This is a genomic window from Ensifer sp. EB106-05-01-XG146, from assembly GCF_058791875.1.
In genome coordinates, this window is the sequence record NZ_JBYTDX010000001.1 from 1,064,565 (window position 1) to 1,120,177 (window position 55,613).

Consider the following 55,613-nt stretch of genomic DNA (forward strand, 5'->3'; position numbering starts at 1 on the left):
CCACGATCTTTCCGGCCTGGCGCGCCTCGCGCCTCGATCCGGTGCAGGCCCTGCGTTACGAATGACAAGGACATCACCTCAATGAATGCGCGCGTGGCACTGCAGCTTTCCGGCGTCGAACGACACTATGGGGAAGGCGAGACGTTCCTTTCCATCCTCAAGGGTGCGGACTTCACGCTGAGAAGCGGCGAGACTGTGGCGCTGGTCGCGCCGTCAGGGACCGGAAAATCGACGCTGCTGCATGTGGCGGGTCTGCTGGAACGCCCCGATAGCGGCGAGGTGCTGGTCAACGGGGTGTCCTGCGGCGGGCTCAATGACGATCGGCGCACGGCGATCCGTCGCAACGAGATCGGATTCGTCTACCAGTTCCACCACCTGTTGCCTGAGTTCTCGGCGCTCGAAAACATCATGATGCCGCAGTTGATCGCCGGTCTGCCCAAGGCGGAAGCCGCGGAGCGGGCTGGGGCGTTGCTCGACTATATGCGCATCGGCCACCGCGCCGATCACCGCCCGGCGGAACTTTCCGGCGGCGAGCAGCAGCGCGTTGCGATTGCGCGCGCCGTTGCCAACGCGCCGCTCGTTCTCCTTGCCGACGAACCGACAGGCAATCTCGATCCGGAGACCGCCGGTTATGTCTTCGAGGCGCTGGAAGCGCTGGCACGGCAGTCGGGCCTCGCGGCATTGATCGCGACGCACAATCACGAGCTCGCCGGACTGATGGATCGGCGGGTGACGATCGAAGACGGCAAGGTCGTCGAGATGAAGTGAGTGTGCCGGAGGGCGGACGCGACGACCACTCGGACGCCGCCACGTCAGCCTGCCTTTCGCTGGCGCACGTACAAGTTTCTCGACGTGAATCTAGACTGCCCTCGATGATCGTCGAAGCGGTGATCGACAAGCTGGTCGCAACGAAGTGATGAGGCGAGGGAAGGCAGGATGACCGCCGTGACCGAAGATCGGGTGCAGGCCGCAGAGCGGCCTGAAAAGTCCTCCAGCCGACCCTTTTCCGCCTTCGAGCGTATGGTGGCGTGGCGCTACCTTCGCTCCAGACGCAAGGAAGCCTTCATCTCTGTCATCGCCGGCTTCTCCTTCATCGGCATCATGCTCGGCGTGGCGACGCTGATCATCGTCATGGCGGTGATGAACGGCTTTCGCACCGAGCTCATCTCCCGCATTCTCGGCATCAACGGCCACATGATCGTCCAGCCGATCGACGGTCCGCTCAACAACTATCCGGAACTGGCGACTAAATTCTCGGGCGTCAAAGGCGTCACCATGGCGATCCCGATGGTCGAAGGCCAGGTTCTGGCGCAAGGGGTCGGTGACAGTTCGACCGGCGCGCTGGTGCGCGGCATCCGCGCCGACGACTTGAGCAAGATGAAGTCGGTTTCCGGCCACATCCAGTCCGGTGATCTCGTCGGCTTTGCCTCCGGCTCTGGCGTGGCGATCGGCTCGCGCATGGCCGAACAGCTTGGCATAACGGTCGGCGGTACCATCACGCTGACCTCGCCCAACGGCGACGTGACGCCGCTCGGCATGAACCCGCGTGTGAAAGCCTATACCGTCTCGGCAATCTACGAGATCGGGATGTCGGAGTATGACGCGACGATCATCTTCATGCCGCTTGAAGAGGCGCAGCTGTTCTTTAACGCCGAGGGACTGGTCCAGTCGATCGAGATCTTCGTCGAGCATCCTGATGTCGTTGAGGAGTTGCGCCAGCCGATCGAGGATGCGGCCGGACGGCAAATCTTCATCACCGACTGGCGCGACCGCAACAAGACCTTCTTCTCGACGCTCGAGGTCCAGAGCAACGTGATGTTCATGATCCTGTCGCTAATCGTGCTGGTCGCGGCACTCAACATCATCTCCGGCCTGATCATGTTGGTGAAGGACAAGGGCAGCGACATCGCGATCCTGCGGACCATGGGCGCGACCTCGGGCTCGGTGATGCGCATCTTCTTCATGACGGGGGCTGCAATCGGCGTCGCCGGAACGGTCGCGGGCGTGGCGCTCGGCGTCGTCGTCTGCCTCAACATCGAATCCATCCGGCAGTTCTTTTCCTGGATCTCGGGAACGACGATATTCAGCCCTGAGCTTTATTTCCTCAACCAGCTCCCGGCCGATATGAACGCCGACGAGACCGCACTCGTCGTCGTCATGGCGCTGACCCTTTCCTTCCTCGCCACGATCTTTCCGGCCTGGCGTGCCTCGCGCCTCGATCCGGTGCAAGCCTTGCGTTACGATTGACCCACGCTGTGACTTGCAACGTCGTTTCTTGAATGAATGCGTGCGTCTGGCACAGCGATTACCACCTTCGCCGGCCATCCGCGGCGTTTGGCGTCCAAAGCGCGCCGCGATCCTTTAGATTCGCGAACCGCTGCGCTCTCCTGCGTCACTTGCTGCGGGCCTTGCCCTCAACGCCTGATCAGACCGCCGCGATAGTCGAGCTCGTACGCTTCCTCGCCGTCGACGAAGATGACCTCATGCCCGGAAAAATGTGCGGTGTCGCCGCGGCTGTTGTCGATGTAGTAGCCATGGGCGTGCCGGAACTCCGTGCCGCCGAGGAAATGCCGCTTGTCGCGGTACATCGCCTGAAGCGCCGCCCTGATGACGACGCCTGCCTTTTCACCGTTTATGAGGTCAGGACGGATGATCCGCCCGAAGTAGTTCATCGCCCAGTGCGGCTCGTCATTCTGCCACACGGTCTCCTGGCCTGCGAAATCGGTCCCGCCGAAATAGCTGTCGAGGTAGCTCCAGCTATCCCGCTCGTAGCCGATGTCGTGAGAACCCGGGCGTGACGACGGTCGCTGCCCGCCGCCGCCGACATAGGTTTTTGATTTGGCTTCAACGATGAATTCTCTGAGTGCTTCGAGCGCGGCCATGATTGTTCCTCATACGTTCGCGCCGGAGGATGTCGCGATCCGCTGAAGTTGTAAAGAACAAATAGAGAACAATCGCCCGGTTATTACAGGCCGCACGCCTTCTGCCCGCGATCGTCGCTCCAGTCCTTGAGAAGGATGAGCTCGCCTTTCGCGGTGATTGGCTTGTCGTTCGATTTGCCCTTGCCCGTCAGCACGTTGAGGTCGCATTGCGCGGTGTTGTCCGGATCGAGCGTATCGTAGGACGAGTAGGTGTAGCCCGCCACGACGAAGTCGAAGTTGCGATAGGCGACCGTCAGCTTCTGTTCCCAGCGGTCGCGCCCGATGGCATCGTTCTGACTGGTGATGAGCAACGAGCCGCTCGGCAGCGCCTCGATCGACGGCGCTTGGCCGACGAGTTCGAACTGACCCCAGACCTTGTTCGGAATGGCCGACTTTAATGCCAGCGCGCCGTTGTCGCCGGTGAGGTAGAGATAGATGCCGTTGTCCTCGTCGCTGCCTTCGGCGGGTCGTACGATGAGCGCGAGATCCGGGCTCCCGTCCTTGTTCCAGTCGCCGGTCGCCGCCGAGACGATGCGGGCGGGGTCTATCGTCTCTGCTGCGGAGACGGTCGGAAGCAGGATCAGCAAGGGGAGAATCAGGCGTGCAAGCATGTCGGAGCGCTCCGCGTGGTCGTTCCTCTTGATATGCGGGCGCCGCGCTTTCCTCAAGCGGCTCGTCGTCAGTTAACCTGCATTCGGGCGCGATGTTAACCATCGTGAACAGAATGCCTGTGCACTGCTTGACGCGTGAACAAAAATGGAACAAAGTAAAAACATAACGGAAAAGGAGCCATGTTATGACTGATTTTGTTCGTGACCTCGCCGCCTTCGCGTCGATGAGCCTGTTCATCGCAAGCATCTCTTTCATTGCGCTCGGCCTCTGAAGGCGGGCGTCAACATCTTCTCTCAAGCACCTCCGCAAAGCGTCTCATCCCCGTTGAATAAGGGGGACGACATGTCAGGGGAATCTGGACATGACGGGCGATAAACGGGATATCCTTCCGACTGGACAGGAATCAGGGTGCGACAATGGCAGACGACAGCAAGGCAGCATCGAGTGAGGCGCTCGGCACGGATCCGCAGTTCGTGCATCTGCGCGTCCACTCTGCCTTCTCCTTGCTCGAAGGCGCTCTGCCGCTGAAGAAGGTCATCGGCAAGGCGGTCGCCGATAACCAGCCGGCGATCGGGATCGCCGACACCAACAATCTCTTCGCAGCCCTCGAATTCTCGCAGAAGGCAGCCGGTGACGGGCTGCAGCCGATCACCGGCTGCCAGCTGTCGATCGACATGGAGGACGAGACCGAGGGGGATCGGCGCGGCCATGGGCATCAGCTCGCCAAGCTGCCATCGATCGTGCTCATCGCCGCCACCGATGACGGCTATACGCGCCTCGTCGATCTCGTCAGCCGTGCCTATCTGAGCGGCGAGGGCAGCCAGGCGACGCGCATTACGCGCTCCTGGCTTGCCGAATGCGGCACCGAGGGCTTGATTGCGCTGACCGGCGCGTCCGGTGGCCCGGTGGATATCGCCATGAAGGCGGGCTCCACGGCGCTCGCCGAAGCGCGTCTCGAAGCCTTGCATGATCTCTTTGGCGATCGGCTCTATATCGAGCTGCAGCGCCACGGTGGCCACGACCGGCGGCACGAGAGCCGGATGATCGAGCTTGCCTACAAGTTCGACATTCCGCTTGTCGCCACCAACGAAGCCTTCTTCCCGTCGCCCTCCGACTATGAGGCGCATGACGCCCTGATGGCGGTAGCGCACAACGCCATGGTGTCGGACGACAGCCGGTTCCGCCTGACACCGGACCACTATCTGAAGAGCCGCAAAGAAATGGCGGCGCTGTTTGTCGATCTGCCCGAGGCACTGGAAAACACGCTCGAGATCGCCCGGCGCTGCTCCTTCATGCTGAAGACCCGTGGGCCGATCCTGCCGCGCTTTACCGGCGCGACGGCGGATCCGGAGGAGGCCGAGCGCGCCGAGTCGGACGAACTGCGTCGCCAGGCGGAGGAGGGCCTCGAAGACCGTCTCGCGAGACTCGGTATGGCGCCCGGCTACACCCAAGAGGAATACCGCGAGCGCCTGGCCTTCGAATTGAGCGTCATCGAGCGCATGAAGTTCCCCGGCTACTTCCTGATCGTTGCCGACTTCATCAAATGGGCCAAGCAGCACGACATCCCCGTCGGGCCGGGCCGCGGCTCGGGCGCCGGCTCGCTTGTCGCCTATGCGCTGACGATCACCGACGTCGATCCGATGCGCTTCTCGCTGCTGTTCGAACGCTTCCTCAATCCCGAGCGCGTCTCGATGCCCGACTTCGACATCGACTTCTGCCAGGACCGGCGCGAAGAGGTGATCCGCTACGTGCAGCGCAAGTACGGTCGCGAACAGGTGGCGCAGATCATCACCTTCGGTTCGCTGCAGGCCCGTGCCGCCTTGCGCGACGTCGGTCGCGTGCTCGAAATGCCCTATGGTCAGGTCGACAAGATCTGCAAGCTGGTGCCCAACAACCCCGCCAACCCGACGCCGCTTTCCAAGGCGATCGAGGAGGAGCCGCGCCTGCAGGAAGAGGCCGAGAAGGAGCCGGTGGTCGCCCGCCTTCTCGATATCGCCCAGAAGATCGAAGGCCTTTACCGCCACGCCTCGACCCACGCCGCCGGTATCGTGATCGGCGACCGGCCGTTGTCGCAGCTGGTGCCGATGTATCGCGATCCGCGCTCCGACATGCCGGTCACCCAGTTCAACATGAAGTGGGTCGAGCAGGCCGGTCTCGTCAAGTTCGACTTCCTCGGCCTGAAGACGCTGACGGTGTTGAAGGTCGCGGTCGATTTCGTCAAGCAGCGCGGCATCGAGGTCGATCTCGCGAGCATCCCACTCGATGATCTGAAGACCTACGAGATGCTGTCGCGCGGCGAAACGGTCGGCGTGTTCCAGGTGGAAAGTGCCGGTATGCGCAAGGCGCTGATCGGCATGCGGCCCGACTGCATCGAGGACATCATCGCACTCGTGGCGCTCTATCGCCCAGGCCCGATGGAGAACATCCCGGTCTATAACGCCCGTAAGCATGGCGAGGAAGAGGTCGAGTCGATCCATCCGAAGATCGACCACCTGCTCAAGGAAACGCAGGGCGTTATCGTTTACCAGGAGCAGGTGATGCAGATCGCCCAGGTGCTCTCTGGCTACTCGCTCGGCGAGGCCGATCTTCTGCGCCGCGCCATGGGTAAGAAGATCAAGGAGGAGATGGACAAGCAGCGCGCCCGTTTCGTCGACGGCGCCGTCAAGAACGAGGTGTCGAAGCCGCAGGCCGACCTCATTTTCGACCTGCTCGCCAAGTTCGCCAACTACGGCTTCAACAAGTCGCACGCGGCGGCCTATGCGATCGTGTCCTATCAGACCGCCTACATGAAGGCGCACTATCCGGTGGAGTTCCTGGCGGCGTCGATGACGCTCGACATGTCCAACACCGAAAAGGTCAACGACTTCCGCCAGGATGCCAAGCGTCTGGGCATCGAGGTGATCGCCCCGTCGGTACAGACCTCGTTCCGGCACTTCCAGACGGGCGAAAGCCGCATCTATTACTCGCTTGCAGCGATCAAGGGCGTGGGCGAGTCAGCGGTCGAGCACATCGTCGAGGTTCGAGGCGACAAGGCCTTCGCAAGCCTCGAAGACTTCTGCCTCCGGATCGACCCCAAGCTGCTCAACCGTCGCGTTTTTGAAAGCCTGATTGCCGCCGGCGCCTTCGATTGCTTCGGCTACGACCGGGCGGAGCTGGTCGGCGGGCTCGATCGTATTCTCGGGTTTGCCCAGCGGGCTCAGGAAAACAAGACGAGCGGGCAGAGCGACATGTTCGGCGCAGGGGCGGCCACCGGGCCGGAGCGCATTGCGCTTCCGACCTACACGCCGTGGCTTGCCTCGGAAAAGCTGCACCGCGAGTTCCAGGTTCTGGGCTTCTATCTGTCTGCCCATCCGCTCGACACCTACAATGCGCTGCTCGCCAAGATGCGCGTGCAGACCTTCGGCGATTTCGCCGGCGCTGTGAAGAAGGGGGCGACGGCCGGAAGGCTCGCCGGAACCGTAACCTCGAAGCAGGAGCGCAAGACGCGCACCGGCAACAAGATGGGAATCATCGCCTTCTCGGATTCCTCCGGCCAGTTCGAGGCGGTACTGTTCTCCGAGATGCTGCACCAGTATCGAGACCTGCTAGAGCCCGGCAAGTCGCTGGTCATGACCGTGGCGGCGGAAGAGCGGCCGGAAGGCATCGGCCTGCGCATCCAGACGCTGCGGTCGCTCGAAGAAGAATCGCTGCAACTGCAGAAGGCGCTGCGCGTCTATGTGCGCGATTCCGGGCCGCTGAAGTCGATCGCCTCGCACCTCAACATGAAGGGCGACGGGCTCGTCTCCTTCGTCGTCATTAAGGACAATGGCCAGCGCGAGATCGAGGTTGAACTGAACGAGAAGTTCCGGATTTCGCCGGAGATCGCTGCAGCATTGCGCTCGGCGCCGGGCGTCATCGACGTCGAACTGGTGTAATCCGAGGCGGGGCTCCACTGAATTGCAGTGGAGCGGCGATTGAGCCGGCTTGGAACCTATCGACCCGCGGCGGGACGCTCGCCGGGTGCTTGTCTGCCGGTCTCGCAGATCAGTCGCCGGGACGTGTCCGAGTAATGGTGATGAAGTCGGTGCCCTGACCGGTCTCCAACCCGCTTTCCACATCGGCAATCGAGAGCGATGAGCCCTCGGCGAGCAACGTTTCCACGCGCTTGCGCACATCGTCGGAGATCGTCACGCGCGCCAGCGTGCGCTGGATGCCGTTATAGGCGAAGGGCTCGGCCTCCGTGGAGATGCCGAGCCGCTTCTTCGTCGAGGCGGGCAGGTGATTCTCGAGCGAGACGCCGAACCATTTGCCTTCGGCACCTTCTTCTTCATTGTGCCGGAACTGGAGGAAATGCGTTCCGAGCGCCTCTTCCGGCTTGTCGATCGTAAGCCCGGCTTCAAAGAGCGGCTTGAACCCTTGTCGCACGAGGATCTTGCCGTTTTGCGGCGGCGTACGTCCGGCCTTGCGAAGGAGCCTGTCGGTCAGGTCCGGTGTCAGCTTGCCGTCGCTGTCAATGCCTTCGCTTGCCTGGAAGGCACGCAGGGCCGCAATCGTCGCCGGCCCTGCATGGCCGTCGATCGCGCCCGGCGCGTAGCCGAGGAAATCCAGGGACGTCTGAACCTCGCGCATGGTGTCGCGGGTATCGCTTCGGGTGATCAGGATACGGATCGGCTCCTCGGTGGATCGCGCCGAATTGGCGCCGCCGGGCGGCTCCCGCATCGCCACTTCCACCGGCGCATCGCCGGCCTGGCTGATCGCCGGTCTGAGCGGCACGTCGGAAAGCGGCGGCTGGAGATCGATCGGGGCCGGGCGGAAGAGTAGGGCGCTCTTGACCTCCAAGGGCGTTATCTGCCGGTCGGAGATCAGCACGTGCACGCCGCGCTCGGTCAACTTGTAGAGCGAGGCAGCAAATTCACTCGGCAACCGCACGCAGCCATGGGACGCCGGATAGTCCGGCACATGGTTGGAGCCATGCAGAGCAATGCCCGACCAGGTGAGCCGCTGCATGAACGGCATCGGAGCGTTCGAATAGATGTTCGACTTGTGATGACGCCGCTTTTCCAGGATAGAAAAGATGCCCGATGGCGTCGTGTGGCCCGCCTTGCCGGTCGAGACCGGTGATGTCGCAATGACAGCGTCGCCGTCATAGACGACGAGCGATTGCTGATCTTTCGAGACGATGATCTGCAGCGGCCCGCGACTGCCTGCAAAGCCGGTAGCCGGCGACAAAAGCAGTGCGACGACGCTGGCGGTGAGAGCGAAACGCGATACCATACACTCAACCCAACACGTGACTTGGCGAACAAGCCTAGCCTTCAATCTTTAAGGAATTCATCCTGCTGTGTGGGCTGTCGGTCAAGGTTGCGTGATCGCTTTGCGAAGCGTGCCTGCTCGGGCAAGCACGCTTGCGGTCTCACGGATCGCGTTTTCTGGTGCCGAAAGTGTAGCCGGTTTCGACGCTCGCCTTGCCGAATTTGTCGCGCAGCTTGTTGATCGCGTCCTCGGCCGCAGCGCGCCTGGTGGCCGCGGGATCGACGAGATCGGGCGGATCGGCGAGATCCGGGGCGGAGAGATCGCTGACGCCGATGCCGATCAGCCGATACTTCGTTCCGTCCGCCTCTTTTTCGAGAAGTTGCAGGCCGATGCGGAAAATGCGGTCGGCAAGGCGGGTAGGGCTATCCAGGCGCCGGTTGCGGGTGCGGATCTTGAAGTCGGCGGTTTTGAGCTTGAGAACGACCGTCTGGCCGGCGAGTTCCGACTTTCGCAGCCGGTGGGCCACTTGCTCGCTGAGGCGCCGCAGATGCGTGACCAGGTCGTCATAGCGCGCGATATCGTCGTTGAACGTCGTCTCTGCGGAAACGCTCTTGGCTTCGCCGTCGATTTCGACCGCTCTTTCGTCGAGCCCGCGCGATAGGCGAAAGAGCCGCTGCCCCATGGTGCCATAGCGCCGCATCAGGTCGCCTTCCTCCATGGTCTGCAGTTGCCCGATCGTGCGCACGCCGTCACGCTCCAGCGTGGCGGCAAAGGCCTTGCCGACGCCCCAGATCAGGGTCACCGGCTTCTCGCGCAGGAACTCCAGCGCCTCGGCTTGGCCGATGACGGAAAAGCCGCGCGGTTTTTGCAGGTCGGACGCCACCTTGGCGAGAAACTTGCAGTAGGAGAGGCCGACCGAGACGGTGATGCCGATTTCCTGCTCGATCCGGCGGGCGAGCCGCGCGAGCGTGCGTGCCGGCGGATCGTGATGCAGCCGCTCCGTGCCGCTGAGTTCGAGGAAGGCTTCGTCGATCGACAGCGGCTGCACCAGCGGGGTCAGTTCCTGCATCAGCGTGCGCACCTCGCGGCCGACGCGGGCGTATTTCTCCATATTGGGCTTGATGACGATGGCCTGGGGGCAGGCTTCCAGCGCCTTGAACATCGGCATGGCCGAGCGCACGCCGTGAATGCGGGCGACGTAGCAGGCGGTGGAGACCACGCCGCGCTTGCCGCCGCCGATGATCACCGGCTTGTCCGCAAGCTCCGGGTTGTCGCGCTTCTCGATCGAGGCATAGAAGGCGTCGCAGTCGATGTGCGCCAGCGTCAGGTCATAGAGCTCCGCATGCCGCAGAATGCGCGGGCTGCCGCAGGCGAGGCAGCGCCGCACCGACGCCGCCTGTTCCTTGAGGCAGTCGCGGCAGAAGCCTGGAGAGTGAGCAGCGCTGTCGAGCATATCGGGAACAAATATTGAACATTGCGACCTTAAGCACTACTCTAGCGAGTCTCAAGGAGGCGCGATTGGAAATCACAATGCAATTGTCGCCGTTGAAAAGGATCACCGGGCGCGTCTTGCGCAGCGCCGGCGCGGCTGAATTTGCGCCGACGGGCAGCCGATCCGGGCTAGCCGCGGAAGTGCGCGCGAATGGCTGCGGCTGCCTCCGGCCAGTCTGCGACGGCGCGGATGTCGGCGTCGAGCTTCGGCGCGAGCGCCTTGAACTCCGAGTCGGCCATGAGGTTTATCGGCAGGCAGGTCGGCGCGTGATCCTTCACCGATCGCAGGTTGCGAAGCATGTCGTCGATGAAGACGAGGGGGACGTTACGGCTGCCGTGAAGTTTTTGGACGATCGGCCCCTTCGGCTCTTCGGACGCAAGCAGCGGATAGGGCAGGCCGAGCCGGTCAAGAAGAGCGCGACGAACCGCAGCGTGCTGCGGCGGCATCGCAGTCAGAAAGACGATATCGGCTTCCTCCGACAATGCGGCCAGGGTCTCGACGACCTTGGCGGCGGGCGTTTGCCAACGATCCTGCGAGCCGTAGAAGGTGTCGAGCAGGATCTTGACCTCTGGCTCCGTCACCGGCTGCTCGTCCGCGTGGGTGATGATGTTGCCGGTCAGGCGAAACGATCGGGGCAGGAGGACATGGCCGCAGCTCCCAAGGAACGCTTTGAACGGATTGATGAATTCAAGCACGACATCGTCGATGTCGCTGACGATCAGCGGACGGTTTCCAAGCGTGATGCTGTGAACTGTCGGCGCGTTTGCCACCCTCAATCCTCGAAGCCTGCGTGGCCGGAAAGTACCGTATGGGCGCGCACGACGTCTTCAGGCGCCGTACCGGTCGCGGTGCAGAATGCCATCAGGGTCGGCTCATGGTCCATCAGAAAGGCGACGAGCCCGCCCATGAAGCCGGGTTCGGCAATCGCGTTGCGCAACGCCGTCGGGTCCGTGCCGGTCAGCGCCAGAAAGCGGGACAGAAGCTCAGGCTCGCCGGCAAGCCAGGAGAGAATGTCGATGGCGATTTCGTCGGCGCTCTTCAATGGTTTGTCCCCGTATGGTTTTTACGTGCGGAGTTACCTATTTTTCAACCAAATAGGCCTATCTCTGACGTTGAGGAAATGGGTCGAGTCGTCGGCTCCGCACGTTAATTGTCCTGAGGAGACTTGCAAGGTGACGATGGACAGCAAGGGATCGACATGCCCAAACAGGTGATGATTGTTGAGGACAACGAGCTGAACATGAAGCTCTTCCGCGACCTGATTGAGGCCTCCGGCTATGCGACGATCCAGACTCGCAACGGCATGGAGGCGCTCGAGCTCGCGCGCAAGCATCGGCCCGATCTCATTCTCATGGACATTCAGCTGCCGGAGGTTTCCGGTCTGGAAGTGACGAAGTGGTTGAAGGAAGACGATGAGCTGCACGTCATCCCGGTCATCGCCGTGACCGCCTTTGCGATGAAGGGCGACGAGGAGCGGATCCGCCAAGGCGGGTGCGAAGCCTATGTCTCCAAGCCGATCTCCGTACCGAAGTTCATTGAGACGATCAAAACCTACCTGGGCGATGCCTGAGCGGCGGGAAAATTGATATGACTGCGCGTATTCTTGTTGTCGATGACGTTCCGGCCAATGTGAAGCTGCTCGAAGCCCGGTTGCTTGCCGAGTACTTCGACGTGCTGACGGCCAGTGACGGTTATGCCGCCCTGGCGCTCTGCGAAAAGACGCCCATCGACCTGGTGCTGCTCGATATCATGATGCCCGGTCTCGATGGTTTCGAAGTCTGCGAGCGGCTGAAGGCGAACCCGAAGACGGCACATATCCCGGTTGTCATGGTCACCGCGCTCGACCAGCCTTCGGACCGCGTGCGTGGCCTGAAGGCCGGCGCCGACGATTTCCTGACGAAGCCCGTCAACGATCTGCAGCTGATGTCGCGGGTGAAGAGCTTGGTGCGGCTGAAGAACGTCAGCGATGAGCTGCGCCTGCGGGCCCAGACGGCGCAGACGATCGGGCTTGAAGATGTTGGCCGGGCGGACCGGCCTGACGAGCCCGGCAACGTCCTGCTCGTCGATGGCCGCGGCTCGTCGCAGGAGCGGCTGCCGCGCGCCCTCAAGCCGATTGCCGAGGTCTCGGTCATCTCCGATCCGCAGGCGGCATTGTTCGAGGCGGCGGAGAACAATTTCGACCTCGTCATCGTCAATGCGAATTTCGACGACTACGATCCGTTGCGGCTCTGCTCGCAGTTGCGCTCGCTGGAGCGCACCCGTTTCATCCCTATCCTGCTGATCGCCGAGCAGGGCAGCGACGAGTTGGTCGTCCGCGCGCTCGATCTGGGCGTGACGGACTATCTGATGCGGCCGGTCGATCCCAATGAACTGATTGCCCGGTCGATGACCCAGATCCGGCGCAAGCACTGCAATGACAGGCTGCGGTCGAGCGTGCAGCAAACCATCGAGCTTGCCGTCACCGACGGCCTCACCGGGCTGCATAACCGGCGCTATTTGGACACGCACCTGAAACTGCTGATGGATCGGGCTGCTGCGCGCGGTCGGCCGCTGTCCATCTGCATGACCGATATCGACCGCTTCAAGCAGGTTAACGACACCTACGGCCATGACGTTGGCGACGAAGTCTTGCGGGAATTCGCCAATCGCATCCGCACGACGGTGCGGGGTGCCGACCTTGCCTGCCGGTTCGGCGGTGAAGAGTTCATCGTGGTGATGCCGGATACGTCAGCCGAAATGGCGGCCGGTGTCGCCGAGCGTCTGCGCACGATCATCGAAAGCCTGCCATTTGCGATCCCGCAGGCGGACGGCCCCCTGAAGGTCACCGCGTCCATGGGGATTGCCACGCTCAGGCCCGGCAGCGACACGGCCGAAGCGCTGCTGAAGCGCGCCGATACGGCGCTCTATCAGGCCAAGCACGAAGGCCGAAATCGGGTGGTGGCAGCCGCCGCCTGAGCCGCGCCTCCTGCGTTTCTGGCCTCAAAGCACCCCAGGGAATTTCTTTGCCCGCCTCTTGCGGCCTGCATTCAAAGTTGTATTCTCGCGTCACCTGTTGCTACCGGGGAGTTTGGGTGGCAGCAGAGATCATGCAGTGTGCCTGTCCAGGTCTGATACAGAATTAACCATGCGCCGAGCGGCACCGCTCCGCGCATTAAGAATTCGTTGATTTTTTTTTATTTTCAGGTGATGCTCATGAAAGAGGGGGCATCCAGCCTTCTGCGATATTCGTTACCCCATGATGCTCAGGTCCGCCGCATCTCCTGGGTCGTGGGGTCGGTCGGTTGGCTTTTGGCGTCCGCGGAATCCTCGTGCCGCAGTCAGAGGCCAGCCGACCCCCTTTCCGACACGCCGTCCCGCCTTCGGGGCGGCGTTTTGATTCTGGGGGAAGAGCAGGGGCGGGCGAGCCGTTTCCTCCCCCTGGCGTGGAACCCGTTTCACTCAGCGCCTATGCGAGATGCTCAAGGCATTGGCCTAAAAACGAAAGGGCGCCTGACCTTGCGGTCGGCGCCCTTCAATTCCCGAAAACCGGCGATCTTACTTGATCTTGGTTTCCTTGAATTCGACGTGCTTCTTGACGACCGGGTCGTACTTGGTCTTCGTCATCTTTTCCGTCATCGTACGGCTGTTCTTGGTCGTGACGTAGAAGAAACCCGTGTCGGCTGTCGAAAGCAGCTTGATCTTGATGGTGGTGGCTTTTGCCATGGTCGTCCTGCCTTTGTAACAATGAAAGCCGTGGACAACCGGTTGCGGGCCACGGGCAAGGTTGGCGCGAAACTACAAATCGCGGCCGAAAAGTCAAGACCGTTTTGGTTTCAAAACGATCCTGACCACCGAAAGCGCGACATAGAGACCGAAAAAGCCGGCGATCGCCCAGGCAAAACCGTTGTTGCCGGTGGCGTCCATTGCCGCGCCGATCGCCTGCGGTCCAGCGACGGTACCGACGGCGTAGGAAAACACGAAGGCCGCGTTGGCGGCGGCGAGATCCGCGCCCTGAAGCCGTGAGCCCAGGTGGCTGAGGCCGACCGTGTAGAGGCCGGAGACACAGCCGCCCCAGAACAACAGCACGATTGCCATCAGGAACCAGCTCTCGACCAACAGCGGCAGGAACAGCGCGCCGATAAGACCGATCAGCGTCATCGCAGAGAGCAGTGTGCGCCGGTCTTTGACCCTGTCGGAGAGCATGCCGACCGGGATCTGGAAGATGAAATTGCCGACCCCCATGACCGTTAGCAGAAGCGCTGCCTGCGATTCGCTGAAACCGGACCGCGTCCCGAAGATGAGGAACAGCGAGAGACCGCCTGATTCGACCGCGCCGAAGATGAAGACGGCAGCCGTTGCCGTGGGCACGAGGAAGACGTAGCGCAGGAAATGCCGCTCGGGCTTCTCGTCGATGACGGGGCTTTCGTCGCGCGCGAGGAAAATCGGCACGGATGCCAGGAGGATGACGCCGGCGCCGACGAGGAAGGGCAGGAGGCCTTCGCTGCCGAGGATCGAAAACAGCAGCGGGCCGGTCAGGAACCCAAGCGACAGGAATGTGCCGTAGATCCCCAGCACGAAACCGCGCTTGCTCGGCGGGGCCGTCGCGTTGATCCAGAACTCGGAAAGAATGAAGAGGACGGTGATCGCTCCGTGGAAGACGATTCGGAGCGGGAACCAGAGCCAGAAATTGGTGATGTAATAGAAGCCGAGCGCGCTGGTGGCCGCGATTAGCACGGCCCAGAGCATCGTTGGCGCTACGCCATGCCGGTGGGCGAACTTCGTCGTGAAGGGGGCAGCCACCATCGATGCCAGGCCCGCCATGGCGGAATTCAAGCCGATGAGGGTCGAGGAAATTCCGCGCTTCTCCATGATGATGGAAAGCAGCGGCAGGCCGAGGCCGATGGCGATGCCGACCGCGCTGATGGCAGCAACGGCCGCGATCAGCGACCGCCAGTGAATTTCCTCAACCGGTGCAGCCGTACCGGGCGATGGCTGTGACATCTGACGCGGATCCTTAGAGCAATGTGCGCACGAAGCGCCCATGGCGCGAGGTATAGAGTGGAACCGGTCGTTCGCAGGGCAGCGAAGGATCGGCGTCCAGTCCGTTCCTGAGGTCCGCGAGGATGACCGCGGTGATGTCAGGTATCCGTAGCGACGGAGTAACGTTCACATCGATCCACTGCAAATCCTGAAGCTCCCGACTGTCCAGGAACCGCGTAGGATCGATTTCGGCCTCGTCGGCGAACACGGCGAAGAAGCGCGTATCGAACCGCCTCGTGTTGCCTGGAGGGGTGATGGCCCGAGCCATATAGCGCAACTTTGCAAGATCGGGAAGAAAGGGAACGGGAGCTTCGGCCGAAGGAAGCGGCGCGCCTATGGCGATGCCGGCTTCCTCGTAAAGTTCACGCAGGGCGGCAAGCGCGAGCGCGCGCGCCCGGGCATCCGACAGTCCGCGCGCGCCGGCCACCTTCAGCGTTCGCAGGACGGAGGGATGGAGATCGGAGCCGAAGCCAATTCGATGATCGCCGGTATCGCGGCGTCCGCCGGGGAACACATAGAGATCCGGCATGAAGGCGTGCGCACTGTGGCGCCGCCCCATAAGCACACGCACGCGGCCGCCAACGCGATCGAGCAGCATGATCGAAGCGGCATCCCGGGGCCGCATGGTCGCGGGACGCGGAGGCTTGGGTTCGTTGCCCGTCTCCCGCGCCGGCCTCATGCCCGTTCGTCTCTCGGGGGCAACACGTCCTCAGGCGCATCTTCGTGTCCGCCGAAGCCATGCATCTTCAGCGCCCATTGCAGGCCGATGACGGCGCCTTTTACAGGCTGCAGCAGCGCCAGCGAACTGATGACGGTGATCGGTGCCCAGATGGCGAGATGCTGCCAGCTGTTGAGCGGAAGGATGAGGTCGGTCGCCATGTAGCCGGCAAGCACGAGGTGGCCGACGATCGTGACGACGATATAGGGCGGGAAGTCGTCGGCGCGGTGGTGGTCCATGCGCTCGCCGCAGGCCGCGCACGTCTCAACCGACTTGAGGTAGCTGCGAAACAGCTTGCCGCTGCCGCACGCTGGACAGCGGCCGAGAAAGCCGCGCTTCATCGAAAGACCAACGGAGCGCTCGTCGCTTTTGGACCCGCCCAGATGAAGTGTTTCGCCTGACGCCGCTTTCATGTGCATTCCTCTGTCCTATCGGGACCCTATCGCCGGCCGCGCGGCGGCCGTGTTCCCGGCTTCTTCCGGGCGCCGGTGCGATCCCTGCGACCGGACTTGTGGAAGGAGCGCGTTGCCGTCGGCATCTTGCGTCCTTCGCTGATCATCTCGAAGCGGAGCGCACCGGCAAGCGGCACGGCCTCGACGAGCTTGACGCGTACCGGATCGCCCAGGCGATAGCCGAGCCCGGTCTTCTCGCCGGAAAGCGCCTGATGCGCCTCATCGTAGATGAAGTAGTCGCGTCCAAGTGTTGATATCGGAACGAAGCCGTCGGCGCCATAGGCCGGCAGGGTGACAAAGAGTCCCGCCTTGGTGACACCGGAAACGCGGCCGTCGAATTCCTCCCCGACGCGACCGTTGAGATGATGCGCGATCAGTCGGTCGACCGTGTCGCGCTCGGCGGCCATGGCACGGCGCTCGAAAGTCGAGATCTCGGCGGCGATGTCGTCGAGTACGGCCTCTTCCTGCGGTGTCAGCCCGCCTTCGCCAAGGCCGAGCGAGGCAACCAGCGCCCGGTGCACGATCAGGTCGGCATAGCGCCGGATCGGAGACGTGAAATGCGCGTACTTCAAAAGGTTGAGGCCGAAGTGCCCGATGTTCTCGGGGCTGTAGATCGCCTGGCTCTGCGAGCGCAGCACCATCTCGTTGACCATGGTCTCGAAGGGCTTGCCTTCGGCCTTGGCGAGGATGCCGTTGAAGTGGTTCGAGCGCATGTTCCCGCCCTTGACGAGCGAGATGTCGAGCGTCGCCAGGAATTCACGCAGGCTTTCCTGCTTGGCAAGCGAGGGCTGGTCGTGGATGCGGTAGATCAGCACCTGGCGCTTCTGCTCCAGCGTCTCGGCGGCGGCAACGTTCGCCTGGATCATCATTTCCTCGATCAGCTTGTGCGCGTCGAGGCGTTCGGGAACGAAGACACGGTCGACCGTACCGTCGGGTTTCAGGATGATCTTGCGCTCGGGCATGTTGAGCTCGAGCGGCTGGCGCCGGTCGCGGCCGCGCGTGAGGATGCGATAGCCTTCCCAGAGTGGCTTCAGGATCGTCTCGAGGATCGGCCCGGTCTTGTCGTCCGGATTGCCGTCGATCGCTGCCTGCGCCTGCTGGTAGGAGAGCTTTGCCGCACTCTTCATCATGATGCGATGGAAGGTATGGCCGGCCTTCCGGCCTTCCTTGGAGAAGCGCATGCGCACGGCAAGCGCCGGGCGATCGACGCCTTCCTTGAGCGAGCAGAGGTCGTTGGAGATGCGCTCGGGCAGCATTGGCACGACCCGATCGGGAAAGTAGACCGAGTTGCCGCGCTTCAGTGCTTCAAGGTCCAGAGCGGACTTCGGACGCACGTAGTAGGAGACGTCGGCAATCGCCACCGTGACGATGACGCCGCCGGGATTGTCCTCGGACGGATCCGGCTCCGCATAAACGGCGTCGTCATGGTCCTTGGCGTCGGCCGGATCGATGGTGATCAGCGGCAGCGTGCGCCAGTCCTCGCGGTGCGCCATGGTGGCGGGGCCTGCGGCGTTCGCCTCCTCGATCACCCGTTCCGGGAAAACGTGGGGAATGCCGTGGGCATGGATGGCGATCATCGAGATCGCCTTCTCAGAGGCGACCGAACCTATGACGGTCTGCACCTGCGCGCGCGGCAGACCGTAACGGCCGAGACGTGACAGCTGCACCTCGACCAGATCGCCGTCCTCAGCGTTGCCCGTGAACTCCGGATCAACAAGTATTTCCTCGCCGCGCTTTTCGATCGGCATCAGGCGGCCACCGCCGCCGGGCGTCGAGCGGAAGACGCCGAGCACGGCATCCTTGCGCTTGTCCAGCACCTTGATGATGCGCGCCGTATAGGCCGGGCCGCCCCGTTCCTTGGCCGGGAAGATCTTGGCGAGAACGCGGTCGCCGAGACCGCCCACCGGAGCCTTGCCCTTACCCTTGGCGACGGCGGATTGCTTGATCAGCACCGCCGGTGCGACGCCGTCGTCGTCGAGCCATTCGGCCGGGCGGCCGATCAGCTCGCCATCGACATCGCGGATGGTGATGTCGAGCACGGTCACCGGGGGCAGGGCGCCCGGACGCACCAGCGACTTGCGCTTCTTTTCGACCAGACCGTCGACTTCCAGCGACTTCAGCAGGGCCTTGAGTTCGACACGGGTTTCGCCCTTCAGGCCGAAAGCCTTGGCGATTTCGCGCTTGGAGGCGCGGTCCGGGTTTTCAGCGATGAAGCGCATCAGCACGTCACGCGGCGGGACCGCGCCGTGGATGATCGGTTCGCTTGGCTGGGCCGATCCGGCCTTTGCCGCGCGAGCAGGCTTCTTGCCCTGGCTTCTCTTGCCGGACTGTTCGGTCGGGTCGCGCGGTATTCTGGTCAAGATCAGTCCTTCTTGGCCTTGGCGGCCGTCTTTGTTTTGCTCTTGGCGGGCGCCTTGGCCTTAGCCTTGGTCGCCTTGGCGCCGTCCTCGGACTTCGCCGCTGCCTTGGTCGTCTTGGCCTTGGTCGCCTTCCCCTTGGCCGTTCCGCCCTTGGCAGCACGCTCCGAGATCAGCACAAGTGCCTCCTCGACCGTCACCGACTGCGGATCCTTGCCCTTCGGCAGGGTGGCGTTGACCTTGCCCCAGTTGACATAGGGGCCGTAACGGCCGTCACGAACGGTGATCGGGCCACCGTCGGGATGATCACCGAGTTCCTTGAGCGACGCGGCAGCGGTGCGGCCCCGGCCGGCCCCGGCCTTCGACTGCTTGTCGGCGAGAACCGAGACGGCGCGATTGAGGCCGATCGAGAAGACGTCCTCGATCGATTCGAGGTTGGCATAAGTGCCGTCGTGCAGCACGAACGGTCCGTAGCGGCCAAGCCCGGTTGAGATCATCTTGCCGGATTCCGGATGGGCACCGATATCGCGCGGCAGCGACAGCAGCGCGACCGCCTTCTCATGGTCGATCGTCGACGGCGTCCAGCCCTTCGGCAGGCTCGAGCGCTTGGCTTCCTTGCCGTCGCCACGCTGGACATAGGGGCCGAAGCGGCCGCTCCTGAGCGTGATTTCCTCGCCGGTATGCGGATCCTTGCCGAGCGCCTGCGGTTCGTTCGAGACCGCCGCCTCCTCGCCGTTGCTGTCGGAGGAAAGCTGGCGGGTGAAGTTGCACTCCGGATAGTTCGAGCAGCCGACGAAGGCGCCGTACTTGCCGAGCTTCAGCGACAGCTTGCCGGTGCCGCAGACCTGGCAGATGCGCGGATCGCCGCCGTCCTCGCGCTTGGGGAAGACCAGCGGCGCCAGTTCCTCGTTCAGCGCGTCGAGCACGTTCGTTACGCGCAGTTCCTTGGTTTCCTCGATCTGGGCGAAGAAATCCTTCCAGAAGTCGCGAAGCACGTCTTTCCAGTTGACCTCGCCGGCGGAGACCTGGTCGAGCTTTTCTTCGAGCGACGCGGTGAAGTCGTAGCCGACATAGCGTGTGAAGAAGCTTTCCAGGAACGCCGTCACCAGCCGTCCTTTGGCCTGGGGGATGAGCTTGCGCTTGTCGTTGGTGATGTAGTCGCGATCGAGCAGGGTCGTGACGGTGGCGGCATAAGTGGAGGGACGGCCGATGCCGAGCTCTTCCATCTTCTTGATCAGGCTTGCTTCGGAATAGCGCGGCGGCGGCTCAGTGAAATGCTGCGAGGCGTTGATCTTCTGCTTGGCGAGGTTTTCGCGCGCATTGATCTCCGGCAGGCGGCCATCCTCGTCGCCGTCGTCAGTCTGTTCGCCGTCTTCCTTGGCATCCGTATAGGCAGCGATGAAGCCGTCGAAGCGGATGACCGAGCCGGTGGCGCGCAGACCTGCCTTCTGGCCGCCATTGTCCGCAGTGATTTCCGCGGTCGTACGCTCGATCTCGGCCGATGCCATCTGGCTGGCGATGCCGCGCTTCCAGACGAGGTCGTAGAGCCTGAGCATGTCGCCATCGAGGAAACGGCGAACCTGGTCCGGCGTCCGGTTGAAATCGGTCGGGCGGATGGCCTCGTGCGCTTCCTGGGCATTCTTCGCCTTGGTCGAATAGAAGCGCGGCTTTTCCGGTAGATAGCGGTCGCCGAACTGGCTGGCGATCGCAAGGCGCGAGGCTTCGATCGCTTCCGGCGCCATCTGCACGCCGTCGGTACGCATATAGGTGATCAAACCGACCGTCTCGCCGCCGATGTCGACGCCTTCATAGAGCTTCTGCGCGACCTGCATGGTGCGCGAAGCGGAGAAGCCGAGCTTGGAGGAGGCGGCCTGCTGCAGTGTCGAGGTGGTGAAAGGCGGCGACGGGTTGCGCTTGACCGGCTTTGCTTCGATGCTATCGACCACATAGGCGGCGCCATCGAGCAGGGTCTTGAGACGATTTGCTTCTTCGCCGTTGCCGACAGCCTTCGGCGCAAGACGCTTGCCATCGGCCGAAACGAGACGCGCCTCGAACTCGTCCCCGCGCGGCGTCTTCAAGAGCGCCGAGATGTTCCAGTACTCCTCGGAGATGAAGCGCTCGATCTCGTTTTCACGATCGCAGACGAGGCGCAGCGTCACCGACTGCACGCGGCCAGCCGAGCGGGCGCCCGGCAGCTTGCGCCAGAGCACCGGCGAGAGGTTGAAACCGACGAGATAGTCGAGTGCGCGGCGCGCCAGGTAAGCGTCGACCAGCGAGGTGTCGATGTCGCGCGGATGAGCGATTGCTTCGAGAACGGCCTTTTTGGTGATGGCGTTGAAGGCCACGCGCTTGACCGGCTTGTCGCCGAGCACCTTCTTCTTCTTCAGAAGGTCAAGCACATGCCAGGAAATCGCTTCACCTTCGCGATCCGGGTCGGTTGCGAGAATGAGGCCGTCGGCGGATTTGACCGCGTCGGCGATGTCCTTCATGCGTTTCGCCGAGGCACTGTCGACTTCCCAGGACATCTCGAAGTCTTCGTCGGGACGGACCGAACCGTCCTTCGCCGGCAGGTCGCGCACGTGACCAAACGAAGCCAGTACCTTGTAGCCGGGGCCCAGGTACTTGTTGATCGTCTTTGCCTTGGAAGGCGATTCCACCACTACAACATTCATCGTCATTTTCTGAGACAACCGGTCCTGGTTCGGCGTCAGCGCCGTTTGCGCCGTACTTCGCCTGATATCGACGCCCCGAAATGGACAGGGATTCGAACGGGGTCAAGGGGGTTCGCCCAAAATAACGAAGAGAGGCCAGTGGGCGAACCATGCGGAAACACGCTGAATCTGCGATCTGAAACGCGTGATTGGTCCCGCTGGCGTGCCCGCCTGTGGCTGTGGCTTGTTATCATTCGGGCGTCGCGAGCGACACGAGGCCGCCAGCATGGCGATCAAGCCGACCGGCCAGATCAAGTTCCAGCAGAAGCAGATAGACCTGAGCCGGCGAAAGCCCGGTGTGGCGGACGATATCGTCGATCTCGACCGGCGTCGGGCCGAGCGCGGTGCTGACCGCGGCGCGGTCGCCGTCGCTCGCGCTCGCCGGAACACCAGCCCGCGCCTGACCATCCGGTTCCCGCACGCCCGGCAGCGGCAGCTCCAGCTGGCTGAGTGGCGCCAGCGCCTCGATCACGTCATCCGGGCCGGTCGTGACGATCGCGCCCTGTTTCAGGAGATCGTTGGTGCCATGGCAGCGCGGATCGAGCGGCGAGCCGGGAACCGTAAAAACGAGCCGGCCGAAATCGGCGGCGTAGCGCGCGGTGATGAGCGAGCCGGAGCGGTGCGCGGCCTCGACGATCGCAACGCCGAGGCTGATGCCGGCGATCAGCCGGTTGCGGCGCGGAAAGTCGCGCGCCCGTGGCTCCCAGCCGAAAGGCATTTCGCTGATCGCGAGGCCCCGACCGGCCGTGATTTCTTCGAGCAGGCCCACGTTCTCGGGCGGATAGGGGCGGTCGAGACCGCCGGCAAGGGCAGCGATCGTGCCGGTATCAAGGCTGGCGCGGTGGGCAGCCGTGTCGATACCACGTGCGAGGCCCGAGGTGACGACATAACCGGCGCGGCCGGCGTCGAGCGCAATCATCGCCGCAAACTTTGCGCCGCTGACCGACGCGTTGCGCGAGCCGACAATGCCGAGCGACGGGCGGCCAGCCGCGCTGAGATCGCCTTTCATCGCGAGCAGAGGGGGAGCACCGTCGATCTGCCGCAGCGCCGAGGGATAAGCCGCTTCGCCGATGCCGACGAAAACGGCGCCGTGGCGTCGTGCGGCCTCCAGTTCCCGTTCGGCTTCGGCGACGGACGCCACGCGATAGCTTTGCTTCGTGCCGCCGCGCCTCGACAGCTCAGGCAGTGCATCCAGCGCGTTTTCAGCGGTGCCGAAATGGTTGATCAGGTCGCGGAAGGCGATGGGGCCGACATTGTCGCTGCGAATGAGCCGGAGCCAGGATATCTTCTGTCGTTCGGTCAGCGCCACTCCGTTTCGTCCTGCGCTGGCCTCAGACATTATCCCTTGTCTCCGATCTTGCTTTCCGTGCCGGCGAGCAGCCGCCGAATGTTGGCGCGGTGCTTCACCCAGGTGATGACCGTCATGGCGGTAAAGAGGAGGGCGACCTTCTCGTTGCCTGCCGCGTAAAGTAGAACCGGAATGATAGCCGTTGCAACCAGGGCGGACAATGAGGAGTAGCGGCTGATTTTCGCCATGCCGAGCCAGATGACCGCGAAGGCAAGCACCATGAGGGGAGCAAGGCCGAGCAGGACGCCGATATAGGTGGCGACACCCTTGCCGCCCTTGAAGCCAAGCCAGACCGGGTAGAGATGGCCAATGAAGGCGGCAAAGCCCGCGGCGATTCCCGCCTCGACGCCCCAGTAGGATGCGATGAACGCTGCGGCGGAGCCTTTCAGGGCATCGAGCAACAGCGTTGCGGCAGCAAGCTTCTTGTTGCCGGTTCGCAGCACATTGGTCGCGCCGATATTGCCGGAGCCGATCTTGCGCACGTCGCCGAGCCCGGCCATGCGCGTCAGGATCAGTCCGAACGGGATCGAGCCAAGGAGATAGCCTAAGGCAAGGCTTAAGAGCGTAAAGGGCAGCCCAAGCTGCCAGGACAATAGATCCACCGGTTCCCCTCCCGCGCGACCGCTTTCGGCTTAGGCCGAATGCACCAGCTTGCCGGCAACATAGGTTTGCACGACCCGCCCGGTAAAGCGCGCATTTTCAAACGGCGTATTCTTGGAGCGAGAAACGATCGCCTCTTCGTAAAGCACCCAAGGCTCGTCGAGATCGAGGACGGTGATATCGGCCTTGGCGCCGGGTTTCAGCGTACCGGCGTCGAGACCGAAGATCGCCGCCGGCCGCGTCGACATCGCATCGATCAGGCGCATCAGCGGAACCTGGCCGCTGTGATGCAGGCGAAGCGCGGCCGCGGCCAGCGTTTCCAGGCCGATCGCCCCATCGGCAGCATCGGCAAAGGGCAGCCGCTTGGTGTCGACGTCCTGCGGGTCGTGCGAGGAGACGATGATATCGATCGTGCCGTCGGCCAGTGCCTCGGCCATCCCGACGCGGTCGTCCTCGCTGCGCAGCGGCGGCGAAAGCTTGAAGAATGTCCGGTATTCGCCGATGTCGTTCTCATTGAGCGCGAGATTGTTGATCGACACGCCGCAGGTGACGTTGGCGCCACGCTCGCGTGCGGTACGGATCGCGGCGGCCGATTCGGGAACCGAGATCTGGGCGGCGTGATAGGCGGCACGCGTCAGTCCGGCGATGCGCAGGTCGCGCTCGAGCGGAATGATCTCCGCTTCGCGCGGGATCCCGGAAAGGCCGAGCCAGCTTGCAAGCAGGCCCTCGTGCATGACGCCGTTGGCACCGAGATACTTGTCGCGCGTCTCAAGGGAGATGACGGCGCCGAATTCGCGCGCATAGGTCATGGCGCGGCGCAGGACCAGCGTGTCGTGAATCGAGCGACGACCATTGGTGAAGCAGACAGCACCCGCTTCGCGAAGCAGACCGAACTCGGTCATCTCTTCGCCGGCAAGACCCTTGGTCAGCGCTGCGGCCGGGTGTACGTTGACCAGCGCCTTGTCGCGCGCCGTCTTCTTCACATACTCGACGAGCGCGATGTCGTCGATGACAGGGTCGGTCTCCGGCATGGCGATGAAGGTGGTGACGCCGCCGGCAGCGGCGGCCCGCGATGCGGACTCGAAGGTCTCGCGGTGTTCGCTTCCCGGTTCGCCGACAAAGACGCGGGCATCGACGAGGCCCGGAACGGCGGTGAGGCCGGCGCAGTCCTTGACGAAGGCGCCATCCGGCGCGCCCTGGTTCTGGGCATCGGCACCGGCAGCAAGGATAAGGCCGTCGTCGCCGACGATAACAGTGCCGACTTCATCGAGATTGCGCGAGGGATCGACGATGCGAAGGTTCTTCAGAACGAGTGGTCTGGTCATGTGCGCGGCCCCTGGTTCTGCGAGAGAAGCAGCGTTTCCATAACCGCCATGCGCACGGCAACGCCCATCTCGACCTGCTGTTCGATCACGCTCTGCGGCCCGTCGGCGATTTCCGAGGCGATCTCGACGCCGCGGTTCATCGGCCCGGGATGCATGACAAGCGCATCCGCCTTGGCTGCCTTCAGCTTTTCCGCATCGAGCCCGTAGTAGTGGAAGTATTCGCGTACAGACGGCACGAAGGACCCGGCCATGCGCTCGCGCTGCAGGCGCAGCATCATGACGACATCGGCATCCTTCAGGCCCTCGGCCATCGAGTGGTAGACTTCGACGCCCATTTCGGCGATCCCGGAGGGAAGCAGCGTCGCCGGTGCGACGACCCGAACCCGTGCGCCCATCTGGTTCAGGAGCAGGATGTTGGAGCGCGCAACGCGCGAGTGAAGCACGTCGCCGCAGATCGCCACGATGATGCGCGAGAGCTTGCCCTTGGCGCGGCGGATCGTCAGCGCGTCGAGCAGCGCCTGCGTTGGGTGCTCGTGCTGGCCGTCGCCCGCATTGACGACGGAGCAGGAGACCTTTTGTGCGAGAAGGGCTGCGGCACCGGCCGAGGAGTGACGCACGACCAGCACGTCCGGGTGCATGGCGTTCAGCGTCATCGCCGTGTCGATCAACGTCTCGCCTTTCTTCACCGAGGAATTGCCGACCGACATGTTCATCACGTCGGCGCCAAGGCGTTTGCCGGCAAGCTCGAAGGAAGATTGCGTGCGGGTCGAGGCCTCGAAGAAGAGGTTGATCTGCGTCAGACCCCGAAGCGTGGACGTCTTCTTTTCTCTTTGACGGGAGATTTGGACGGCTTCATCGGCGCGATCGAGCAGATAGGTGATATCCTGCTCCGTGAGCCCCTTGATGCCGAGCAGGTGGCGATGCGGGAAAGTGATCATGGGCCGCCCTTGCGCTCTGGAAATGTGGTCGCTCTATAAGACCTGGTCCCCGGCACGGCAAGGCTTGCGCGGTTCAGTCCGCAGAAAACTTGCAACGGCGATCCTATCTTTTCTTCGCCCCGTTCCGTGGTCGAGAAACTTGCGCTAGAACCGGCCCATGAATCAGATGAACCGGACTGAACAGAAACTCGCCGAGCTCAACCAGCCCAAGCCCTGGTCCGGTGTCAACGCCTATCGCTCCGATCCGCTGGTGGTCGACATCACATCGGGCATGAGCAAGACGCTGCGCGATGAGTTCGACGTGCTCGGCCGCTACGTCACCTCGCCGGAGGCCCAGGAACTGGCGCGCATGGCGAACGAAGGTCCGCCGAAGCTGAAGACCCACGGGCCGCGCGGCGAGCGTCTCGATGTCGTCGAGTTCCACCCGGCCTGGCATGCGCTGATGCGCCGCTCGATGTCCTCGGGCCTGCACGCGTCCGCGTGGGAAAATCTGCCGGACGAGCGCAACCAGTCGCACAAGACGCGGGCGATCCGCTTCTATCTGACGGCGCAGCTCGAATGCGGTCATCTCTGCCCGCTGACGATGACCAGTGCATCGCTTGCAGCGATCACTGCGTCGCCGGCGGTGCAGAAGGAGTGGGCGCCGAAGATCCTGTCGCGAAAGTACGATTCCACCAACCGTCCGTGGATGCAGAAGTCGGCCGTCACCGTCGGCATGGGCATGACCGAGAAGCAGGGCGGCACCGACGTGCGCGCCAACACTTCGACGGCCGAACGGGTGGGCGAGGGCATCTATCGGCTGAATGGCCACAAGTGGTTCATGTCGGCGCCGATGAGCGACGCTTTCGTCATGCTGGCGCAGACCCGCGAAGGGCTTGCCTGCTTCCTGGTACCGAGGCTCCTGGAAGACGGCAGCGCCAACGGCCTGCGGTTCCAGCGGCTGAAGGACAAGCTCGGCAACCGCTCCAATGCGTCTTCCGAGGTCGAGTTCTCAGACACGTTCGGCTTCATTCTCGGCGCGCCGGATGCAGGCCTCCGCACGATCCTCGACATGGTGACGCTGACGCGGCTCGACTGCGCGCTCGCTTCCGCCGGCATGATGCGCGCCTCGCTTGCCGAAGCCGTACATCATACCCGCGGCCGCAAGGTTTTCGGCAAGCCGCTCGTCAGCCAGCCGATGATGACGCGCGTGCTCGCCGACATGGCGCTCGACGTTGCCGCGGCAAGCGCACTTTCGTTCCGCCTGGCCGAAGCCTTCGACAAGGCGCGCAGCAGCGTGGAAGACGCGGCTTACGCGCGGATCATGACGCCGGTTGCGAAATACTGGGCCTGCAAGATCGCGCCGGCTCTGATCTATGAGGCGATGGAGTGCCTCGGCGGCAACGGCTATGTGGAAGAGCGAGCACTGGCGCGCCACTACCGCGAAGCGCCTGTGAATGCCATCTGGGAAGGCTCCGGCAACGTCATGGCGCTGGATGTGCTGCGGGTTCTCGCCAAGGGCAAGGATCTGTTCGAGCAGCTCTTCGTCGTGCTGGCCCGCGATCTCGGCCCGTCCGGTCGCAAGACGATCGACGTGCTGCGCGCGGCCATGTCGCTGTGCGAGCGTGATGAGGGTGCGGCCCGCATGCTGGTCGAGCAACTGGCGCTCGCCGCCGCTGCCGCCGAGCTCTACCGTCTCGGTGCCGGTCGCATTGCCGATGCCTTCCTCGAATCGCGCCTGGCTGCCGGGTGGCGCTCGACCTACGGCATGCTCGATTCGCGCTTCGATTCCGCCTACATCCTGGACCTTCTCTATCCCCCTGCGGCCTGAGCCGCAGGACGTCCGGCGTAAGCCGTCAGCCCCCTGCGGCGTAAGCCGTCAGCCCCCTGCGGCGTAAGCCGTCAGCCAGAGCACGAGCGGTATCGTGAAGAACGAAACGACCGTCTGGACGGTCGCGACCGCCGCATAGAGTTCGGCGTCGCCATCCATCTGCTTGGCCAGTAGATAGCCGTTCATCGCGGTCGGCACGGCCGCGCCGAGCGCGATGACCAGCAGAGCATCGCCGCGAATGCCGAGCAGGTAGCTCGCGCTCACCATGAAGACCGGCATCACGATCAGCTTGAGGAAGACCGCGAGCAACGCCGTCCTGCTGGGCTTGAGCGCATCGGATGCCCGCAGGCCCGCACCGACCATCACCAGGCCGAGGCTGAGCGAGGCGCTTGCCAGCATATCGATCGTGGCCATCACTGGGCCGTAGATCTTCAATCCGCTCATGTTGACGAGAATACCGAGCACCGAGGCGACGATCAGCGGATTGGAGACGATCTTGGCGAAGAAGCGGCGGAAGTCGCGATTGCCACCACCAAACCAGACGAGAACACCGATATTGTAGAGATTGATCGGGATGATCACGAGCGTCATCACCAGGGCGGTCAGTGTCAGGCCGATCGGGCCATAGAGTTTCTGCGCGATCGCCAGCGCCATGAACCCATTCCAGCGTGTCGCAGTCTGGAAGACCGAGGTGAAGGATGCACCTGATACCTGGCGGTTCCGCAGCATCGGCCACAACAGCAGCACGAAGACCGACATCAAACTGACGCTTCCGATCGTTGCGATCGCCGTCGCATCGGCCTTCAATCCGGCAAAATCGGCCTGGGCGAGCGTCGAAAACAACAGCGACGGGAAAAGGATGAAGTAGCCGAATTGCTCGAGCCCGAGCCAAAGACTCTGATCGATCAAGGTCGAACGCTTGAGCCAGGCGCCGAGCAGGACCAGCAGGAAGACGGGAAGGATGCTTTCAAAGACGACGGTCATGGGGGAGGGCCTGCGTGCGGGACGTCTATCGCTACCTCAAATCATCGCCGACCGGAATGCGCTAGTGGCACGAGGCGGCGATCAAACGGGAGTGTCCCGCCTTCAAGGATCCGCGACCGGACTGCCCTGTGAAAATTAACCTTAACAAATGGTTTACGTTGCGCGGGTCGCCGCAAGGGCGGAGATTGATCCGGCATTTTAATGGATTCCGGAATGGAGCGGTTCGGTGAGAACTGGTCTTATGATCATCATGATGATGTTTTTTGCCGGACTGGCGCTAGATATCGCAGTTCCCGCGATGGTTCTTGTGGCCGCCGTGCTGGCTGACCGCGCGATTTACCCAGTTGTCTTTCGGCAGATCTCGGAAAGGGGGGCCGCATGAAGTGGTTTCTGATCCTTTGGGGCGGGCCGATCCTGCTGCTGGGCTCCTGGTATGGCCTGTCGTACTACGACATGAGCTTCGGCTTCTTCATGCTGACGCGGCAAACCCATGATCTGGTGTTCCAGATCTACGGCAATGTCCTCGGCATCCCGCCGGAAACCATTCCGCCGCTCGTAGCCCGCGCGATCGTCGTCGACAGCCTGATCGTTTTCGCCATCATCGGCTTTCGCAAGCGCCGCCAGATCGCGGCGTGGTATCGTCGCCGCTTCGGTGCCGTGGCCCCTCAGTCAGAGAGGCCGTCTCTTGCCAGCGACGCCAGCCTGTCGAGCGCGCCCTGAAGAATGAACGAGGCCGCGGCCGAATCGATGCGTTCGGCCCGCTTGCGTCGTGACACGTCCATCTCGATCAGCACCCGCTCGGCCGCGACGGTCGAAAGCCGTTCATCCCAGAAGGCGAAGGGCAGGGGCGTTTTCTGTTCCATGTTGCGCACGAAGGCGCGGGTCGCCTGACAGCGCGGCCCCTCGCTGCCGTCCATATTGACGGGCAGGCCGATGACGAAGGCCGCGATCTTTTCTTTCGTCGCTGCCGACAGCAGCGCCTCCGCGTCCACGCCGAACTTGACCCGACGGATCACCTCGCGCGGGGTCGCAAAGCGGCGACCGAGATCGGAGACCGAGAGGCCGATCGTTTTCGTGCCAAGGTCGAGGCCTGCAATGGCCTGGTTCGGCTGTAGCTGGGCTGCGAGTTCTTCGATGGTGAGAATTGCCATGGGATTGTCGATTCGATCTTTGCGCGGAGAGTTGTCTGATCCATATGCTGTTGCGACAGACAAATCATCAGGGAGATCGTCATGAAGATCAAATGGCTCGGCCATGCCGCCTTTCACATCGAAACGGCAAAGTCCAAAATCCTGATCGACCCCTTCTTTACTGGCAATCCGGCGTTCCGCGACGAGGAGCGCCGGGACGCGACCGCCGGGCTCACCCACATTCTCCTGACCCATGGTCACGGCGACCATGTCGGCGATACCATTGCGATCGCCAAGGAGACGGGCGCGACGGTCGTTGCCAATGCCGACCTTGCCGCCTGGCTCGGCCGGCATGGCGTCAAGGCGCTGGAAATGGGGAACACCGGCGGCACGATCAATCTCGGTAGTTTCTCGACGACCTTCGTCAACGCGCTGCATTCGTCGGCGCAGCTGACCGAGGACGGCGTCTCGCACTCGCTCGGCAATGCCAACGGCCTGGTGCTGCATTTCGAGGACGAGCCGACGCTCTATCACATGGGTGATACGGACATCTTCTCCGACATGGCGCTGATCAACGAGCTGCATCAGCCGGAGATCGGCATCGTGCCGATCGGCGATCGTTTCACCATGGGCGGGGCGGTTGCGGCCCTGGCCTGCCAGCGCTTCTTCAAGTTCTCGACAGCCATCCCCTGCCATTACGGCTCGTTCCCGATCATCGACCAGACCCCGGAAACCTTCGTTGCCGGCATGGAAAGCGCGTCGACCAAGGTGGCGACGCCGCACGTCGGCGGCGTCGTCGAGATCTGATGTTACGCCGGGCCTTTTGAGAAGAGGCCCGGTCCTCCGGCAATTCCCCCGTTGCGTGGCTCGCCCTGCGCCATTATAGCGGGGGAAGTTCCAGTTACCGGAGACGATCATGTCCGTAGACCTTGCCACCGTGAAGCGCGTCGCGCGCCTTGCCCGTATCGCCGTTAGCGAAGAAGAAGCCGAACGGATGATGGGTGAGCTCAATGGCATCCTCGGTTTCGTCGAGCAGCTCTCCGAAGTGAATGTCGATGGCGTCGAGCCGATGACCTCGGTCACGCCGATGGATATGAAGAAGCGGACGGACACCGTATCGGACGGCAACAAGGCCGACGACATCGTCGCCAATGCGCCGAATTCCGATCGCAATTTCTTCCTCGTTCCGAAGGTGGTCGAGTAATCTCCCGCCAGCCGCCCCGACGTTTCTGATTGCGAAAGCCAGATTTTACCATGACCGACCTTACCAGCCTGACGATTGCCGAAGCCCGCACCAAGCTCGCCGCCAAGGACATCACCGCCGTCGAACTGACCGACGCCTATCTCGGCGCGATCGATGCCGCCAATGAGGCGATCAACGCCTACATCGCCGTCACGCCCGAAAAGGCACGAGAGATGGCCAAGGCCTCGGATGCGCGTATCGCCGCCGGCAAGGCCGGTGCGCTCGAAGGCATCCCGCTCGGCATCAAGGACCTCTTCGCTACCGAAGGCGTGCACACGCAGGCCTGCAGCCACATCCTCGACGGTTTCGCGCCGCGCTACGAATCGACCGTGACCCAGAACCTCTGGAACGACGGCGCCGTCATGCTCGGCAAGCTGAACATGGACGAGTTTGCCATGGGCTCGTCGAACGAGACCTCCTACTACGGCGCGGTCAAGAACCCGTGGCGCGCCAAGGGCTCCAATCTGGATCTCGTGCCGGGTGGCTCCTCCGGTGGTTCCGCCGCAGCCGTTGCCGCGCATCTCTGCGCCGGCGCGACCGCCACCGATACCGGCGGCTCCATCCGCCAGCCGGCAGCCTTCACCGGCACCGTCGGCATCAAGCCGACCTATGGTCGCTGCTCGCGCTGGGGCACCGTTGCTTTCGCCTCGTCGCTCGACCAGGCAGGCCCGATCGCCCGTGACGTGCGCGATGCCGCGATCCTCCTGAAGTCGATGGCAAGCGTCGACGCCAAGGACACGACCTCGGTCGATCTGCCGGTGCCTGATTACGAAGCCGCGATCGGCAAGTCGATCAAGGGCATGAAGATCGGCATTCCGCGCGAATACCGCGTCGATGGCATGCCGGAAGAGATCGAAACGCTCTGGCAGCAGGGCATTGCCTGGCTGAAGGAAGCCGGTGCCGAGATCGTCGACATCACCCTGCCGCACACGAAATACGCGCTGCCGGCCTACTACATCGTCGCTCCGGCCGAGGCCTCCTCGAACCTTGCCCGCTATGACGGCGTTCGCTACGGCCTGCGCGTAGACGGCAAGGACATCGTCGACATGTACGAAAAGACGCGCGCAGCCGGCTTCGGTCACGAAGTCAAGCGCCGCATCATGATCGGCACCTACGTGCTTTCGGCCGGCTACTACGATGCCTACTATCTGCAGGCACAGAAGGTGCGCACGCTGATCAAGCGCGACTTCGAACTGGCGTTCCACGCCGGCGTTGACGCCATCCTGACGCCGGCGACGCCGTCGTCTGCCTTCGGCATCGCCGACGAGGATCTGGCATCCGATCCGGTCAAGATGTACCTCAACGACATCTTCACGGTGACGGTGAACATGGCCGGCCTTCCCGGTATCGCCGTTCCCGGCGGTCTCGACCACAAGGGCCTGCCGCTTGGCCTGCAGCTGATCGGCAAGCCGTTCGAGGAAGAAACGCTGTTCAAGACCGCGCATGTGATCGAACAGGCGGCCGGCCGCTTCACACCCACCAAGTGGTGGTAAACTCTTGAGGGGCGGTACCGACTAGGTACCGCCCTTTCTTCTTCGGTTGCATCGCGGAAGGAGACCGCGTCATGCCCGTCATCCGCCATGCCCGCGCCGGCGACGTCGACCGGCTGGCCGAAATCGGCCTTAGATCCTGGCAGTCGGCAATTGCGGGCCTCGCCGATGGCGAAAAGATGCGGCGCGTGGCCGAGGCCGCATTTCTCCGTTTTCTGTTCGATCACTGGCTTTCCGTTTTGCTCGTCGAAGGCGAGGGCGCCATCTGCGGTTGGGTGGCGTGCGAGAACTTCGACAATGCGATCTCCGATCTGTGGATCGAGCCGCAGCTCCAGGGCAGGGGCTTCGGCGGGCTGCTGCTTGCTGAGATCGAGCGTCGTATTGCTGCGGACGGATTCGACGCGGCCACCACCAAGACGCACGCGCGCAACGACCGCGCCGTGCGCTTCTTCCGCAATCACGGCTATGGCGTGAGTTGGCTGTCGACCGCCTATGCGCCGCAACTCGACAGCGACGTTGCCTTCATCGGTCTGAGCAAATCTCTGGAGCAAAGCCCGGATCATTGACACCCCGCCACCTCATGCATGGCAGCCACGCGCAAAGCCGGCTGGCCTATTCACACCGCATTCATTAGGCCCATGAAATATTATGGGGTATGACGTGGTGGTGGGGCACCGCAAGGGGGGCGCTTGTTGCAGATGCTGGATAAAACGGTTCCGCGACCGTTGGTTCTGAGACCTTTCCACCATTCGTTTTGGCTTGCCGGCCTGTGCGTGATCGTCTTCACCGCCTGCGTGCTCGGCATCTTGAGTCGCCCGGTCGGCATGCTGGCTTCGATCTGGCCGGCAAATGCGATCCTGCTCGGTCTGCTGATCAGAAAACCGTCGCTCGCCAGCCCGGCTGGATGGCTGACGGCGGCATTGGCCTACGTTCTTGCGGACCTGGTGACCGGCGCGGATCTCTATGAAGCTGCGGCGCTGAATGCGGCCAACATGGTCGGCGTCGTCATCGGCTTCCTGCTCTATCGCCGCTTTTCGCCGGAGCATCGGCACCTGCGCCGGGCGCGCTCGGTCCTTTACATGTTCGCTGCCTCCTCCCTGGCGGCGATGGGCGCCTCGCTCGTCGGAGCGGTCGCGGTTCACCTGTCCTTCGGCAAACCCGTCGCGGACGCATTCGTCGCCTGGCTCACCACCGAGCTGGTCAATTATGTGGTTCTGCTCCCGGTTTTCCTGGCAGCGCCGCTTCCTGAAGACGGTTTGCGATCCCGTGCCACGAGAATGACGGTTTCAACGGCCTCTGCTTCTGCAACCGTCTGGCCGTTCGTCTCCCTGGTCTTGTCCTGCGCTGCGGCGCTCGTCATCGGCGGCCCAGGCGCTTTCGCTTTCCCGGTGCCGGCACTCTTGTGGTGCGCGCTCAGCTATGGCTTGTTCCCGGTGACGATCCTGACGGCGATCGTCTGTGTGTTGACGCAGATTGCCGTTGCCTCCGGCGCCCTGCATCTCGGCGTCAGCGGCGTGGCCGAGGAGACGCTCACCTCCACCCGGCTGGGGACGACCCTTCTTGCGCTCTGCCCGCTGGCGGTCGCCAGCGTCGATGCCGCACGACGGGCGCTGATCGGGCGCCTGTCCCATGCGGTCGATTATGATTTTCTGACCCAGTGCCTGGCGCGCGCGACCTTCATGGCGCGCGCGGCCGCGCTGATCGCAGCGCCGGTCGCCCGAAAAGGCGGGACGGTGGTGATGATGCTCGACATCGACCGCTTCAAGGCGATCAATGACACCTATGGTCACGCCGTGGGCGATCAGGTGCTGGTCTCGGTCGCAGGCGCCGTTCGCGGGACGCTGCGTTTTGAGGATCTCGTCGGTCGGCTTGGCGGAGAAGAGTTTGCCGTTGTGCTGGTTCGGCAATCCCCGACTGATGCGCTCAAGGTCGCCGAGCGACTGCTCGAGGCCGTGCGCGCGCTCCATATCGACCTGGAGCAGGGCGGAAGGATCGACGTCACCATCAGCATCGGCGCTGCCGAAGTCATGACCCGCGACACCGGTCTCGACGGCTTGCTGCTTGCGGCCGACCGCGCGCTCTACCAGGCGAAGGCTGCGGGCCGCGACCGCGTGCAATGCGCTGCCCCGTCGAGCGCTCACGCAACGTAAGTCGCTTTCCGTAAAGTAAAGTACGCATCTGACGATACCGGGCATGCTGGCATGCCCGGTATCGTTCGTATTCGCCGCTAGCGGTTGTTAAGTTCGGAGCGCACGAGCTGCAGCCCGCGTTCCGTGATGCGGTAGGGTTTTCCGCCGGACGATGAGATCGCCTTCTTCCGCTTCAATTTGCGGAAAAGTTCGAGGTCGAAGCCGGGATAGACCCAGCCGTCACGGGTGAAGCACCGGATTTCGGTGATCGCCTTGTCGTCGCGGGTGATTTCGATGCGGCCGCCCTGGGCCAAATGATGAAGAATGCGCTGTTCTGCGCGCGAGATGTCCATTGTCCGAATGTTCCGGAATCGCGTTCGTTTGAACGCAGGAAAACGTTCCGCAAATTACTGAAGATGCGGGGTGACGTTTCCGGCCCGTGCGCGCAATCAAAGCGGATTACGCGGACGGGCTTTACCGGGACTCAGGCGAAGAACGGAACATAAAAACTCCAATAGAACGGTGCCTTCCTAAAAGGCCGTCGTTCGCGCGTCAAGGTGTCATTGCAACGCCAGGGTGCCAATGGCCGCCAGCGCCACTTGCAAGACGATGATCAACGCGAGGCGCGTGCGAAAGGGTTCCTTACGCGTCTTGTGTCGGAAGATATGGCGCGCCGTCATCGCTCCCGGGCTGCCGCCGAAAAAGGCGAGAGTGAGCAGGGTCCGCTCGCTGATCCGCCGTCGGCCGGAGCGCGCCGCTCGCTTGTCGTACCAGAACAGCCCGAAGGCCGCCAAGTTGACGAGAATTGCGAACGAGAGCAGGGCAGGGCCGATGGACATGAGCGAAGTCTTGCCGATAGGCGCTAAACGGTGGTTAAGAGAGGCTCGCCGTCCGCATGAGATTGCATATGGCGCTTCTGATCCAGCCGAACAACTTGCACCGGCGGACCAATTGTTCTACCGAGAAACCAAGAATTCAGGCTTCAAAGAAGAGCATGATATGAGCATTGTCGACGTCCGCACCCCCGATCCGAAACGCTTCATCCCCGGCGCCACTGGCGACTGGGAAGTCATCATCGGCATGGAAGTCCATGCCCAGGTGCTTTCCAATTCGAAGCTGTTCTCGGGCGCATCGACGGAGTTCGGCAATGCGCCGAATGCGAACGTCTCGCTGGTCGATGCCGCTATGCCCGGCATGCTGCCCGTGATCAACGAGGAATGCGTGAAGCAGGCGGTGCGCACCGGTCTCGGCCTCAAGGCCGCGATCAACAATCGCTCGATCTTCGACCGCAAGAACTATTTCTATCCGGACCTGCCGCAGGGCTATCAGATCTCGCAGTTCAAGGATCCGATCGTCGGCGAGGGCAAGATCATCATTTCGGTCGGCCCGGATCGTCAGGGCCAGTTCGAGGATGTCGAGATCGGCATCGAGCGCCTGCATCTGGAACAGGATGCCGGCAAGTCGATGCACGACCAGCATCCGTCGATGTCCTATGTCGACCTCAACCGCTCGGGCGTGGCGCTGATGGAGATCGTCTCCAAGCCGGACATGCGCTCGTCGGATGAGGCCAAGGCCTACATGACGAAGCTGCGCTCGATCGTGCGCTATCTCGGCACGTGCGACGGCAACATGGACGAAGGCTCGATGCGCGCCGACGTCAACGTTTCCGTGCGTCGTCCGGGCGAGGGTTTCGGCACGCGCTGCGAAATCAAGAACGTCAACTCGATCCGCTTCATCGGCCAGGCGATCGAATACGAAGCACGCCGCCAGATCGGCATTCTTGAGGACGGTGGCAGCATCGACCAGGAGACCCGCCTGTTCGACCCGAACAAGGGCGAGACCCGCTCGATGCGCTCCAAGGAAGACGCGCACGACTACCGCTACTTCCCGGATCCGGACCTGCTGCCGCTGGAGTTCGACGATGCTTTCGTCGAGGCGCTGAAGGCCGACCTGCCGGAACTGCCCGACGACAAGAAGGAGCGCTTCGTGCGCGACCTCGGCCTCTCGGTCTATGACGCCTCGGTGCTCGTCTCCGAAAAGTCGATCGCCGATTATTTCGAGGCGGTTGCCGAAGGGCGCGACGGCAAGATTGCCGCCAACTGGGTCATCAACGACCTGCTCGGTGCCTTGAACAAAGCCGGCAAAGCCATTGAAGAGACTCCGGTTTCCCCGGCACAGCTCGGCGGCATCATCGATCTCATCAAGGCCGAGACCATCTCCGGCAAGATCGCCAAGGACCTCTTCGAGATCGTCTGGAACGAGGGCGGCGACCCGGCCGAGATCGTTGAAGCGCGCGGCATGAAGCAGGTGACCGACACCGGCGCCATCGAGAAGGCCGTCGACGAGATCATCGCCGCCAACCCGGATCAGGTCGCCAAGGTGCAGGCCAAGCCTTCGCTCGCCGGCTGGTTCGTCGGCCAAGTGATGAAGGCGACCGGCGGCAAGGCCAACCCGCAGGCCGTACAGGCGCTCGTCAAGGCCAAGCTCGGCATCGAGGAATAACGATGTTCTTCGTGCGCACGGCAAGCGAGCGCGACCTGGAGAAGGTTCGCGCTCTGCTGATCGAAACGTGGCACGCGACCTATGACACTTTCTACGGTGTCGAGAAGGTCAACGAACTCACGGAGCGCTGGCATTCGCTGCCGGCGCTCAAAGCCCGACTCGCGCGCAAGAACGCCGAGTTTCTTGTTGCCGACGATGGAGGGCAGCTGGGCGGCATGGGCTATGCGGCGATGTCCGACACGCAAGCCAAGACGGTGGTGCTGCACCAGCTCTATGTCCTTCCGAAGTTCCAGCGCCAGGGCGTCGGCCGCGATATCTTCGCCGAACTCGAAACCTGCTTCCCGGACGCCGAGCGCATGCGCGTCGAGGTCGAGCCGCAGAACCTGCACGCGCTCACCTTCTATCGCGCGCACGGCTTTGCCGAAGTGGGCGAGACCCCGGTTGACGACCCGTCCGGTCTGCCGGCCATCGCTCTGGAAAAGCCGCTTCTCGGCTAGGCGATCCGTCCGATTGCCTGAAGTTTCGCATGCCTGTGGATAAGCTTGAGAGGCGCGGCTCTGTCATCGCGCCGTTACCTCCGGGTGTTTGATCCGCGGGCGATGAACGATGTGAGCGGGGAAACCATGGACGCGACCGAACTCTTGATCCGCAAGGCCGAGCGTAAGGACCTCGAAGCAATCGTCGCGCTCTTCGCCAATGATCCGCTCGGCGGCCACGGCGACACGACCGACCCCGAGGCCTTCTCGGACTACGCCGCTGCCTTCGACCGGATTGAAGCCTCGACGCTGCAGACACTCTTTGTTGCGGTTCTTGGAGGGCAGGTCGTCGGCACTTTTCAAACCGCGCTGCACACGTCTCTGTCGGGGCGTGGAAGCTCCAGCCTGATCGTCGAAGCGGTCCAGACGCGTGCGGACATGCGCGGCCGTGGGATCGGTGAGCGCATGATGCGCCATGCGATCGGCGAGGCGCGGGAGAAGCGCGCAAAGAAGGTAAGGCTCACGTCCAACGCCGTGCGCACCGATGCGCATCGGTTCTACGAGCGTCTCGGCTTTGCGCGCAGCCACTTCGGCTTTCAGCTGCCGTTGAAATGACCGCCTCCGCCTCGGAATCACTGGACAAGCCCTGAGCGGCGGGGCATAAGCGGGAACATTGTTTTGGTATCTGGCCGCCTTCCCAACGGCCGGTCAAGGACGGCATCCATGAAGCTCCTGCTGCAGATTTTCACCTGGTGGAACGAACAGACGATCGGAACGCGCTTTCACACCTGGCGCCACGGTCAACGGGTCGGTCAAGACGAACTCGGTAATGTCTACTACCAGGGCGGCAAGGACTCCGAAGGCCGCACCCGCCGCTGGGTGATCTACAACGGCTACGCCGAAGCCTCCGCCATTCCGGCCGGCTGGCACGGCTGGATGCATCACCGGACCGACGTTTCTCCGGCTGATGAAAAGTACACGCCGCGCGAATGGCAGAAGGCGCACCGCGCCAATCCGACCGGAACGGCCAACGCCTACCGCCCGCAGGGCTCGATTGCCGCCACCGGCAAGCGTCCCCGCGTGACCGGCGACTACGACGCCTGGACGCCCGGCTCCTGAATAATCTGTTCTCAGTGACGACGACGGACCGCGGAATGGGTTCCTCGATCATGGCGCGGCCACAATTGATGGTTAGCGCCTGAAATCCATCGATGACGAACAGGATACGCGGGAGACAGGCGACTATGGCAGGTTCTGATCTGCGCAAGGCAATCGGCCAAGGAACACGGCGTTTGGGCTTGTCCCTGCTTGCCGCCTTGCCGCTGGTCGCATCTGCGGAAGCGGTTGACGCAGCCCGCCTTTCCAACGCCGTCGCCGTGTTCTCCGGTATCGACAAGATCACCGGCCGCATCACCACTTTCGACGTCTACATCGGCGAGACCGTGCAGTTCGGCGCCCTTCAGGTCACGCCGCGCGTCTGCTACAGCCGTGACGACACGGAAGCGCAGAAGATCACGACCTTCGTCGAGGTCGAGGAAATCACACTCGACCGCAAGATCCGCCGCATCTTCACCGGCTGGATGTTTGCCGATAGCCCCGGTCTGAACGCCGTCGAGCATCCGGTCTATGACGTCTGGCTGCAGTCCTGCAAGGCGACCTCGGACCTGCCGCCGCCGGACACCGCGCAGAAGCGCTGAGCGGCGGCGTATTCCCATTCTTTGAGATTTGGCTTGGTTAGAAGGCGAGGTCGGGCGACGACATCGCGTTCGCCAGAAGCACTTCGTATTCCGCCTTTGGCACGTCGATGGCACCGAACGACTTCAGGTGCTCGGTGGTGAACTGTGTATCGAGCAGTTCGAAGCCACGCGCCTTCAGTCGCTCGACCAGATGGACGAGGCAGATCTTCGAGGCGTCGGTGCGTCTGGAAAACATGCTTTCGCCGAAGAAGGCCGAGCCGAGCGAAACGCCGTAAAGTCCGCCAACCAGTTGGTCGCCTTCCCACGCCTCGACGCTGTGGGCATAGCCCATCGTATGCAGCGTCGCGTAGAGCGTGCGGATCTTGTTGTTGATCCAGGTGGTTGGCCGGTCGGGAGCAGGGGCAGCGCAGCCGTCCATGACCGCTTCGAACGCGGTGTTGAAGCGGATGTCGAAGGGCTTTCGGCGGATGGTTTTGGCGAGGCTGCGAGAGGTGTGGAAGCCTGCGAGCGGGATCACCCCGCGAATTTCCGGCTCGACCCAGAAGATTTCCGGGTCGTCAGCCGAATCGGCCATCGGGAAGAGGCCGATCGAATAGGCGCGCAGCAGCATGTCCGGCGTAATATCGGGCTGCTTGCTGCGCGTCCCCTTCAATGTCAGGTCCTTACTCGGACGTGGCGGCCAGATGCTTCTCCAGCCAGTGGATATCGTAGTCGCCGTTGGCAATGTCCTGATTATTGATCAGGTCCTGGAACAGCGGAAGCGTCGTCTTGATGCCGTCGATGACAAATTCGTCAAGCACGCGGCGCAGACGCATCATGCATTCGACGCGGGTACGGCCGTGCACGATCAGCTTGCCGATCAGGCTGTCGTAGTAAGGCGGGATCCGGTAGCCCTGATAGGCACCCGAGTCGACGCGCACGCCAAGACCGCCCGGCGCATGGAAATGCGTGATCGTGCCCGGGGATGGGACGAAGGTGCGCGGGTCTTCGGCATTGATGCGGCACTCGATCGCGTGTCCGGAGAACACGATGTCTTCCTGCCGGACCGAGAGGCCACCGCCGGAGGCGACGCGGATCTGCTCGTGCACCAGGTCGATGCCGGTGATCGCCTCGGTGATCGGATGCTCGACCTGAAGACGGGTGTTCATTTCGATGAAATAGAACTCGCCGTTTTCGTAGAGGAATTCGATCGTGCCGGCGCCGCGATACTTCAGCTTCTTCATGGCGTCGGCGCAGACCTGGCCGATCTTCATGCGCTGGTCGACGTTGAGCGCCGGGGAGTTTGCCTCTTCCCAGACCTTCTGGTGACGACGCTGCAGCGAGCAATCGCGTTCACCGAGATGCACCGCATTGCCGGCGCCGTCGCCGACGATCTGGATTTCGATGTGGCGCGGCTTGGAGAGGTACTTCTCCATGTAGACGGCGTCGTTGCCGAAAGCGGCAAGCGCTTCGGTGCGGGCCGTCGCAACGGCTTCCTCGAGGTCAGCCTCGCTGCGGGCGACCTTCATGCCGCGGCCGCCGCCGCCGGCGGTTGCCTTGATCAGGACCGGGAAACCGATCTTGCGGGCGACTTCGAGGGCGTTTTCCGGCTTCACTTCGCCGTCGGAGCCCGGAACGACCGGGATGCCAAGTTCCTGCGCCGTTTGCTTGGCGGTGATCTTGTCACCCATGATGCGGATGTGTTCCGCCGTCGGGCCGATGAAGGTGATGTCGTGCGCTTCAAGGATTTCGGCGAACTTGGCGTTTTCCGACAGGAAGCCGTAGCCTGGATGCACAGCGTCGGCACCGGTGATTTCGCAGGCGGCGACGATCTGGTGAATGTTCAGATAGCTATCGCGCGAGGGCGGCGGGCCGATGCAAACGCTCTCGTCGGCGAGGCGCACATGCATGGCGTCGGCGTCGGCCGTGGAATGAACGGCGACCGTGGCGATGCCGAGTTCCTTGCAGGCACGAAGCACGCGAAGGGCGATTTCGCCGCGATTGGCAATGAGAATTTTCGAGATCATCGCCGCGCCGCCTTATTCGATTACGATCAGCGGTTCGCCATATTCGACGGGGGCTGCGTCCTGGACGAAGATTTCGGTGACCTTGCCCGAGCGCGGAGCCGGGATCTGGTTCATTGTCTTCATCGCTTCGATGATGAGGATCGTCTGGCCTTCCTTGACCGTGGCGCCGACCTCAACGAAGGGGCGGGCTCCCGGTGCGGGAGACAGATAGGCAGTGCCGACCATCGGCGCGGTCACGGCATTCTTCGATGCACGGGCGCTCTCGGCGACAGGAGCAGCAACGGCGTTTGCAGGAGCGGCCGCTGCGGCGGGCATCTGGTAAGCCGGCATCTGCGGCATGGCCATCGGCATGGCAACCGGCGTGCCGTTGCGCGAAACGCGAATGCGCAGGTCGTCCTGCTCGACTTCGATCTCGGTCAGATCGGTGTCCTTGAGAATGTTGGCGAGATCGCGGATCAGCGCCTGGTCGATACCTGGTTTCTTGTCAGCCATGGAATATGAGCCTCTTGTGTTCTTTTTATTTCGACGGATTTGTCAGGTTCTTTAGCGCATGCAGCGCAAGAATGTAACTCTGGGCGCCGAAGCCGCAGATGACGCCCTTGACGGCGGGTGCGATCATCGACTTGTGGCGGAACTCCTCACGCGCATGGATGTTCGAGAGGTGCAGTTCGACGACCGGAATGCCGATGGCGCGGATGGCATCGTGAAGCGCGATCGACGTGTGGCCATAGGCGGCCGGGTTGATTGCCACGCCCGCGGCGACGTTGCCGGCCTCGTGCAGCCAATCGACCAGCATTCCCTCATGGTTCGACTGGCGGAAATCGACGTCGAATCCGAGCGCCTTGCCTTCCGCCTTGCACATGGCCTCGATGTCGGCCAGCGTCTGGCCGCCATAAATACCCGGCTCGCGCTTGCCCAGCGCATTCAGGTTGGGGCCGTTCAGCACGAAAATGGTCGATGGCATAAGGGATTCCGGTCCGGTCATGGAGGGTTACCTATAGACTGATGGTCCCGCGAGGAAAAGCCCTTTGGGCCCACGCGGGATTTGTCCACAGTCATGGGAAGGTTTGTCAGCAGGCGGTCTTGCCGCATTCGCGCATATTGGCGACCTTGCCCTCGATCTCCTCGGCGCCTACGGCCCCGAAGACCGCTTCGTTGCCGATGACGTAGGAGGGCGTTCCGGTAATGCCGAGGTCGTTGGCAAGGCTGTAGGCCTCGCGCACGGCCGCATCATGCGGCTCCTTTTCCATTTTCGCGCGCAGGTCCTTTTCGGAGACGCCGAGCTTGGCGGCAACCGCAAGCGCTGTCTCCTCCGTGGCGCGGTCTTCCCCGCCGAGCAGCGCCCGGTGGAAGTCGCCGTATTTTTCCGGAGCGACCAGGCGGAAGGCGGCGCTCACCTTGTGGGCGGCCAGCGAATCCGGTCCGAGGATCGGCAGTTCCTTCAGCACGAAGCGCACGTTCTTGTCCTTGGCGAGGATGTCGTCCATGTCGGAAAGCGCGCGTTTGCAGTAGCCGCAGTTGTAGTCGTAGAACTCGACAACGGTGACGTCGCCTTTGGGATTGCCGAGCACCATGTCGTAGTCGGAATTGAAGATCGCCTTGTTGTTCTCGGTGATCGCGCTTTCCGCCGCTTCCTGCTGCTTGGCGCGCTGTTTCGTCGTCAGCGCCTCCTGGACCTCGAGCATGATCTCCGGATTGGCGATCAGGTATTCCTTGATGAAGGCGCCGATCTCTTCCTTCTGCTTCGCGTCGAGCGCGAATGCGTTCTGGGGCAGGCTGACCCCGGCCACGAGCGCTGCGAGCGTCCCGGCGGCAATCATCTTGGTGCTGAAGTTCATTTCTACCTCGTTGTCCTTGCGTATCCCGTGTGTCGTCCATCGCGTGTCGCCGGGTCAACCGGCTGTTCTGAATGACAACAGGATTCCTCGTATCCGCAATATGCCGGCAGCATAGGGTGGGTGCCGCGGAAACGAAACGGCAAAATCGGCGGAAATACGGCACTCGCGGACTTGTGAAGGTCATTTTCATCGGGCAAAGGGCTGGAGAACAGCCGCATATCGAGGATTTTCCGTTGGTAGATTTGTCAAAACGCAGTGCCGTCGAACCTTTCCATGCGATGGACGTACTGGCGGAGGCGACCCGTCGCCGGGATGCCGGCCACCCGGTGATCTCGATGGCCGTCGGGCAGCCCGCCCACCCGGCGCCGAAGGCAGCTCTTGAAGCGGCGCGCAAAGCGCTTGAACATGGCCGGCTCGGCTATACCGACGCGCTCGGCACCTTGTCGCTGCGCACAGCAATCGCCCGGCACTATGAAAAGCGCCACGGCATCGCGCTCGATCCGCAGCGGGTCGCGGTCACCACCGGCTCATCCGCAGGCTTCAATCTCGCTTTCCTGGCCCTCTTCGATCCTGGCGATTGCGTCGCGATCGCGAGGCCCGGCTATCCGGCCTATCGCAACATCCTCGCAGCGCTTGGCCTGACGGTCGTCGAGGTCGAGGCCAATGCCGAGACCGGCTTCACTCTGACGCCTGAAAGTCTTTCGCGTGCCGCTGCGAAAATAGGCCGTCCATTGAAGGGCGTGCTCTTGGCGAGCCCAGCCAACCCGACCGGAACGGTGACGGGCAGGGCGGGCCTCAAGGCGCTGGCTGACTATTGCCGGGCCGAATCGATCGCCTTCATCTCCGACGAGATCTATCACGGACTGACCTTTGCCGGCGAAGAGGCAAGCGCGCTGGAGGTGACCGACGAGGTAATCGTCATCAACTCCTTCTCGAAATACTATTGCATGACCGGCTGGCGGATCGGCTGGATGGTGCTGCCGGCTGACAAGGTGCGCGGCTTCGAGCGCATCGCCCAGAGCCTCTACATCTCGCCGCCCGAGCTCTCGCAGATCGCGGCAGAAGCAGCACTCAACGCGCATGAGGAGCTCGACCGTTACAAGGCCGCCTATGCCGCCAACCGGGACATGCTCATGAAGCGGTTGCCGGAGATCGGCTTCTCGATCGCCTCGCCGATGGACGGTGCCTTCTACGCCTATGCGGATGTCACCCGCTTTACCAATGACAGCATGGCCTTTGCCAAGCGGATGCTCGCCGAGATCAACGTCGCGGCAACCCCGGGATTCGACTTCGATCCGCTGGAAGGGCACCGCACAATGCGCTTCTCCTATGCCGGCGCCGAGGCCGACATGGTCGAGGCCATGGACAGGATCGCGCGGTGGCTGGCGTGACGCTCTGAACAGGTAGGCAGGGGCAAGTCCCTTCTGCCATCCGCCCAAAGGAAAAGGCCCGGATCGCTCCGGGCCTTTCGTGTTTTCAGAGTTTGGCGCTGGCCGCGCGGCTTCTTAGAAGAAGCCGCGGCGCTGCCACCAGCCGCCCTTCTTGGGCTTGCCCGGCTCTTCCTCTTCGGGCTTCGTCGCGCTCGACGTCACCACCGGTTCGGAAGCGATTTTCGAGAGGTCGCGGTTCGCACGCACAGGCTTGGTTTCGGCAAGGTCGGCCGCAGCCTCTTCCACCGCTTCGACGGCCGGGTCGGCAACCGCAGACTGGTCTTCGATCACTGCCTGAGCAACTTCGTCGACGCTTACTGCCGGTTCTTCAGCCTTGACGGCCTTCTTGCGGGTGCGCTTCGGCTTGGCAGGCTTTACGTCCGCTACCTCGGCTTCTTCGGCAACCACAGCCGTTTCCTCAACAGCGACAGCCACTTCGACCTCGGCCGCAGCGGCAGGTGCCTCTACGGTTTCGGCTTCTTCTGCGCCGTCGTCGCCGGCTTCCGCATCGGCACCGGCTTCAAGCTGGCCTTCGCCTTCACCTTCGCCTTCCGGACGGTTGCGGCGGCCGCCACGCTTGCCGCGGCGGCGGCGCTTGCGCTTCTGATCGCCATCGGCGGTCGCGGCGTCTGCATCGACGCCCTCGTCATCGCCTTCGTCCTCATCAGAACCGTCGTCGGCATCGCCTGCCGATTCGGAGACCTGGAGAGCGCTGCCTTCGGCCTGCTGGCCGCCCTTGCCGCGCCGGCGGCGACGGCGCTTGCGCTTGCGTCCGTTCTGATCGTCGGACTGGGCAGCAGCCTTCGGCTGTTCCTGCCGCTGTTCGCCGGCAATTTCTTCTGCTTCTTCCTCGTCGAGATCCTCTTCGATCACGACGTCGTCTTCTTCCTCTTCCGGCTCGAAGTGCAGCAGCTGTTCGATCTTGACCGGGTTTTCGACCGGCTCGCCACGATCGATCGCGAAGTGCTGTGCGCCGACATGGGCATCAGCCTCGATGATGATCGAAACGCCGAAGCGGCCTTCGTAGTCCATGATCGTGCCGCGCTTCTGATTGAGCAGGTAGAGCGCGATATCCGGGATGGTGCGCACGGTGATGTCGTGCGTCGTGTTCTTCAGCAGGTGTTCCTCGATGCCGCGCAAGACGTGCAGTGCAACCGAAGACTGCGAGCGGACGTGACCCGTGCCGTTGCAGTGCGGGCAGGTCTGCATCGTCGATTCGAGCACCGAGGCGCGAATGCGCTGGCGCGACATTTCGAGCAGGCCGAAATGCGAGATACGGCCGACCTGGATGCGGGCGCGATCGTTCTTCAGGCAATCCTTCAGACGCTTCTCGACCGAGCGGTTGTTCCGCTTTTCTTCCATGTCGATGAAGTCGATGACGACGAGGCCGGCAAGGTCGCGCAGGCGGAGCTGGCGTGCCACTTCTTCCGCCGCTTCCAGGTTCGTCTGGAGAGCGGTGTCTTCGATCGAGTGCTCGCGCGTCGAACGGCCGGAGTTGACGTCGATCGAAACCAGGGCTTCGGTCTGGTTGATGATGATGTAGCCACCGGACTTCAGCGTTACCTGCGGCTGCAGCATGCGGTCGAGCTGCGCTTCGATGCCGGAGCGCGAGAAGATCGGATGCACGTCGCGGTAAGGCTGAACCACCTTGGCGTGGCTGGGCATCAGCATCTTCATGAAGCCCTTGGCTTCCTTGTAGCCTTCCTCACCGGAAACGATGATCTCGCTGATGTCCTTGTTGTAGAGGTCGCGGATCGAGCGCTTGATCAGGCTGCCTTCTTCATAGACGAGGCAGGGGGCCGTGGAATTCAGCGTCAGCGTGCGGACGTTTTCCCACAGGCGCATCAGATATTCGAAGTCGCGTTTGATCTCGACCTTGGTGCGGTTGGCACCGGCGGTGCGCAGGATCACGCCCATGCCCTGCGGCACTTCGAGGCCGCGGGCGATTTCCTTCAGGCGCTTGCGGTCCTGCAGATTGGTGATCTTGCGGGAGATGCCGCCGCCACGTGCGGTGTTCGGCATCAGCACCGAGTAGCGACCGGCGAGCGACAGGTAGGTCGTCAGTGCCGCGCCCTTGTTGCCGCGCTCTTCCTTGGCGACCTGAACCAGCAGGATCTGGCGGCGCTTGATGACTTCCTGGATGCGGTACTGCTTGCGCGGCTTGCGAACCTGGCGATCCGGAACTTCTTCCATGGCGTCTTCGGCGCCGACGGATTCGATGATTTCCTTTTCGCCGTCGTGACTGTCGTCGTCATCATCGTCGTCGTCATGGCGACGGCGGCTGTCGACATCTTCGGAAATGGCGTCGGTATCGACCATGGCAGCCATTTCGCCGCCATTGCTCTCGTCGCCATCGGTCGATGCAGCAGCCGCTTCTTCAGCGGCCTTGGCTTTGGTCTTGCGGGTGCGCTTCGGCTTCGCCTTCGGCTTTTCGGCCGGCGCTTCCTCTTCGACGACCGGTGCGGCGTCAGCGACGGCTGCGACCGGCTCGGCTTCAGTTTCCGCGACGACTTCGAGGTCTACGGGAACGGAAAGTTCGCTTGCCGGGGCAGGGGCGGTCTCGACATGCTCGATGTCGTCGTCACGCCGCGCTTCTTCGGCTTCGGCCTTCAAGAGCGCCTGACGATCGGCGAGCGGGATCTGGTAGTAGTCGGGATGGATTTCGGCGAAAGCCAGGAACCCGTGGCGGTTGCCGCCGTAGTCGACGAAGGCGGCCTGGAGCGAGGGCTCCACCCGGGTGACCTTCGCCAGATAGATATTGCCGCGGATCTGCTTCTTATGTTCCGACTCGAAGTCGAACTCTTCTATGCGGTTCCCGCGAACGACAACGACGCGCGTCTCTTCTGAATGAGACGCATCGATAAGCATTTTCTCTGCCATCTAAGCTGTGCTCCTCGGCGCGCCAGCGGAACGGGAGACAGACCTGCTTCCTTAGGAAGACTGCCAAACACGTCGGAAGGTGCGCCGGATATGAAAGTTCCTGTTTGGCGCAGGCGATGGTGCAGCAGCCAGACGACAGCCGGAACATGTGTGTCCCGGGGCCGCGCTACTTCTGACCGATACTGCTGAGTCAACATCAATGACCAAACAAGAATGCCAATGTCCAAGGTCTCATGAAGACCCGATGAATGCGCCCGCTTGCGGGCGTCGGTGAAAAATCACCATCAAGAACTCCGGCCACCGCCGGAAATTTGCGATCCAGTGTACGGGGAGGAAATGCAGCGACGGCGGATGAACACTTGCGACCGCGGAATTGCGATAAGTTAACCGGTCAATCCGGTTCGACCGCACCCTGGCGCCAAGCTTTGGAGAAGCTCCGGCTGCCCGGTCGACTGTTCTATCCCGTCAACACTTTCTCCTTGTGACGCTTTTATGTTTTCTATGTCACATTGGCAAGGGAAAAGCCCGTGCCGCCACAATAATGATCGATTCGCTTGTCCACGTGGAGTAGGTCGATAAACGGTAAATCGATTGTCCCGGCGGGCCGGGGAAGATGATCATTGTCAAGCATTGGTTAACCATAAGGGTTCATTGATCAACCTGTGCGTCCAGCAGCCGTGCGTCGGCTGCTGTTTGGTTTTCTGAGAAAGTGGTGGAGAGCCCGAGGTGAGGCCTTTGGCGGTTTGTATGCGTGGTTCGCTGTTGTCGTTGATGTCGCGCACGGGCAGGCTTCTGCTCGGAGCATCGCTGCTTGCCGGCGGTCTTCTTTTGAACGTGCCGGCGGCTGTTGCCGCCGAGCCGGGGCCCTTGCTCGCCTTTGCTGCGCGGATCGCCGGTGACGATGCACGCACGCGCGTCGTCGTCGAGTTCGATCGCAAACCGGAATTCTCCCTGCACTACGTAGCCGATCCCGTTCGCGTCGTGGTCGACCTGCCGGAAACGGCCTTCGGCCTCAAGGCGGACAGCCTTGAACCGCGCGGCCTCTTCGATGCGATCCGCTACGGCGGCATGGGGGCGGGCAACTCCCGCATCGTCCTTTCGGCGAAAGGCCCCGTGGCGGTAACCCATGCGGAAGTCGTCGCGGAAGAGGGGGGCAAGGGCTACCGGCTCGTGCTCGATGCCGAGCGCGTCGATCAGGCGCGCTTCGATGCGCTTCTCGGCGAACAGCAGTGGACCGGATCGGTCGCCGCCGCCAAGACCGACAGGCCGGTTGCCGTCGCTCCCACGAGGGAAGGCGGGCCGTTCATCATCGCGATCGATGCGGGCCATGGCGGCATCGATACCGGTGCGCTCGCCGGCGAAACGAAGACGGAGGAGAAGCATGTAACGCTCGCCTTCGCGAAAGATCTCGTCGAGGCCCTGAACAAGGGCGCCGGGATCGAGGCTTTCCTCACCCGCGACAAGGACGTCTTCCTCTCGCTTCCCCAGCGCGTACAGATCGCCCGCAACAAGGGCGCCCATCTCTTCATTTCGCTTCATGCGGACGCGCTGCGCCAGAAGGACATCCGCGGCGCGACGGTCTATACCATCTCCGACAAGGCCTCCGACCATCTGGCCGCAAGTCTTGCCGCCCGCGAAAATTTGTCCGACGAAATCGCCGGCGTGCCGCTTCAGAGCGAGCCGGCGGAAGTGGCCGACATCCTGATCGATCTGACGCGCCGCGAGACGCAGGCCTTCTCGGTCAACATGGCGCGCGCCGTCGTTACGTCCTTCGAGGGCCAGATCAATCTCATCAACAATCCGCACCGTTTTGCCGGCTTCCGCGTGCTGCAGGCGCCGGACGTGCCCTCGATCCTGCTTGAACTGGGCTTCCTGTCGAACAAGGAGGACGAAAAACTGCTGCTGGATCCGGAGTGGCGCAAGAAGGTTTCAGAGCGTCTTGCGGTCGCTGTTCAGCGATACCGCGAGCAGGCCATCGCCAGCGGCGGCTGACGCTTGAAGGCAGGCCCGGGAACGAAGTGATTTGTGTCGCCCCGGTAACAGCGCTATGCTTTTCAACGGGATGCGCACGGGATTATCGCATAACAGCCCTATTTTACGCACAATCCGGGACCTAACCGGAATTGCGCCCGGATTTGTTGAGAAACGAGTTGAAGCCCGGAGTTCCCCGCCATATGAGGAGCCGGGCTAGGTGGGGCGTTGCGACGCCAGACGATTTCTCGTGAGAGAGTTTGGTCGGCCCGCTGTATAGAAGCCGGCAGGACAGAGCATGGACTGTCAGTCGGGCGGTTCGGCAATTGGACGATAATTAAGGTACCGGTATCTGACTGATGATCAGGCTGATTGGATATTTCTTCGGGATTGGCGCGTTTCTGCTGCTGGGTGTGGCCGGGGCCGTGGCGCTCTATCTTGGTGTCGTCACCAAGGACCTGCCGGATTACGAGGTTCTGGCGAAGTATTCGCCGCCGGTGACCACGCGCTTCCACGCCGGCAACGGCGCGCTGATGGCGGAATATGCCCGCGAGCGGCGTCTCTATCTGCCGATCCAGGCCATCCCGGATCGCGTCAAGGCGGCCTTCATCTCGGCTGAAGACAAGAACTTCTATCAGCACCCGGGCGTTGACATCACCGGTCTTGCGCGCGCCATCGCAGTGAACCTGCAGAACTTCGGCTCCGGCCGTCGCCCGGTCGGCGCCTCGACTATCACGCAGCAGGTGGCCAAGAACTTCCTGCTCTCGTCAGACCAGACGATCGACCGCAAGGTCAAGGAAGCAATTCTCTCCTTCCGCATCGAGCAGGCCTACACCAAGGACCGCATTCTCGAACTCTATCTCAACGAAATCTTCTTCGGCCTGAATTCCTACGGCATAGCCGGTGCGGCGCTGACCTATTTCGATAAGTCTGTGACTGAGCTTACCATTGCCGAGACCGCCTATCTCGCAGCCCTCCCGAAGGGCCCGGCCAACTATCATCCGTTCCGCAAGACCGAAGCGGCGCTTGAGCGCCGCAACTGGGTAATCGACCGCATGGTCGAGAACGGCTACGTCACCAAGGCCGATGGCGAAGAAGCCAAGAAGCAGCCGCTCGGTGTCAACCCGCGTCGCGGCGGGGCGCATCTCTTCGCCTCCGACTTCTTCGCCGAGGAAGTCCGCCGGCAGATCATCCAGAAATACGGCGATAACGCCCTCTATGAAGGCGGCCTGTCGGTTCGCACCTCGCTCGATCCGCGGCTGCAGATCGCCGCGCGCAAGGCGCTGCAGGCGGGTCTGCTCAGCTACGACGAGCGTCGCGGCTTCCACGGCCCGGTCAAGTCGATCGAAATCGGCGGCGATTGGGGCGAGCCGCTGGGCGCTGTCGTTGCCTTCAACGACGTGCCGGAGTGGAAGCTTGCCGTCGTTCTCTCCGTCGATGGACAGGGCGCCGAGATCGGCATTCAGCCGGAGAAGGAAGCCTCGGGCAAGATTGTCGCCGAGCGTGTCACCGGGCATATCTCCGCCAAGAACATGCAGTGGGCCTACCGTTCCGCCAGCGGCGACCGCAAGTCGGCGAAATCGCCTGAAGGCGTCTTCGGCGCCGGCGACGTCATCTATGTCGAGCCGCTGTCGGAGAAGGGCGAATACCGCCTGCGCCAGCCGCCGAAGGTGCAGGGTGGCCTCGTCGCCATGGACCCGCAGACCGGCCGCGTTCTGGCGATGGTCGGCGGCTTCTCCTATGGCCAGTCGGAATTCAACCGCGCGACGCAGGCGATGCGCCAGCCGGGTTCGTCGTTCAAGCCCTTCGTCTACGCGGCGGCCCTCGACAACGGTTATACGCCTGCATCGGTCATTCTCGACGCGCCGATCGAGATCGTCGCTGGTGGCCAGGTCTGGCGCCCGGAAAACTACGGCGGCGGCTCGGCCGGTCCGTCGACGCTGCGTCTCGGCATCGAGAAGTCGCGTAACCTGATGACCGTTCGCCTTGCCAACGACATGGGCATGAACCTCGTTGCCGAATATGCCGAGCGCTTCGGCATCTACGACAAGATGCCGCCGCTGCTCGCGATGTCGCTAGGCTCGGGCGAAACCACCGTCCTGCGCATGGTTTCGGCCTATTCCGTGCTCGCCAACGGCGGCAAGCAGATCAAGCCGTCGCTGATCGACCGCATTCAGGACCGCTACGGCAAGACGATCTTCCGTCACGAGGACCGCACCTGCGACAACTGCAACGCCGGCGATTGGCAGAGCCAGGAAGAACCGGTTCTCACCGACAACCGCGAGCAGGTTCTCGATCCGATGACCTCCTACCAGATCACGTCGATGATGGAGGGCGTGGTGCTGCGCGGCACGGCTGCCGGCAAGATCAAGCTCGATCGTCCGGTTGCCGGCAAGACCGGTACCACCAATGACGAAAAGGACGCCTGGTTCGTCGGCTACACGCCGGACATGGTTGCAGGCCTCTATCTCGGCTTCGACAACCCGGCCCCGCTTGGCCGCGGCGCGACCGGCGGCAGCCTCGCCGTGCCGATCTTCAACGACTTCATGACAGAAGCGGTGAAGGGCACGCGCCCGAGCAAGTTCGTCGTGCCCGAGGGCATGAGCATGGTCGCCGTCAACCGCAAGACCGGCATGGCCGCCCAAGAGGGCGAGCCGGACACGATCATCGAGGCCTTCAAGCCCGGCACCGGCCCGGCCGACACCTTCTCGGTCATCGGCGGTCTTGACCAGTACGTGCCGCCAGAAGAGATCCTCAAGAACTCGCCGCAGGCGAACCAGGCAGTGACCTCCGGTTCCAACGGCCTGTTCTAATCCTTATCCCCTTCACGCGATGCCCGCCGCCTTTACATCAGCGGTGGGCATCGCTATTTGACGCTCACTTTCCTATCGGTTCACAAGAAGCAGGATCATGCGCAGCGAAATCGAGAACATTGTCGACGAAATCAAGCAGGCCATAAGCCTGCTGAGGAGGCATCTTTGACTGGGATCAGGCGGTAAGACGACTGGACTGGTTGAACAACAAAGCGGAAGATCCGGCGCTTTGGAACGACGCTTCGGAAGCGCAGAAGCTGATGCGCGAGCGCCAGCAACTCGATGACGGCATCAATGGCCTGCGCCGTTTCGAGCAGCAGCTCAATGACAACATCGAACTCATCGAACTCGGCGAGGAAGAGGGCGACGCCGCCATCATCGCCGACGCCGAACAGGCGTTGCGGGATCTCAGAAACGAAGCGGCGAAGAAGCAGGTCGAAGCCATGCTCTCGGGCGAGGCAGACCAGAACGATACCTATCTCGAAGTGCATTCGGGTGCCGGCGGTACCGAAAGCCAGGACTGGGCCAACATGCTTTTGCGCATGTACACCCGCTGGTCCGAGCGCCAGGGGTACAAGGTCGAGCTTCTGGAAATCCAGGACGGCGAAGAGGCCGGCATCAAGTCTGCGACGCTGCTCGTCAAGGGCCACAATGCCTATGGCTGGCTGAAGACCGAATCGGGCGTGCACCGCCTGGTTCGCATCTCGCCCTACGACAGCAACGCGCGCCGCCACACCTCGTTCTCCTCGATCTGGGTCTACCCCGTCGTCGATGATTCGATCCAGATCGACATCAACGAGAGCGATTGCCGTATCGACACCTACCGCTCGTCGGGCGCCGGCGGTCAGCACGTCAACACGACCGACTCGGCCGTGCGCATCACGCACATCCCGTCGGGCATCGTCGTGCAGTGCCAGCAGGAACGTTCGCAGCACAAGAACCGGGCGAAGGCCTGGGACATGTTGCGTGCGCGCCTCTACGAGGCCGAACTGAAGAAGCGGGAAGAGGCCGCCAACGCCGAAGCCGCGTCGAAGACCGACATCGGCTGGGGCCACCAGATCCGCTCCTACGTTCTGCAGCCCTATCAGCTGGTCAAGGACATGCGCACCGGCGTCGAAAGCACGGCACCGGGCGACGTTCTCGACGGTGAACTCAACGAGTTCATGGAGGCCGCCCTTGCGCACCGCGTCAGCGGCGGCGCGGATGCCGTCGTTGATGATCTGAACTAAGGCAGACAGCGGTCTGCACCAGTTCAATTGAAGAGGGCCGGGTGTTCGCATCCGGCCCTCTCTTTTGCTCAGTTGGAGGCACGCTCGATCTTGATGTCGCCGAGATCGTCGATGAGCACGGTCCAGCTCTCAGGCTCTCTCACTGACGGGTCCGTCTTCAGATAGACGGTCGCAAACATGCCGGGCTGCGCGGTGACACCGGTCGAGGTCTCCGGGCGGATGTCGGTGACGTAGGCCTTGAGCGCGGAGAACTCTTCGAGTTCCGCCGACGAAATCACCACAGGGCCGGCCGGGGTCGCTGCTACCTGCTGCAGATGGATCTGGGCGGTTCCATCCGCCTGGCGAAGCGCGATCAGCTTGTAGTAACCGCGCCGGGCGTCGCCCGGCTTCTCGGCGGCCGCGTTCGGATCGAGGGATGAAAGCGGCTCTCCGCTCTCCTCCCAGTAGCCGGTGCTGGTCACGAAGGTCGCCTCAGGCGGAACGATGTTGGCATCCTGAGCCTTGGCGCCGGCACTGCTGAGAAACAGGAACAGCGCGAGGAGGGCGGATCTGTGCATTGGGTCGTCGTCCTTAAGGCGGCGGCTCGGTTGCCGTTTGCTGCGGGCCGGCGGAAACCTGGCCGGCATGATGATACCATAGGTCGCGCGGAGAACGTGCGCTCAGTTCGAAAACTGCTCGGCCAGGATGCGGTCCGACCAGGAATGATCGGGATCCGAGAGTATGCGCGCCGTCATGTTTTCCGATTCGGCGATCTTCACCTTGACCACGGACTTCACTTCCTGATGGTCGGCCACCGCGTTTACCGGCCGCTTGTCGGCCTCAAGGATTTCGATCTCGACTGTGACATGGTTCGGCAGAAGCGCGCCACGCCAGCGGCGCGGGCGGAAGGCACTGACCGGGGTCATTGCCAAAAGCGGGGCCTCGAGCGGCAGGATCGGCCCGTGGGCGGAGAGATTGTAGGCGGTGGAGCCGGCAGGGGTGGCGACCAGCAGGCCGTCGCAGGTCAACTCCTCCAGCCTTGTCTTGCCATCGATCAGGACGCGGAGCTTCGCCGCCTGGTAGGACTGGCGGAAAAGGTAGACCTCGTTGATCGCAAGTGCCGTGAAGCTCTCGCCATAGACGTCGGTCGTCTGCATCTCCAGCGGATGAAACGCGTTCTCGACTGCCTGGCAGATTCGGTCCGTTAGGTTCTCCGTGCTGTAGCGGTTCATCAGGAACCCGACCGAGCCACGGTTCATGCCGTAGACCAGCTTGCCGCTGTTCATGGTCTGATGCAGCGTCTGCAGCATGAAGCCGTCGCCGCCAAGCGCGACGATCACATCGGCCTTCGACGGATCATGGTCGCCATAGATCGCCTTGAGATCAGCCGCAGCCTTTTGTGCCTCTTCCGCGGACGAGGCGAGAAAGGCTAGGGAAGTGAACGTTCGGGCCATGAAACTCTAGTCCGCTCGATATGTTATGCGCCGCCAGCGGCAATCTCTCTCTATCGTTTCTGGCATGGCCCGGAACCGAACGCATCTGAAAAATTGGGAGAATTCGCAATTTTGCTTTACACCACATGAGATTATGGTAACTCCCACCAAAGCAAGTGCCCTTATAGCTCAGTTGGTAGAGCGGCTGATTTGTAATCAGTAGGTCGGGAGTTCGAGTCTCTCTGGGGGCACCACTTCATTTCTTCCCCATTGTTTTTTCCGAATTTTTGGCGGCTATTCGAGCCGGAATTTCAGGTTCGGCGTGTTGCCGCGGGTACACCGTCGGCGCAAAGCGAGCAGTTAGTCACGCATCGCAAAGATGGCCATGAACACTGGTGTGCCGATCAGAACGCCGGCAATCGAAAATAGCGGCCCATAGATCAGCGCGCTCAGCGGTATGCCGGCGATGCATACCGCAATGCCATCCTTCAGGCAGTTGTACGGCCCGCCCTCGAATATGCCGTAGACGGGCAGGAACACCCCGCGACGATAAGGCTGACAAGGAACGCCAGGACGGCGGAGATGATCAGTCTTCCAAGAGTTCTCATCCTCCTGAAATAGGGAATCAGTGGTTTCGGCCACCGCCGATTGTTTCTCCAGCGCCGATGAACGGAGGACGAGCATTCGTCAGCTGGCTCTCTTGGAAAGGTCTTGGTCATCGAACACGTTCTTTCGGCTGCCGCCAAAAGCAGCCTTACCAACCCCGCGGCACTGGCGCCGGTCAGATGGGCGGTCGTTCTGCTTTGTGGGTTTGTCGTCTGGAGCCCTGCCAACGCGCAGGAGGGATC

The 55,613-nt window shown here is 62.7% G+C and carries 53 protein-coding genes and 1 tRNA gene (2 of these 54 cut by a window edge); 25 read left to right on the forward strand and 29 right to left on the reverse strand.

Annotation, left to right across the window (positions count from 1 at the left end):
• From AC3WVQ_RS05100 to AC3WVQ_RS05110, 3 genes are all read left to right on the forward strand, one after another.
• Nucleotides 1-65 carry the 3' portion of a lipoprotein-releasing ABC transporter permease subunit gene (locus tag AC3WVQ_RS05100; RefSeq protein ID WP_060580865.1) on the forward strand. The gene continues 1,246 nt to the left of window position 1, outside the view, so only the last 65 of its 1,311 coding nucleotides appear in the window; its start codon lies off the left edge, out of view; it ends in the stop codon at nt 63-65.
• A 16-nt stretch (nt 66-81) separates the two neighbouring features.
• Nucleotides 82-768, forward strand: a complete 687-nt coding sequence (locus tag AC3WVQ_RS05105) for an ABC transporter ATP-binding protein (RefSeq protein ID WP_034786709.1) — start codon at nt 82-84, stop codon at nt 766-768.
• A gap of 168 nt (nt 769-936) precedes the next feature.
• Nucleotides 937-2,247 carry a lipoprotein-releasing ABC transporter permease subunit gene (locus AC3WVQ_RS05110; RefSeq protein WP_090294519.1) on the forward strand — a complete coding sequence of 437 codons (1,311 nt, stop codon included), beginning with the start codon at nt 937-939 and terminating at the stop codon, nt 2,245-2,247.
• 167 nt (nt 2,248-2,414) lie between these two features.
• Here AC3WVQ_RS05110 and AC3WVQ_RS05115 read toward each other — a convergent pair whose 3' ends face one another.
• Nucleotides 2,415-2,882, reverse strand: coding sequence for a DUF5680 domain-containing protein (locus AC3WVQ_RS05115; protein WP_090294517.1), 468 nt, complete (start codon nt 2,880-2,882; stop codon nt 2,415-2,417).
• Between the two features lie 83 nt (nt 2,883-2,965).
• Nucleotides 2,966-3,532 carry a hypothetical protein gene (locus tag AC3WVQ_RS05120; protein WP_492382612.1) on the reverse strand — a complete coding sequence of 189 codons (567 nt, stop codon included), beginning with the start codon at nt 3,530-3,532 and terminating at the stop codon, nt 2,966-2,968.
• Nucleotides 3,533-3,949: 417 nt separating this feature from the next.
• On the opposite strand from AC3WVQ_RS05120, the gene dnaE reads away from it, so the two are divergent.
• A complete protein-coding gene (gene dnaE / locus AC3WVQ_RS05125; RefSeq protein WP_090294516.1) occupies nt 3,950-7,447 on the forward strand; it encodes a DNA polymerase III subunit alpha in 3,498 nt (1,165 codons plus the stop codon).
• Between the two features lie 109 nt (nt 7,448-7,556).
• Here the strand turns inward: dnaE and AC3WVQ_RS05130 are convergent, their stop codons facing one another.
• From AC3WVQ_RS05130 to AC3WVQ_RS05145, 4 genes are all read right to left on the reverse strand, one after another.
• Nucleotides 7,557-8,786 carry a L,D-transpeptidase family protein gene (locus AC3WVQ_RS05130; protein ID WP_110818449.1) on the reverse strand — a complete coding sequence of 410 codons (1,230 nt, stop codon included), beginning with the start codon at nt 8,784-8,786 and terminating at the stop codon, nt 7,557-7,559.
• Between the two features lie 139 nt (nt 8,787-8,925).
• On the reverse strand, nt 8,926-10,218 hold the full coding sequence (locus AC3WVQ_RS05135; protein ID WP_090294513.1) for a DNA polymerase IV: 1,293 nt from the start codon (nt 10,216-10,218) through the stop codon (nt 8,926-8,928).
• 167 nt (nt 10,219-10,385) lie between these two features.
• Complete coding sequence (locus AC3WVQ_RS05140; protein WP_090294512.1) at nt 10,386-11,027, reverse strand: hypothetical protein; 642 nt, start codon at nt 11,025-11,027, stop codon at nt 10,386-10,388.
• Between the two features lie 2 nt (nt 11,028-11,029).
• The gene (locus AC3WVQ_RS05145; RefSeq protein ID WP_060522206.1) at nt 11,030-11,299 is read right to left on the reverse strand and encodes a DUF3572 domain-containing protein; all 270 of its coding nucleotides are present in this window, start codon (nt 11,297-11,299) and stop codon (nt 11,030-11,032) included.
• A 156-nt stretch (nt 11,300-11,455) separates the two neighbouring features.
• On the opposite strand from AC3WVQ_RS05145, the gene AC3WVQ_RS05150 reads away from it, so the two are divergent.
• Nucleotides 11,456-11,827, forward strand: coding sequence for a response regulator (locus AC3WVQ_RS05150; RefSeq protein WP_003537642.1), 372 nt, complete (start codon nt 11,456-11,458; stop codon nt 11,825-11,827).
• Nucleotides 11,828-11,844: 17 nt separating this feature from the next.
• Nucleotides 11,845-13,212 (forward strand): PleD family two-component system response regulator, encoded by a 1,368-nt coding sequence (locus AC3WVQ_RS05155; RefSeq protein ID WP_110818448.1) that lies wholly within the window; start codon nt 11,845-11,847, stop codon nt 13,210-13,212.
• Between the two features lie 579 nt (nt 13,213-13,791).
• Here the strand turns inward: AC3WVQ_RS05155 and rpmG are convergent.
• From rpmG to AC3WVQ_RS05205, 10 genes are all read right to left on the reverse strand, one after another.
• Entirely contained in the window at nt 13,792-13,959 is a 168-nt protein-coding gene (rpmG, locus tag AC3WVQ_RS05160) for a 50S ribosomal protein L33 (protein WP_034795357.1), read from the reverse strand.
• A gap of 93 nt (nt 13,960-14,052) precedes the next feature.
• Complete coding sequence (locus tag AC3WVQ_RS05165; protein ID WP_034795359.1) at nt 14,053-15,237, reverse strand: MFS transporter; 1,185 nt, start codon at nt 15,235-15,237, stop codon at nt 14,053-14,055.
• Nucleotides 15,238-15,250: 13 nt separating this feature from the next.
• Entirely contained in the window at nt 15,251-15,955 is a 705-nt protein-coding gene (locus AC3WVQ_RS05170) for an NUDIX hydrolase (protein ID WP_060583546.1), read from the reverse strand.
• Entirely contained in the window at nt 15,952-16,407 is a 456-nt protein-coding gene (locus tag AC3WVQ_RS05175; protein ID WP_034795645.1) for a DUF983 domain-containing protein, read from the reverse strand. The genes AC3WVQ_RS05170 and AC3WVQ_RS05175 overlap by 4 nt, the downstream gene beginning before the upstream one ends.
• A gap of 26 nt (nt 16,408-16,433) precedes the next feature.
• Nucleotides 16,434-18,806, reverse strand: coding sequence for a ribonuclease R (gene rnr, locus AC3WVQ_RS05180; RefSeq protein ID WP_060583547.1), 2,373 nt, complete (start codon nt 18,804-18,806; stop codon nt 16,434-16,436).
• 2 nt (nt 18,807-18,808) lie between these two features.
• A complete protein-coding gene (gene topA / locus AC3WVQ_RS05185) occupies nt 18,809-21,475 on the reverse strand; it encodes a type I DNA topoisomerase (RefSeq protein ID WP_060522211.1) in 2,667 nt (888 codons plus the stop codon).
• A 229-nt stretch (nt 21,476-21,704) separates the two neighbouring features.
• On the reverse strand, nt 21,705-22,853 hold the full coding sequence (dprA, locus tag AC3WVQ_RS05190; RefSeq protein WP_090294507.1) for a DNA-processing protein DprA: 1,149 nt from the start codon (nt 22,851-22,853) through the stop codon (nt 21,705-21,707).
• Nucleotides 22,853-23,464 (reverse strand): glycerol-3-phosphate 1-O-acyltransferase PlsY, encoded by a 612-nt coding sequence (gene plsY, locus AC3WVQ_RS05195; RefSeq protein ID WP_077961540.1) that lies wholly within the window; start codon nt 23,462-23,464, stop codon nt 22,853-22,855. Before plsY ends, dprA begins: the two co-directional genes overlap by 1 nt.
• 30 nt (nt 23,465-23,494) lie before the next feature.
• On the reverse strand, nt 23,495-24,787 hold the full coding sequence (locus AC3WVQ_RS05200) for a dihydroorotase (protein ID WP_090294505.1): 1,293 nt from the start codon (nt 24,785-24,787) through the stop codon (nt 23,495-23,497).
• Nucleotides 24,784-25,725, reverse strand: a complete 942-nt coding sequence (locus AC3WVQ_RS05205) for an aspartate carbamoyltransferase catalytic subunit (protein WP_110818447.1) — start codon at nt 25,723-25,725, stop codon at nt 24,784-24,786. Before AC3WVQ_RS05205 ends, AC3WVQ_RS05200 begins: the two co-directional genes overlap by 4 nt.
• A 157-nt stretch (nt 25,726-25,882) precedes the next feature.
• On the opposite strand from AC3WVQ_RS05205, the gene AC3WVQ_RS05210 reads away from it, so the two are divergent.
• Nucleotides 25,883-27,535, forward strand: coding sequence for an acyl-CoA dehydrogenase family protein (locus tag AC3WVQ_RS05210; protein ID WP_060583555.1), 1,653 nt, complete (start codon nt 25,883-25,885; stop codon nt 27,533-27,535).
• A 48-nt stretch (nt 27,536-27,583) separates the two neighbouring features.
• Here the strand turns inward: AC3WVQ_RS05210 and AC3WVQ_RS05215 are convergent, their stop codons facing one another.
• Nucleotides 27,584-28,519, reverse strand: coding sequence for an AEC family transporter (locus AC3WVQ_RS05215; RefSeq protein ID WP_110818446.1), 936 nt, complete (start codon nt 28,517-28,519; stop codon nt 27,584-27,586).
• Between the two features lie 241 nt (nt 28,520-28,760).
• Between AC3WVQ_RS05215 and AC3WVQ_RS05220 the strand changes: the two genes are divergently transcribed.
• Nucleotides 28,761-28,901 (forward strand): hypothetical protein, encoded by a 141-nt coding sequence (locus tag AC3WVQ_RS05220; protein WP_181432565.1) that lies wholly within the window; start codon nt 28,761-28,763, stop codon nt 28,899-28,901.
• Entirely contained in the window at nt 28,898-29,239 is a 342-nt protein-coding gene (locus AC3WVQ_RS05225) for a DUF6105 family protein (RefSeq protein WP_077961535.1), read from the forward strand. Before AC3WVQ_RS05220 ends, AC3WVQ_RS05225 begins: the two co-directional genes overlap by 4 nt.
• Here AC3WVQ_RS05225 and ruvX read toward each other — a convergent pair.
• A complete protein-coding gene (gene ruvX / locus AC3WVQ_RS05230; RefSeq protein WP_034795390.1) occupies nt 29,185-29,670 on the reverse strand; it encodes a Holliday junction resolvase RuvX in 486 nt (161 codons plus the stop codon). The genes AC3WVQ_RS05225 and ruvX overlap by 55 nt on opposite strands.
• 81 nt (nt 29,671-29,751) lie before the next feature.
• On the opposite strand from ruvX, the gene AC3WVQ_RS05235 reads away from it, so the two are divergent.
• From AC3WVQ_RS05235 to AC3WVQ_RS05255, 5 genes are all read left to right on the forward strand, one after another.
• Nucleotides 29,752-30,456, forward strand: a complete 705-nt coding sequence (locus tag AC3WVQ_RS05235; RefSeq protein WP_034795392.1) for a metal-dependent hydrolase — start codon at nt 29,752-29,754, stop codon at nt 30,454-30,456.
• 109 nt (nt 30,457-30,565) lie between these two features.
• Entirely contained in the window at nt 30,566-30,853 is a 288-nt protein-coding gene (gene gatC, locus AC3WVQ_RS05240) for an Asp-tRNA(Asn)/Glu-tRNA(Gln) amidotransferase subunit GatC (protein WP_034795408.1), read from the forward strand.
• A 50-nt stretch (nt 30,854-30,903) separates the two neighbouring features.
• Nucleotides 30,904-32,385, forward strand: coding sequence for an Asp-tRNA(Asn)/Glu-tRNA(Gln) amidotransferase subunit GatA (gene gatA / locus AC3WVQ_RS05245; protein ID WP_110818445.1), 1,482 nt, complete (start codon nt 30,904-30,906; stop codon nt 32,383-32,385).
• 71 nt (nt 32,386-32,456) lie between these two features.
• Nucleotides 32,457-32,948 carry a GNAT family N-acetyltransferase gene (locus tag AC3WVQ_RS05250; protein WP_060522219.1) on the forward strand — a complete coding sequence of 164 codons (492 nt, stop codon included), beginning with the start codon at nt 32,457-32,459 and terminating at the stop codon, nt 32,946-32,948.
• 132 nt (nt 32,949-33,080) lie between these two features.
• A complete protein-coding gene (locus AC3WVQ_RS05255) occupies nt 33,081-34,532 on the forward strand; it encodes a GGDEF domain-containing protein (protein ID WP_090294499.1) in 1,452 nt (483 codons plus the stop codon).
• A gap of 77 nt (nt 34,533-34,609) precedes the next feature.
• Here AC3WVQ_RS05255 and AC3WVQ_RS05260 read toward each other — a convergent pair whose 3' ends face one another.
• Nucleotides 34,610-34,864 (reverse strand): YjhX family toxin, encoded by a 255-nt coding sequence (locus AC3WVQ_RS05260; protein WP_034795416.1) that lies wholly within the window; start codon nt 34,862-34,864, stop codon nt 34,610-34,612.
• Between the two features lie 207 nt (nt 34,865-35,071).
• A complete protein-coding gene (locus AC3WVQ_RS05265; RefSeq protein ID WP_090294497.1) occupies nt 35,072-35,350 on the reverse strand; it encodes a DUF1294 domain-containing protein in 279 nt (92 codons plus the stop codon).
• A gap of 160 nt (nt 35,351-35,510) precedes the next feature.
• Between AC3WVQ_RS05265 and gatB the strand changes: the two genes are divergently transcribed.
• The 5 genes from gatB to AC3WVQ_RS05290 all read left to right on the forward strand — a co-directional run bounded on the left by gatB (nt 35,511) and on the right by AC3WVQ_RS05290 (nt 39,186).
• Complete coding sequence (gatB, locus tag AC3WVQ_RS05270; RefSeq protein WP_034795650.1) at nt 35,511-37,013, forward strand: Asp-tRNA(Asn)/Glu-tRNA(Gln) amidotransferase subunit GatB; 1,503 nt, start codon at nt 35,511-35,513, stop codon at nt 37,011-37,013.
• Between the two features lie 2 nt (nt 37,014-37,015).
• Nucleotides 37,016-37,510, forward strand: a complete 495-nt coding sequence (locus AC3WVQ_RS05275) for a GNAT family N-acetyltransferase (protein ID WP_090294496.1) — start codon at nt 37,016-37,018, stop codon at nt 37,508-37,510.
• A gap of 102 nt (nt 37,511-37,612) precedes the next feature.
• A complete protein-coding gene (locus tag AC3WVQ_RS05280) occupies nt 37,613-38,104 on the forward strand; it encodes a GNAT family N-acetyltransferase (protein WP_244546708.1) in 492 nt (163 codons plus the stop codon).
• 108 nt (nt 38,105-38,212) lie between these two features.
• Nucleotides 38,213-38,608, forward strand: a complete 396-nt coding sequence (locus tag AC3WVQ_RS05285) for an NADH:ubiquinone oxidoreductase subunit NDUFA12 (RefSeq protein WP_043614139.1) — start codon at nt 38,213-38,215, stop codon at nt 38,606-38,608.
• 125 nt (nt 38,609-38,733) lie between these two features.
• The gene (locus tag AC3WVQ_RS05290; protein ID WP_034795441.1) at nt 38,734-39,186 is read left to right on the forward strand and encodes a DUF2155 domain-containing protein; all 453 of its coding nucleotides are present in this window, start codon (nt 38,734-38,736) and stop codon (nt 39,184-39,186) included.
• 37 nt (nt 39,187-39,223) lie between these two features.
• Here AC3WVQ_RS05290 and aat read toward each other — a convergent pair whose 3' ends face one another.
• The 5 genes from aat to AC3WVQ_RS05315 all read right to left on the reverse strand — a co-directional run bounded on the left by aat (nt 39,224) and on the right by AC3WVQ_RS05315 (nt 43,030).
• Nucleotides 39,224-39,838, reverse strand: a complete 615-nt coding sequence (gene aat, locus AC3WVQ_RS05295) for a leucyl/phenylalanyl-tRNA--protein transferase (RefSeq protein ID WP_034795444.1) — start codon at nt 39,836-39,838, stop codon at nt 39,224-39,226.
• 10 nt (nt 39,839-39,848) lie between these two features.
• Nucleotides 39,849-41,192 (reverse strand): acetyl-CoA carboxylase biotin carboxylase subunit, encoded by a 1,344-nt coding sequence (gene accC, locus AC3WVQ_RS05300; protein WP_034795446.1) that lies wholly within the window; start codon nt 41,190-41,192, stop codon nt 39,849-39,851.
• A 12-nt stretch (nt 41,193-41,204) separates the two neighbouring features.
• Nucleotides 41,205-41,684: an acetyl-CoA carboxylase biotin carboxyl carrier protein gene (accB, locus tag AC3WVQ_RS05305; protein WP_090294493.1), complete on the reverse strand. Its 480-nt coding sequence runs from the start codon at nt 41,682-41,684 to the stop codon at nt 41,205-41,207.
• Between the two features lie 25 nt (nt 41,685-41,709).
• A complete protein-coding gene (aroQ, locus tag AC3WVQ_RS05310) occupies nt 41,710-42,156 on the reverse strand; it encodes a type II 3-dehydroquinate dehydratase (protein ID WP_034795448.1) in 447 nt (148 codons plus the stop codon).
• Nucleotides 42,157-42,262: 106 nt separating this feature from the next.
• Nucleotides 42,263-43,030 (reverse strand): DsbA family protein, encoded by a 768-nt coding sequence (locus tag AC3WVQ_RS05315; protein ID WP_034795449.1) that lies wholly within the window; start codon nt 43,028-43,030, stop codon nt 42,263-42,265.
• A gap of 233 nt (nt 43,031-43,263) precedes the next feature.
• Between AC3WVQ_RS05315 and AC3WVQ_RS05320 the strand changes: the two genes are divergently transcribed.
• On the forward strand, nt 43,264-44,421 hold the full coding sequence (locus tag AC3WVQ_RS05320; protein ID WP_089045752.1) for a pyridoxal phosphate-dependent aminotransferase: 1,158 nt from the start codon (nt 43,264-43,266) through the stop codon (nt 44,419-44,421).
• 114 nt (nt 44,422-44,535) lie between these two features.
• Here the strand turns inward: AC3WVQ_RS05320 and AC3WVQ_RS05325 are convergent, their stop codons facing one another.
• Nucleotides 44,536-47,340: an Rne/Rng family ribonuclease gene (locus AC3WVQ_RS05325; protein WP_110818443.1), complete on the reverse strand. Its 2,805-nt coding sequence runs from the start codon at nt 47,338-47,340 to the stop codon at nt 44,536-44,538.
• 771 nt (nt 47,341-48,111) lie between these two features.
• On the opposite strand from AC3WVQ_RS05325, the gene AC3WVQ_RS05330 reads away from it, so the two are divergent.
• The 3 genes from AC3WVQ_RS05330 (at nt 48,112) to prfB (ending at nt 53,353) form a co-directional block, all read left to right on the forward strand.
• On the forward strand, nt 48,112-49,332 hold the full coding sequence (locus AC3WVQ_RS05330) for an N-acetylmuramoyl-L-alanine amidase (protein ID WP_051659335.1): 1,221 nt from the start codon (nt 48,112-48,114) through the stop codon (nt 49,330-49,332).
• 338 nt (nt 49,333-49,670) lie between these two features.
• Nucleotides 49,671-52,124, forward strand: coding sequence for a penicillin-binding protein 1A (locus AC3WVQ_RS05335; RefSeq protein ID WP_110818442.1), 2,454 nt, complete (start codon nt 49,671-49,673; stop codon nt 52,122-52,124).
• Nucleotides 52,125-52,221: 97 nt separating this feature from the next.
• Nucleotides 52,222-53,353, forward strand: a protein-coding gene (gene prfB / locus AC3WVQ_RS05340) for a peptide chain release factor 2 (RefSeq protein WP_110818441.1) whose coding sequence is annotated in 2 segments (ribosomal slippage) — nt 52,222-52,290 and nt 52,292-53,353 — 1,131 coding nt in all. Because the reading frame shifts where the segments join, the coding sequence is not laid out codon by codon here.
• Between the two features lie 68 nt (nt 53,354-53,421).
• Here prfB and AC3WVQ_RS05345 read toward each other — a convergent pair.
• Nucleotides 53,422-53,910 (reverse strand): hypothetical protein, encoded by a 489-nt coding sequence (locus AC3WVQ_RS05345; protein WP_060583568.1) that lies wholly within the window; start codon nt 53,908-53,910, stop codon nt 53,422-53,424.
• A gap of 102 nt (nt 53,911-54,012) precedes the next feature.
• A complete protein-coding gene (locus AC3WVQ_RS05350) occupies nt 54,013-54,786 on the reverse strand; it encodes an NAD kinase (RefSeq protein WP_034795458.1) in 774 nt (257 codons plus the stop codon).
• Between the two features lie 157 nt (nt 54,787-54,943).
• On the opposite strand from AC3WVQ_RS05350, the gene AC3WVQ_RS05355 reads away from it, so the two are divergent.
• Nucleotides 54,944-55,019, forward strand: a tRNA-Thr gene (locus tag AC3WVQ_RS05355).
• Between the two features lie 106 nt (nt 55,020-55,125).
• Here AC3WVQ_RS05355 and AC3WVQ_RS05360 read toward each other — a convergent pair.
• Nucleotides 55,126-55,449 (reverse strand): hypothetical protein, encoded by a 324-nt coding sequence (locus AC3WVQ_RS05360; protein ID WP_210187432.1) that lies wholly within the window; start codon nt 55,447-55,449, stop codon nt 55,126-55,128.
• A gap of 27 nt (nt 55,450-55,476) precedes the next feature.
• Here AC3WVQ_RS05360 and AC3WVQ_RS05365 point away from each other — a divergent pair, with 27 nt between their 5' ends.
• Nucleotides 55,477-55,613 carry the start of a hypothetical protein gene (locus AC3WVQ_RS05365; RefSeq protein ID WP_210187431.1) on the forward strand. It continues 337 nt past the right edge of the window, so the window shows 137 of its 474 coding nt (coding positions 1-137); the start codon lies at nt 55,477-55,479; the stop codon falls past the right edge of the window.

What these genes read in the sequence shown, in the direction of transcription:
- AC3WVQ_RS05105 (WP_034786709.1), top strand. Translation starts at nt 82, where the DNA reads ATGAATGCGCGCGTGGCACTGCAGCTTTCCGGCGTCGAACGACACTAT.
- AC3WVQ_RS05110 (WP_090294519.1), top strand. Translation starts at nt 937, where the DNA reads ATGACCGCCGTGACCGAAGATCGGGTGCAGGCCGCAGAGCGGCCTGAA.
- AC3WVQ_RS05115 (WP_090294517.1), bottom strand. Translation starts at nt 2,882, where the DNA reads ATGGCCGCGCTCGAAGCACTCAGAGAATTCATCGTTGAAGCCAAATCA.
- AC3WVQ_RS05120 (WP_492382612.1), bottom strand. Translation starts at nt 3,532, where the DNA reads ATGCTTGCACGCCTGATTCTCCCCTTGCTGATCCTGCTTCCGACCGTC.
- dnaE (WP_090294516.1), top strand. Translation starts at nt 3,950, where the DNA reads ATGGCAGACGACAGCAAGGCAGCATCGAGTGAGGCGCTCGGCACGGAT.
- AC3WVQ_RS05130 (WP_110818449.1), bottom strand. Translation starts at nt 8,786, where the DNA reads ATGGTATCGCGTTTCGCTCTCACCGCCAGCGTCGTCGCACTGCTTTTG.
- AC3WVQ_RS05135 (WP_090294513.1), bottom strand. Translation starts at nt 10,218, where the DNA reads ATGCTCGACAGCGCTGCTCACTCTCCAGGCTTCTGCCGCGACTGCCTC.
- AC3WVQ_RS05150 (WP_003537642.1), top strand. Translation starts at nt 11,456, where the DNA reads ATGCCCAAACAGGTGATGATTGTTGAGGACAACGAGCTGAACATGAAG.
- AC3WVQ_RS05155 (WP_110818448.1), top strand. Translation starts at nt 11,845, where the DNA reads ATGACTGCGCGTATTCTTGTTGTCGATGACGTTCCGGCCAATGTGAAG.
- rpmG (WP_034795357.1), bottom strand. Translation starts at nt 13,959, where the DNA reads ATGGCAAAAGCCACCACCATCAAGATCAAGCTGCTTTCGACAGCCGAC.
- AC3WVQ_RS05165 (WP_034795359.1), bottom strand. Translation starts at nt 15,237, where the DNA reads ATGTCACAGCCATCGCCCGGTACGGCTGCACCGGTTGAGGAAATTCAC.
- AC3WVQ_RS05170 (WP_060583546.1), bottom strand. Translation starts at nt 15,955, where the DNA reads ATGAGGCCGGCGCGGGAGACGGGCAACGAACCCAAGCCTCCGCGTCCC.
- AC3WVQ_RS05175 (WP_034795645.1), bottom strand. Translation starts at nt 16,407, where the DNA reads ATGAAAGCGGCGTCAGGCGAAACACTTCATCTGGGCGGGTCCAAAAGC.
- topA (WP_060522211.1), bottom strand. Translation starts at nt 21,475, where the DNA reads ATGAATGTTGTAGTGGTGGAATCGCCTTCCAAGGCAAAGACGATCAAC.
- dprA (WP_090294507.1), bottom strand. Translation starts at nt 22,853, where the DNA reads ATGTCTGAGGCCAGCGCAGGACGAAACGGAGTGGCGCTGACCGAACGA.
- AC3WVQ_RS05200 (WP_090294505.1), bottom strand. Translation starts at nt 24,787, where the DNA reads ATGACCAGACCACTCGTTCTGAAGAACCTTCGCATCGTCGATCCCTCG.
- AC3WVQ_RS05205 (WP_110818447.1), bottom strand. Translation starts at nt 25,725, where the DNA reads ATGATCACTTTCCCGCATCGCCACCTGCTCGGCATCAAGGGGCTCACG.
- AC3WVQ_RS05210 (WP_060583555.1), top strand. Translation starts at nt 25,883, where the DNA reads ATGAATCAGATGAACCGGACTGAACAGAAACTCGCCGAGCTCAACCAG.
- AC3WVQ_RS05215 (WP_110818446.1), bottom strand. Translation starts at nt 28,519, where the DNA reads ATGACCGTCGTCTTTGAAAGCATCCTTCCCGTCTTCCTGCTGGTCCTG.
- AC3WVQ_RS05220 (WP_181432565.1), top strand. Translation starts at nt 28,761, where the DNA reads ATGATCATCATGATGATGTTTTTTGCCGGACTGGCGCTAGATATCGCA.
- AC3WVQ_RS05225 (WP_077961535.1), top strand. Translation starts at nt 28,898, where the DNA reads ATGAAGTGGTTTCTGATCCTTTGGGGCGGGCCGATCCTGCTGCTGGGC.
- ruvX (WP_034795390.1), bottom strand. Translation starts at nt 29,670, where the DNA reads ATGGCAATTCTCACCATCGAAGAACTCGCAGCCCAGCTACAGCCGAAC.
- AC3WVQ_RS05235 (WP_034795392.1), top strand. Translation starts at nt 29,752, where the DNA reads ATGAAGATCAAATGGCTCGGCCATGCCGCCTTTCACATCGAAACGGCA.
- gatC (WP_034795408.1), top strand. Translation starts at nt 30,566, where the DNA reads ATGTCCGTAGACCTTGCCACCGTGAAGCGCGTCGCGCGCCTTGCCCGT.
- gatA (WP_110818445.1), top strand. Translation starts at nt 30,904, where the DNA reads ATGACCGACCTTACCAGCCTGACGATTGCCGAAGCCCGCACCAAGCTC.
- AC3WVQ_RS05250 (WP_060522219.1), top strand. Translation starts at nt 32,457, where the DNA reads ATGCCCGTCATCCGCCATGCCCGCGCCGGCGACGTCGACCGGCTGGCC.
- AC3WVQ_RS05255 (WP_090294499.1), top strand. Translation starts at nt 33,081, where the DNA reads ATGCTGGATAAAACGGTTCCGCGACCGTTGGTTCTGAGACCTTTCCAC.
- AC3WVQ_RS05260 (WP_034795416.1), bottom strand. Translation starts at nt 34,864, where the DNA reads ATGGACATCTCGCGCGCAGAACAGCGCATTCTTCATCATTTGGCCCAG.
- AC3WVQ_RS05265 (WP_090294497.1), bottom strand. Translation starts at nt 35,350, where the DNA reads ATGTCCATCGGCCCTGCCCTGCTCTCGTTCGCAATTCTCGTCAACTTG.
- gatB (WP_034795650.1), top strand. Translation starts at nt 35,511, where the DNA reads ATGAGCATTGTCGACGTCCGCACCCCCGATCCGAAACGCTTCATCCCC.
- AC3WVQ_RS05275 (WP_090294496.1), top strand. Translation starts at nt 37,016, where the DNA reads ATGTTCTTCGTGCGCACGGCAAGCGAGCGCGACCTGGAGAAGGTTCGC.
- AC3WVQ_RS05280 (WP_244546708.1), top strand. Translation starts at nt 37,613, where the DNA reads ATGAACGATGTGAGCGGGGAAACCATGGACGCGACCGAACTCTTGATC.
- AC3WVQ_RS05285 (WP_043614139.1), top strand. Translation starts at nt 38,213, where the DNA reads ATGAAGCTCCTGCTGCAGATTTTCACCTGGTGGAACGAACAGACGATC.
- AC3WVQ_RS05290 (WP_034795441.1), top strand. Translation starts at nt 38,734, where the DNA reads ATGGCAGGTTCTGATCTGCGCAAGGCAATCGGCCAAGGAACACGGCGT.
- accC (WP_034795446.1), bottom strand. Translation starts at nt 41,192, where the DNA reads ATGATCTCGAAAATTCTCATTGCCAATCGCGGCGAAATCGCCCTTCGC.
- accB (WP_090294493.1), bottom strand. Translation starts at nt 41,684, where the DNA reads ATGGCTGACAAGAAACCAGGTATCGACCAGGCGCTGATCCGCGATCTC.
- aroQ (WP_034795448.1), bottom strand. Translation starts at nt 42,156, where the DNA reads ATGCCATCGACCATTTTCGTGCTGAACGGCCCCAACCTGAATGCGCTG.
- AC3WVQ_RS05315 (WP_034795449.1), bottom strand. Translation starts at nt 43,030, where the DNA reads ATGAACTTCAGCACCAAGATGATTGCCGCCGGGACGCTCGCAGCGCTC.
- AC3WVQ_RS05325 (WP_110818443.1), bottom strand. Translation starts at nt 47,340, where the DNA reads ATGGCAGAGAAAATGCTTATCGATGCGTCTCATTCAGAAGAGACGCGC.
- AC3WVQ_RS05330 (WP_051659335.1), top strand. Translation starts at nt 48,112, where the DNA reads ATGTCGCGCACGGGCAGGCTTCTGCTCGGAGCATCGCTGCTTGCCGGC.
- AC3WVQ_RS05335 (WP_110818442.1), top strand. Translation starts at nt 49,671, where the DNA reads ATGATCAGGCTGATTGGATATTTCTTCGGGATTGGCGCGTTTCTGCTG.
- AC3WVQ_RS05345 (WP_060583568.1), bottom strand. Translation starts at nt 53,910, where the DNA reads ATGCACAGATCCGCCCTCCTCGCGCTGTTCCTGTTTCTCAGCAGTGCC.
- AC3WVQ_RS05350 (WP_034795458.1), bottom strand. Translation starts at nt 54,786, where the DNA reads ATGGCCCGAACGTTCACTTCCCTAGCCTTTCTCGCCTCGTCCGCGGAA.
- AC3WVQ_RS05360 (WP_210187432.1), bottom strand. Translation starts at nt 55,449, where the DNA reads ATGCTCGTCCTCCGTTCATCGGCGCTGGAGAAACAATCGGCGGTGGCC.